The organism is Paenibacillus sp. PCH8 (genome assembly GCF_002968835.1).
Lineage (GTDB): Bacteria > Bacillota > Bacilli > Paenibacillales > Paenibacillaceae > Paenibacillus.
This window is the reverse complement of record NZ_PKQK01000003.1, coordinates 865,074-922,744: the sequence shown is the minus strand read 5'-3', so window position 1 is coordinate 922,744 and position 57,671 is coordinate 865,074. Positions and strand designations below refer to the sequence as shown.

The window sequence follows — 57,671 nt, the reverse complement described above, 5'->3', positions numbered from 1 at the left end:
TGAATGATATGGGTTCACGTATGGTTATCGAGGGCATCACGGACACTACCTTTGAACCGAACCGTGGAGTTACACGCGCAGAGTTCGCTGCCATACTGGTACGTGGATTAGGATTAAAACTTGGAGAACAGGTTAACTCCTTCAATGACGTGAGCGGAAGCGAGTGGTACGCGAGTGCTGTGAACACAGCGTCCAGCTATGGTCTAATCGATGGATATGAAGATGGAACATTCCGTCCACAGACACAGATTACTCGTCAGGAAGCGATGGCGCTCATTGCACGAGCTATGGCAGTGACTGGAATGGAAGCAGCTGTATCTGCCGGGAACGTTCAGCAATGGTCTGATTACGCAGACGCTGAGCAGGTAGCGAGTTGGGCGAAAGAAGCAGTAGCATCCAGCATCTCCACCGGACTGGTGTCCGGACGTGGTAAAGATACCATTGCTCCGAATCAATCGATTACTCGAGCAGAAACAGCTGTGATTATACGCAGATTGCTTCAACAGTCCGGTCTGATCTAGACGGGCGACAGTTCATACGCACGAATGATTTGGATATTACTGATGAGACAGGCAGCGCGAGGTATGCGTTGCCTGTTTTATTTTGTAGAAAAAAATTCAACTCTATCGAACTTCTTATAGGTCATAAATATAGTTTCCTAAAAATAATTTTGAAAAAAACTATGTTCTACTATTTACAGAACACATGTTCTTATTGTATGCTTGGAATAGCAGTAGTGAAGAAAAAGTGAGCCATTACGATCATTCTTCGTCTTCTTTAATTTACTGAAAGCAACAATCAGGACAAGCCCACTCCAAAATTAGGTATAATTTATGGGTTTTGCAGGAAACCTAAGGCCATAAACCAAATGAGCCTTATTCAATGCAGTTTTATTTTGACGAAAATGAGCAACAAAAAAGCCCCTGCCTTGGGCGGCGGGGCCTATGCAATACTGCCGATTCAGCGGCAGGTTTGATGATAGGTGCAGAAATTAAGCGAGATATTGAGGCTTTTCGTAGAACGCCTCTTTTTCAAGGATGACCTTATAAGGTCTTTCTTTGCCCTTTAGGGAGGGCCCAATGGTCGTTAGCGGTACGGCCGGCTTGTGGAAACGATCTTCTTCCTTGGGTTCCGGAACCGGTCGTGATGATTCGGGCGAAGAACTGAGGCGTACCTTTTTTTCGCTGCCCCAGCGCTTGCTTATTTTTTTAGTTTCCGGTTTCATTCCGGTTCGCCTCCTAACAAATCGTTGATGGCGTTGAACAGTTGACGATTCTGTAAGTCAATCTGCTGAAATACCGCCTCATCCGCTTCAATATGTCCAATAATGTGAACGGTGATTACATACCTCTTGCCTACAGGATAGCATAGCAGATACTCTTTCTCAAGGTAATCATCATACAGGTTGATCTTGATCTTGTTCTCCCGGTAAGAATCGATCACCAGGATGCGCTTGGGATCATCCGGTTGTTTATCGTCGTTAGCGGACAGGTCATATTTTCTCCCTGGTTCTCCAACATTACCACATAATTGCTCAATATAACCACTGTCATCTGTCCGGTATATGGCTGTGCCACGTACAGCGAATGGAGGATGAGAGACAAAGGCGGTACGCAAGGCATCGCTCATTCGATCCAGCATCTTGGCATCTGCTTTGCGGGTACGCAGCAATTCCCTAAAGAACCGTAGCAACTTGAGCAGTTGTAACCTTGCTTCTCCCTCAGTACGTTTGTGCTTCTCAATAATATTCTCCAATTCTGGATCACTCCAGCGTCCTTGTTCCTCAATACTGTCTGCAATTTTGGAACATGCCACCGAGACGGCTGGCGCCCACTTTCCGTCAGAACGAATCTCATACACGAGCGGATTTAGTCCCAGCAGATCGGTGGGCATCCGCAATCCTTCGACTTTGGCAGCATCCTTAATGTCCGTAATATCTTCAGGAAGAATGAAAAAAATACGCTTTCGTCCCAGACGGCCCATAAATAGACCCATTTCCAGCATTGTATTATCACGGACAGAGGCATAGTACTTCCCGCGAATTTTGGATATATCATCCGGATGAAAAATAAAAATGGCAAAGTCTGTTGTACGGACTTCTACTTCCAGGTCGTCCATCGTATAGCTGCTTGGATTAAAAACTCCGGAGTACCAAGGGGTAACTTCGGCTGAAAAACGTAAGTTTTCGTGTACTGCGGCTGCAATCGGCTTCGCTTCCAGCGAGCAGCCAATAAAGACTCTTGGCTTTAACGTTTTCATCAATCCGCCTCGCTTAAACGGTAGTGGGATTCAATTGTTATATTATACCATAAACAGCAGAGTAAGTCTGGAAACGTCTGAACTGGACAAAAATGAAGCCAATTATGTTTGCTATAGTGTATGTGCGAAAGGAAAATGATTCCTTTAAAAAGCGCAGGAAAATAAAAAAAGGCCCCGATTTGTCACAGTTGGGTGACTGACAGTTATTTTTGGAAGCTTTAGTCATAGAATAAAGGAGCAGGTTGCACCATTAGCAAGCATTGCTTATCCTGGTGTGCCAGCACGACTGCTGGAGCAGTCCAGAGGCTGCTTTATGCCTGTTTTTGAGGGGTCTGCTGTTTAGACCCAGTTACGTTGGTGTTATATAATAGAAGAACAAGCAAGTTAGCTATGGTGTTTAAATTGAATGAATGTGCAACTGCTATATGAGGACTTACAATGTACACAGCGATTGAAAGAGGGTACAGCAATCGAAGTGGTGAGTGTACAGGGTAAATGCTCAAGCGTCTGTCTGCATTATTGTTAATTTTCAGTTTAACTAAGCACAGCTAACTAAAACACACAGAAAGGATCAGGATACCATGAGTTCCCGAAGGACAATCTCCCCAAGGACAATCTGGAAACGTTACGATCTCTCATACACATAGCGCCCCTTGTAGAGTACACCAACCGGTTCAAAAAAACGGCTGACTCTGCGAAAGAGGGGATTGGAATGAATATTCGAAGGACGTACACGATGATTTCTTCCAGGCTTACCTTTTGCAGGGTATGGTCGGTCTAAAAAACCAACCTACAAATTGCGAGGGAACCTGAATGAAGAGAACATCGTTAACCTTACAACACGTTAAAACAGAGGCGATCAAGTTCGCCATTATGCTACTCGGTACATTTATTTTAGCTTTTGCTTATTATCACATTAACTTTCAGAATCATTTATCGGAGGGCGGATTTGTCGGTTTGGCCCTGCTCGGAAAATACGCAACAGGCTTATCACCTGCCATCGGTATGTTGCTACTCGACATTCCGGTCATGATCCTGGCCTGGTTCCTCAAAGGCTGGAAATTCATGATTCAGGCATTGCTTGGCGTCGGTGCATTTTCCCTATTCTATGACGGTTTTGAACGATACTCCACACTGGTACTGTCGTTCAACGGAAATCTGTGGATTCCGGCAATTCTATCCGGTGTATTGACAGGGGTAGGCGCTGGGATCGTGCTTCGATTCGGCGGAGCGACAGGCGGAGACGATATTCTCGCCGTGCTGGTTAGCCGCTGGAAGGGATGGAAGCTGGGAACGGTTTTCTTTGTCAGCGATGCTTTTGTATTGGGATTGTCGCTTTTCTTTCTTCCGGTAAAAGAAACTTTATATACGATTCTGGCCGTATGGATCGCCAGCAAAGTCATTACGTACGTCGTTAGTGTTCCTGCTCGCGGAACCGTGGTTACGACTTCAGCTGTGAAATTGCCGATGCCATCGGTTGCAGCCAAGGCAGTTAACGCTGCTGCTGTTTCACAACGGACTACGGTGGCTAGAGGGGTAACCCATTGACCATACGTTTCAGAACAACCATAACCTGTATGAATCATATTCAAGGTCTTGATCGTTAAAGTTCAAATAAAATCCCCTTTGTCTGCTCTTCAGCAGCAAAAGGGATTTTATTGTTTTTACTCATGGAATGATTTTATATTCGCTGAACTGTGGAATGACAGCGAACTGTGAATACAGCCGTTTTCCGATGTCATCCGATTCATTCAGGGCTTGATTGAAGAGGCAATCTGACCATCCTGATTATGAATAATGGCTCGAATTCGCTGTTTGCTGCTGAGTTCTTTGGCTGCACCCACAGCTTCTGCTTTGGTATCAAATGTAGACAGGTAGGTGGACTCACCCTCTTCCTTAATGCCCCAACCGGAGTCCGTAGGTACCACATGGATGTTATCGTGACTTTTGGATGATGACACTGGCTCGGAATGACGACGCTCCGTAGAAGATGACTGTTTACGGTTGGAATTTTTGGAAGAAGATTCGGATTCTTGTTTTGAACCTTCCGGCGAAGGATGATTCTCATCCCACTCTTCGGCTTTAGCCGTCGCAATGGCGATTGCACGTCCCTCCTCGTACCCGTCGTTGAGCAGAGCATTCGCGATTTCAATCGCTTTATGTCGGACACGCGGCTCCAGGTTTTTCATGGATACGGGATAATCCTGTTTGTTCCAAGGCATATGAATTCCTCCTGTACAATAATGGATTAGTTGTATATTACCCTGTGAGGAGAGGGATAAACGACAAAGTGGCGTATAGGTTCATCCCATTTAAAGTGGACTCAACAAGGACATGCTCGGATTAGTAGTGATTATGGAGTGAACGCTTCTTCTCATACCATCCTTTTTCTATACTTTACCGAACATAAGGCGTATAATCCGATGACATACATAAATAGTTCAATAACAGGAAGATAAAGGAGAACATACATAATGTTTAGTCTAAGCCTTGCTATTCCAATGTTGTTTACCATGCTGATTCATGCGGCAGACAGCCTATCGTATGCGCTCCGCCTTGGTGGATTACGCACCCGCAGAATCGCGCTGGCGATTTCACTGGCAGGTATCTTGCTCTTGGTTTCTCGAACCTCTAATATGGCTCAGGGGCCGATGGTAGGTAATCTGGTGGATACCGCAACGCGCGGAAGCAATCCACACTTTGCAGCGCAGCTACATTGGTTAATGGGTGCGGCAACGATAGGAACGGCGCTAGCCATATTGTGTTTCCCAACCATGGTTAAGCTCTCATCGAGAATGGTCGTGCATTTTGAAGCCGCCGGTTCCATTCCTGCGATGGTTCGCGGTATGCTGAAGCGGAGCAAGATTAGAAATGCAGCCTATTACATCACTCCGCCATCTTGGAAGATGGCGAAACGTTTAGTACAACATGGGATGCCCAGACGGTTAATGTTGCTGAATGTAGCGGTGACCGCAATATACACTACGGGCGTTTTATCCAGTTTGTACGCAGCGTACCTTTATCCGGGGCAGGCTGTTGCTGCATCTCAATCGACTGGGCTAATTAACGGGATCGCCACCATATTGCTGACCATCCTGATCGATCCAAGGATTTCCCTGCTCAGTGACAAATCATTACGTGGCGAGATCCGTTTGGATCGCATGAATCAGATTTATGGCTGTATGCTCGTATCCCGTTTATTCGGTACACTGTTGGCACAGTTGTTATTAATTCCATTTGCGTATTGGATCGGTTGGATTGTAAGTATGATGTGACGACTTTTTTCCTGATTTGTAGTAAGGTACTCTCTTGTACATCTTCTAATTGAAGTAAAAAAGAGGGTGCCTATGCCCTGTTGAATTGACGGGGAATTTTAGCTGTGATACTATTAGACCGAATAGTCGGTTTAGTTCATGGAGGTTTTTCCAATCGAAGTCAAACGAAGAAAAGATGTTACTCAGATTAAGAAAGACATTGCACGTAATACCAAGGAACTGTTTGCCCAAAAGGGATATAGTGCAACTTCCATGGAAGATATATGTACGATTAACAATCGGAGTAAAGGCAGTATCTATTATCATTTCAAAAGTAAAGAAGAGCTATTTATGTATCTAATCAAGCTGAATAATGAAGACTGGATGGATGCTTGGCTGGAGAAAGAATCCGGGTATGAGACGGCTGTAGATAAACTGTACGGACTTGCTGATCATTACGTGGATGATTTGGCGAATCCGCTGAATCATGCCATTAACGAGTTTGTTTCAGGTCAGGTCGTCAGCCAGGAGATGCTCGATGAGATGCTTTCCCTGATCCGAATTCCGTATGCGACATATGAGTCCATCATTACGAAAGGGATGAAGAACGGGGAGTTAAAACCGGATGACCCACAGGATGTAATGCACATTATCTATGGTCTGTTTAGCGGATTGACTACACTCTATTACGAGAAAGACCTGACGGATATTCGCCGTATTTACCACAAAGGTATGGCCAGTCTGCTGGCAGGCATTCAACAACGTTAACTATGAAAAGCTGATGTAACGTCAGTTTTTCTTTTAAATAATAATAAACCGAACAGTCGGTTTAAAAGAGGAGATGGAAAATGAACACATTGTTCAGGAATAAAGCTTTTTTAATCGTGACAGGGTCTGATCTGCTGCAAAATCTGGCGATATGGATCCGGAATATGGCGATCCTCTATTATGTGATGGATCGAACCCAGGGAAGTCCAATAGCCGTCTCGCTGATTACCGTAATGGAATATGCCCCGATTTTCGTTTTCTCCATCATTGGTGGTGCGCTTGCTGATCGTTGGAATCCCAAACGTACGATGATCCTGGGGGATATCCTGAGTGCGTTGTCCATTGTCATGATTATTGGCGTTTTATCTTCCGGTTATTGGCAGATTCTATATGTTGCCACGTTTGTATCCTCCATCGTTAGCCAGTTTTCTCAGCCATCCTCTCTAAAGATTGTGAAGCGAAATGTAAAGGGAGAACATTTGCAATCTGCAATTGCTATCACCCAGAGTGGTCAATCGTTGTTTTTAATTCTCGGACCTATCGTCGGAACGTTTATATACACTGCAATGGGGATTCAGGCATCCATGTACGCATTACTCATTTTGTTCCTCATCTCTGCGGTTCTACTCACATTTCTTCCTAAAGACGCCACGCAGCGGGAAATAAATACCTCATTGTTTGCGGATATCAAAGAGGGTTGGCAATATGTTGGTCAATCTCACTCATTAAGAATGCTTAGTTTGGTATTCATCTGTATAGGCCTTTCTGCTGGTCTCATCAGCCCACTTGGAATATTTCTGATCACCGAACGTCTGGGGCTTGAAGTAACGTCTTTACAGTTCCTGTCTGGCGCATCCGGATTAGGTTTATTGATTGGAGGAGGTATTGCGGCTGCTGTAAGCGGCAAGTTGAATCAGACTTTAACTCTGATCGTAGGTGTGCTGTGTCTGGCTGTAACTACGATGGGTGAAGTCTTATCCAGTTGGTTCTGGCTGACCCTTATAATCAGCTTCTTGAGTTCCATTAGTTTGGCATTTATCAACGTCATCATCTCTACGTACTTGGTCACACGGATAGATGAGCACTTGATCGGGAGAGTTAATGGTACCATCACACCCTTATTCATAGGAACGATGCTTCTCGGATCTTCCATGGCAGGTGTACTGATGAACAGCACATCCATTTTTATCGTCTACGCCATTTCCGTTACCGTGATGATCCTGGGTATTGTTCCAGGGCTGAAAATTCAATTTCGTAATGATCAGACGGCTCCTGCCAGCACATTGAATTCGGAAATCGCTTCTAGCCAAACTTAATCAATGCATTCTCGTACAACAATAGTTCACCTATTAAAAACAAGGAACTACAAAATAAAGAGCAGCGGGATCATCCCACTGCTCTTTTTGTAATTTACTAAAACTTATTGGAAAAGGACCGTGTACTCACCGTATCCTTCTTTTGGCATGTCTTCTTTGGGCACAAAACGAAGTGCCGCAGAGTTAATGCAATAACGCATTCCGCCTGCTTCGGCAGGGCCATCATTGAACAGGTGACCCAGATGGGAATCACCTTCCCGACTTCTCACTTCGGTACGAATCATGAAGTGGGTGAGGTCGGTTTTCTCCTTCACGTTGTAGTCGCGCAATGGACGTGTGAAGCTAGGCCAGCCGCAACCGGAATCATATTTGTCGGTAGAACTGAATAATGGCTCACCGGATACGATGTCCACATAGATGCCGTCACCGTGGTGATCCCAGAATTCATTATGGAACGCGGGCTCTGTTGCGCTGTTCTGGGTAACTTCATATTGCAGCGGCGTCAGACGCTCTTTCAGCTCGTTTTTATCCACTTTGCCGGACCAGTTACGCTCAATAAAGTCCAGACGACCAGAGCCTTTACTATAGCGTTTATAGTGGGCAGGGTTCTTACGGTGATAACCTTGGTGATGTTCTTCCGCTTCATAGAACGGTTTGGCTGGCAAAATCGGTGTGAAGATCGGTTTGTCAAAACGTCCGCTTTGTCCCAGCGCGGCTTTGGAAGCTTCCGCAATCTGACGCTGTTCTTCGCTGTGATAGAAGATGGCCGTCTGATAGGATGACCCGCGGTCATGGAATTGCCCACCTGTATCCGTAGGATCTACTTGCTGCCAGAACAGTTCAACCAATTTCTCATAAGGGAAGATGGCAGGGTCGAACGTAATTTGCACAGCTTCTACATGTCCTGTTGTCTCCGAGCAGACTTCTTCATACGTTGGGTTCTCGGTATGTCCTCCTGTATAACCCGATACAATCTTATGGATACCGGGCAGTTCCTCAAAGGGGGATACCATACACCAGAAGCATCCGCCTGCAAAAGTTGCTAACTCACTTGAATGTTGTTCCATGCTATAGTCACTCCATTTCTGATGAAGATTTAGCGCTCGTATTCGAGCTGTCGCTCCAGCAATCTACCGTTGTATTGAAACTTGTTAGCACAAGAGCTGGGCTTACACTTCTATTATAGCCTGATTTGGCAAGCCAACCAAACCGGACCCAAAACAAGCTGGATTTGAACTGCTGTTGTGTCCGCTGTTATATCCCTTAGTCAGGCTTTGTTGCGCGATCGTAAGCGGAATAAAAGTAATACAATAGCCATGAGCACCAGATATCCGGCAAGGATCGTTAAACTCAGCCAAATCGAGTTCTCCGCCTGTGCGCCCGCGTAGGCGAAGATGAAGATCGCTGGCATTTTGCCAATAGTTGTAGCGACCATGAAGACCCAGAATGGTGTGTAGGTTATACCCGCATAGATATTAACAGCCATCTGAGGTACGACGGGGAGTAAACGCATCGACATGACACCCATGAAAGGATGGGCTTCCATCCATGTCGTAAAACGATTCAAACCACGAATGCGTTCGAGGTACGTTCTCGCCTGATGCCTGAAGATCGTTCGTGCGCCGCCATAGACCAATATTGCTGCGAGTGTTGTACCAAGCCAGCATACCCAGGCAGCCGTAGTGGTGCCATAACTGTACCCAAAGGCGATAATAACCACCTTATAAGGAATAACAGGTACGAGGGCAAACAGCATCGCCATAACAATTAAAAGCGGGATGGACTGATTTTCGGTCCAGGCCAGCAGTTCATATCTGTAAATAAACGTGGCTCCGGCAAGTAAAACATAGACGAGGAGCCATAACCATTTTCGCAAAATGCCAAACGCTCCTTTCAGATCAGACCCGCGAACGCTGCTCGATCCGGTCTGCTATACTTTATAAGTTTACCACGGTGGGCCGCCATATGAACAATTCGTACGGTAGTCTGCGCAATCACTGGCATGTTGGTAGCTGAAGGGGTACACTATAGGACGTGGAAAGATAGAATCAATCTGAAGGTGGAATGAACATAATGGAAACAACCAAACGTACCCGAATTGCAATCATCGGACTCGGGGGTATTGCTCGAAAAGTATATTTACCGCTGCTGACCGCTCATCCAAACGTGGAGATTGTCGGGATTATGAACCGATCTCCGGAACCGGTGAAGGCCATTCAGCATGCCTATAGAATTAATCGGGGAACGACGGATCTGAAAGAACTGTTGTCCTGGGAATTGGATGCAGTGTTTGTACATACAGCGACAGAAGCACACTTTGACATTGTCATGCAGTGTTTGGAACGGGGATTGGCTGTCTATGTAGACAAGCCGTTATCCTACACGCTCCGTGAGTCAGAGGAGATGACTGCATTTGCAGAGGCGCAAGGTCTGCTGCTCGCTGTGGGCTTCAACCGCAGGTTCGCACCGATGTATCAAAAAGCGAAAGAGTGGATGCAAGGTGGAAAAGGCTATGAATCCATGACTCTGACGAAACACCGCACCGGAATTCAGGATCGTTCTGCTGCAGAAACCATCTACGATGACCTCATTCATATGCTGGACCTGATGCTGTGGTACTCGGACAATAATGTGGAGTTGGTCCATCAATGGGTAGGAAAAGATAATGTGGACCGATTGTTGCATGCAACCGGAACAGTCAAGCTGGGCAGAACAGCCTACGGTCGATTCGATATGGTGCGTGAAGCCGGGGCAGATCTGGAGAAGGTCGAATTGCATGGTGGTGGACGGTCTGTTGAAGTCGTGAACATGGATACGGTGAGCTACGCGGAACGAGGAAGTCTTGAAACCAAGGAAACTTTCGGGAGCTGGGATACCGTGTGGGCACGCAGAGGATTTGGCGGGGCTGTGGATGATTTCCTGGCTTGTCTGGACTCGCCTGATGATTGTCTGATTAGTGCTAGTCAAGTCATGGATAGCCATGAACTGGCAGAGCAATTAATCCGCAAATAATCCCACAATACACATATGGAGGAATACATGTCATGGATGAATATGAATATGAAAAGGAACGCAGCAAAAAGTTAGAAGAAGCAGTGATTGAAACCTATAAACAGGAAGAAGAGATGATGATCCTGGTATTTGCCCAGTGGTGTGTCAATCATGGATTAGATCCGGAAGAAATGTACCGGCAAGCCTACCCGAATCAGCAGAGCAACGAGCGCTTGCAGCAAGTGCAAAAGCTGATTGTATCCAAGGAGGAAGCCGGTGAGATTCCAGATGATACCGTGCTTGGTGTACTCTCCATGTTTGGTAATGAGGATCTTGCCATGGTGGTGTCCGAGGCCATCGCCGCGCGCAAATAAGTTCAACGTACGTATACTGGTATGATTACATCTGTTCCCGGTGAATGACCCGGAATTCCTTCGGGGACATGCCGAACCGGGAACGGAATACCCTGTGGAAATAGGTATAGTTATTGAAACCGGAAGACTCAGAGACCTGTTCCAGGGTCATTGGACTGAAAATAATCCGTTCCCTGGCCATGTTCAACCGCACATCAAGCGTATATTGCATGATGCTTTTGCCAAACGCTTCTTTGAAGAGATGAACACCGCGAGACACACTGATGCCAATATGTGTTGCCACATCATTCAGTTTGAATAGAGAGGAAGCATTTTCTTCAATGTAGTTCTTGATCTCATAGGCCACATAATTGGTATTAGTAATGGTAGGATGCTCCGAGAGCAGACGATCCACTTCAAGACATAAGATACGCATATAATAACTTGAAATTTCCGGATATGGATTGGAGATGCGGCGTTGCTCCAGCACGAGCTGTCTGAATAAGACCAGGAGACTTTCCGTCAACTCAACCTTGATTCGAGTTGGACGCTTATGACGCTTCCACCACTCATCCACCCAGGAGCCATTGAAGAAGATATGGTAGTCACCACTCTCTACCAGTCGTTCTCCCATCGGATTGGTTTCATTATCTATTCTCAGTTCATAGGGCTCGTCAGGATTAAAAAGAAGCAGATCGCCCGCGTCTACTAAGGACATGGACCCGTCAATACGTGAGCGGCAACGTCCGTCTGTTTGCAGTCTTAACAGGTAGTTCTTCACCCTTCAGGCTGCACCATAGCATAGGGTTTACGATGAAATGAGAAGCCTGCTGTAAGAACTTGGCAGGAATGATCTGTCGGCATGGGCATACTCCTTGCAATTCGAAAATTATGACCAGATAGTTCATGTTTCAATCATATTATTCATTTTAATTGAAGGGTAAACGGAATACCATAGTATTAGATTCAAGCAACAGGAAACATCCCATGACAGATATGCAATCTAAACATTCAAACACGGATTCTCACCATGCGTAAGGAGATGAACGTCACAGTGGAGAAAATGAAAGCAGGCATTATCGGGTGTGGTAACATCAGCGCCATCTATCTGGAGAATCTCAAAAATAACCCGGTCATTGAAGTCGTAGCTGTTGCGGATTTGATTCTTGAACGCGCTCAGGAACGGGCAGATGAATTTAATATCGCAAACGTTTACAATGTAGATGAGTTGCTGCAAGATAACGACATTCAACTGGTGTTGAACCTGACGGTTCCTGGCAGTCATGCCATAACCGATCTGGCTGCACTTGAAGCAGGCAAACATGTGTATGCCGAGAAACCGCTGGCGATCTCTCTTGAGGATGGTCGCAAGGTTGTTGAGCTGGCTGAGGAAAAGGGATTGTATGTAGGTTCTGCACCGGATACTTTCCTGGGTTCAGGCATTCAGACCGCTCGCAAAGCCATTGAAGATGGCCTGATCGGCAAACCGATTGCGGCGACTTCGTTCTTCATGGGTGGAGGGCCCGAAGCATGGCACCCCAACCCGGAGTTCTTCTATGTTGCGGGTGGTGGACCGATGTTCGATATGGGACCTTACTACCTGACTGCTCTGATTACGTTGCTTGGACCGATACGCAGAATCAGTGCTTCTGCAGGCATTCAGATTGCGGACCGCAAGATTGGCTCCGGACCAAAGGAGGGTACTGCACTGCAAGTTCAGACACCTACTCACTTGGCTGGAACCATTGACTTCACGGCAGGTGCCATTGCGACCATGATTACCAGTTTCGATATTCGCGGAGCTTCTGATCTGCCACGGATCGAAATTTATGGTACAGAAGGTACGCTAAGTGTACCTGATCCCAATTATTTCAATGGGGAAGTGAAGGTTCGCAGATATGGTCAAGACACGTGGGAGACGATCAAACCAGTCTTCGAAAGTGGATCAAACGAGCGAGGTATCGGGGTAACGGAAATGGTCGAATCCATTCGTGCCGGACGCGAACACAAAGCCAGTGGCAAGCTTGCATATCATGTATTGGAAGCCATGCATTCGTTTCAGCGGTCTTCACTTGAAGGCAAGCATATCCAGCTTGAGAGCAGCTACGATGCCTTTGCAGTCAACCGTACAGATCAAACGGAGACAGAAACCGTGGAATCGCATTAATACGGATTAATCATGACATGAATCTTTAAAGTCTTCCCAGTGGAATAACCAGTATTCTTACGTTCAATTTCAGGATAGAAACACTCTTGATTTTCCACAATAACTAAACAAGCATGTGATCTGAACGGTTCAAGGCACACAGTTCAATATTCACGAATTCAGCACTTATACGATATTTAATCCAGGGAGGAATCGCACTTGAAACTCGGCGTATTTTTGGTATTATTCGGAGGACGTAAATTGGAGGATGCACTTGATTATGTAGCATCCAAAGGATTGAGAGCAGTAGAGATCGGAACAGGTGGACACCCAGGCAATGCACATTGTAAACCGGATGAATTGTTAAGCAATCCTACAGCACTGAAAAATTTCAAAAATGCGGTGGAATCACGTGGATTGACAATCAGCGCATTGAGCTGTCACGGTAACCCGCTTCATCCGCAAAAGGATATTGCCAAAGGATTCCACGATGATTTCGTTAAATCGGTAGAGCTGGCTGAGAAGCTGGAAGTACCTGTAGTTAATACATTCTCCGGCTGTCCGGGAGACCATGAGGATGCTAAATATCCGAACTGGCCTGTTGCACCTTGGCCGAATGACTTCCAGGAGATCCTGAAATGGCAGTGGGAAAACAAAGTCATTCCTTACTGGACGGAGTGGGGCAAGTTTGCAGCAGATCGTAATGTAAAAGTTGGCCTGGAGCTGCACGGTGGCTTCTCGGTTCATACACCGGCAACGTTGCTGAGATTGCGTGAAGCAGCAGGTGAAGTGATCGGAGCCAATCTGGATCCAAGTCACATGTGGTGGCAAGGTATTGATCCGGTACAGGCGATTCACATTCTGGGACGTGAGAATGCAATCCATCACTTCCATGCCAAAGATACAACAATTGATCCGGTGAACGTGAACAAACACGGTGTAACGGATATGCAAGATTATAGCAATATGCTGGATCGTGCATGGCAGTTCCGCTCGGTCGGTTATGGACATGATAACAAGACTTGGGCAGATATCATGAGTGCCTTGCGTCTGGTCGGATATGATTATGTAGTAAGTATTGAACACGAGGACGGACTGATGTCGGTTGAAGAAGGATTCTCTAAAGCGGTACAGAATCTCCAGCAAGTATTGATTGAAGAACCGCTGGGCGATATGTGGTGGGTTTAGAGCTATACTAGGGGGAAATTGCATATGATCAACGTCACCATTTGGAATGAATTTGTCCATGAGAAAATTCACGATGAAGTAAGGGAAGTCTACCCGGATGGTCTGCATCGAGCGCTGGCGGACGGACTGGGCGGCGAAGGTTTCGCGATACGTACGGCTACACTGGATCAGCCTGAACACGGATTAAGTGATGAAGTGCTGAATTCCACGGATGTGCTGATATGGTGGGGACATATGGCACATGATCGCGTAAGCGATGAGATCTCACAGAAGGTTGTACAACGAGTTTTGAATGGTATGGGTATGATCGTGCTTCATTCAGGTCATTTCTCGAAACCATTCAAAGCACTGATGGGAACAAGCTGTGATCTGAAGTGGCGTGTAGCGGACGAGCAGGAGATTGTATGGTGTGTTAATCCATCCCATCCGATTGCGGATGGCATTGAAGGCAAGATTGTATTGGAAAAAGAAGAGATGTATGGCGAATTCTTCGATATTCCCGTACCGGATGAGCTGGTATTTGTAAGCAATTTCCAAGGTGGAGAAGTATTCCGGAGCGGATGCACGTTCCGGCGCGGTGAAGGCAAGATCTTTTATTTCCGACCAGGTCACGAGACGTATCCGACCTATTACAAGCCGGAAATACTAAGAGTGATCAGCAATGCAGTGAAATGGGCATATCCTGCTCGCAGCTTTAAGCCTCAATACGGCAAGAGCGAACCTGTAAGACCATTTGGTGGCGTGCTGGTCTAAGCCGCAAAAGCGTATACTCAAAGAACCCTTCTCCAAGTCGATGATGACTGTGGCAGTGGGGTTCTTTTTGGGTAAGATAGTATTATGGGAAGTTATAAGATATTTTCCATGGTTACAGGAGCAGGGTGTCATGTATACTGGGATATATAATCCATTGGGTTTTGTGCTTCTAAAATTTGAACTTTTTAGCGGCAGACGTTTTCTTTGAAGCTTAAATGTGTTAATATGAAATATACTAACAAAACGTAAGTTGAGTGATCTCTAAAGAGGTGATTAATGTGGAAGGCCAAGACTTGCGGATGTGTCCGCGTTTTGAGACGGCGTTTTCTTTTTTGGGCAAGCGCTGGAATGGTTTGATTATTCAAACATTGATGAGTGGTGCGAAGCGATTCAAGGACATCTCCAATCTGATTCCGTCTATGAGTGACAAGATGTTATCGGAACGGATGAAGGATCTGGAGAGTGAAGGTATTCTGGTTCGTCACGTCTACCCCGAGACGCCGGTTCGTATTGAATACGAGCTGACAGAGAAGGGCAAGGCACTACAGCCGGTCATGAACCAAATTCAAGACTGGGCTGAGCACTGGGTTGACTAACGTATAGTATTCTCACGTGTCCCTTGAAATAATGAACAAAAACTCCTGGTTTCCGTAGAAATCAGGAGTTTTTTGTCTTAGGTGTAGCGTTATACAATATAACGGAGCTGGGCGTTTTTCTCCTGGGCGTGCACATGTTGTCATGAGTTGTAGTATAATCTAAGAAAATGGCCACAGACGGCCGGAGCGAAGGAGGCCACTTGTCATGAGAGAAGAAAGCTTATCCCGTGAAGTACGCTACGGCAAGCAAGATATTGCGGAACTTGAGAGCGCATCCATTCAGATTCATCTGATATACAAAAAAGCTGCAGAGTTATTCAAGCGCACCGCATATTCCCGTTCAGTTAAGGATGATCCTGCTGACGTTAATATGTATTCTGTGAACAGTGATGGTCAGGGATTAGCTCCGGTGGTGCTGCAAAAATGGATTCAAACATCAAGAGGCTGGAAATGTATCGGATGTGAGCTGAGAAAACCGAAGGGTGAAATCTCTTCCACAGAAGAAAGCATTCCAGAAAAGAAATTGTATCTTGATGTGGGAGAAGGCCGAATGGTGCAGGCAGAGATGTTGATCCAGGCGGTTGTCTGGTCTCAATATGAGAAGATTCGAATGTTCGCACCCTGGCTTGGTGATGACACGTTCTATACCATGCAGGAACTGGATGTCATTGCCCGTTATATTGTTCCTACGTATTTCTCGGAACGCCCTTTGCATGAACAAGGCAAGGTATCCAAGGTACACCAACAATATGGTCAGATTCCATTATATCAGGAGTACGTGGACGCCCCTTCTTGCTGTGTGCAGGTGGATGGCGGATTGCTAGAAGGCCGATTGTTAACGGGAGTATATGTGTCTGAGGAACAGTTCTTCGGACTCAATCCATATCTGAAAGATGGAGATGGAGGCCGGACTTACATGCAGGTTTTTGTCCAGTAACAACGTATTCAACGAGAATGGAATAATCATTCAGTTTAGAGAGCCTGCGCGCAGGCTCTCTTTGTTGTACAAGCCCTGAATGCATGTTACAGTCCGTAAAAGTAACGGCTTTGACACTTTTTTTTGTTGAACATTGTGCCATAATAGAGGTTATGGACAACAGGGTGAATGATTTTACGCAGGGTGGTGTTACCTACATGAAGAAGAAAATCCCCGGTTACATAGGTGTTTGTTTGCTTATTCTGGCGATTTTGGCTGGTTGTAGCGAGACACAGCCTTCCGAGCAGCCGATTGTGAAAGAGACGGAAACAGCCAATACAATTACAGTAGCTGTAGATGGTAGCACGTTTTTGCCTGATGCAACGAAGTCGATTAAGCGAGATTTCAGTGAAGGTTTGACACTCAAAAAGGCACTGTTGAATAGTGGACTTGTTGATTTTACAGCGGATGGCAAACGGATTCAATCCGTTGGTGAAGTCTCATTGGATTCATCGCTTAGCTGGGCTGTCAAACTAAATGGCAAGGATATTGAACAGGATTATTGGGATATGGAGCTTCATGCCAAAGATGAAGTGATCATTTACGTGAAAGCCGCTGACAGTGGGGGAGACGGCGTTGCCTATCAGACAACGTTACTCAAGGTGAGCGGTGGAAATATTATGCCAAATCTCAATCGTCAATATGCCGGAGTCTATGTTCAGGAATGTACGGTTCGCGATGTATTGAAATCCAGTGGAATTGTGAGAATGTCGGAGAACAACAAATTTGTGGTTTCGGTTGAAAATGTCACCCCTCGCATGAATCAACGTTGGGTGATCATGGTGAATGAGAAGGAATTGATGGAAAACGGTTTGGATATGAAATTAAATCCACGTGATGCGGTGAAGCTTGAACTGACCAATGCATCCTAAGCATACAAGGAAGGGGCTGTCTCAAAAGCCCTTAAAAAGCGTAATGTCAAAAAGAAATAACACTCATACGTTCAAAAAAGGACAAAGCAGAGGTTTATCCTGCTTTGTCCTTTTTGCGTTTTTCCGTCATTGCGGCTTTTTTAAGCAGATTGTGGGCAAGGCAAAGCCACCCGACCTCCAGGCTTACTTTTTGCAAGCCGCGAAGCAGGAATCTTCGGAATCCCCGGTTGTTTTTGATTTGTCCAAACACACTCTCCGGCTCCGTCATGCGCCGAACGGAAAGGGTGTATCCTTCCTCACTGCGCAGTCGTTCCCGCATCTCGTTTTTTTGCCGCATATAGGTCAGACTGATCGCGATCTCCCGATTTCCTTTGGCTTTGGTGCATGTTGCTTTCAGAGGACATGCACTACAATCTTCACTTCGATAATGGCGGGTACGAATCGTGTAACCACTTTCCGTGACCGTCTCGCTTTCGTACCGAAAACGTAACGTCTTCCCGGCCGCACAGCTCCATGAATCTTCCGTTTCGTTGTAGCTCCAGTGATCCACTTTGCCAATCGCTTGCTGAAAGGCCCTCGTTTTCTCCTTATGGTACGTCCCGTATTTGACGATCGCTTGGATGTTGTTCTCTTCGAAATAGCTGTAATTTTCTTCGCTTCCATATCCTGCATCGGCAATGACAGTCTTCGGTTTTTTGCCGAGCGTTTCTTCTAAATGATCGAGATGGGGCTTCAGACATTTCGTGTCTGTCGGTCGCTGGTGCACCGTGTAACCCAAAATAAATTGGTTTTCCGTTCCAATCTGCACATTGTACCCTGGCTTCAATTGACCATTTCGCATATGATCTTCTTTCATTCGCATGAACGTTGCGTCCGGATCGGTTTTGCTATAGCTATTCCGCTCCCCTGCGGTTTGGATCTGGTGCTCATACTTTTGCAGCCGCGGTAGCAAGTCTTTGCGTAACTGGCGCACGGCTTTCTTTACGATTTTGTTTTTCGGTTTTTCTTGTAAAGATTCCTCCAGTTGCTGAACCGCTTTTTCCACCTTTTCTGCCGTGAGTGCGGAAGCTTCCCCGAGCTCAGGGAGGTCTGTACCCGCGTGGAGCGCATCTTCTTCACTTTCGGCCGCTTCGATGGCTTGGAACAGGGTATGTACTTTTTCTTGCAGCTTGGCCTGGTACTTGACGACAGCCTTTTTCCAGACGAAGGTGTACCGATTCGCATTCGCTTCAAGCTTGGTTCCGTCCAGAAAGTAGTGTTCCAAGGATACGTATTGCTCCTGAACAAGCAACTCCAGTATATGGGTAAACACGGTTTCCAGCACTTCTTTCATCCGCTCGGAACGGAAGCGATTAATGGTCCGAAAATCCGGCTGTTGTCGCCCGGCGAGCCACATAAACATGATGTTTTCCCGAACCGCCTTGGCGATTTGTCGGGAAGAATAGATTCGCTGGGTGTAGGCGTAGATGATGATTTTAGTGAGCATTTTGGGGTGGTAACTATGGCGGCCCCCGCCAGGATACGCCGCATTAAAAATGGAATCGCTCAGGCGGTTGACTGCGTCATTCACGACACGAACGATGTGATTTTCGGGGATATCTGTCTCCAAATCCATTGGCAAGAAAAGTTGATCCATGGTATATTGAATGTACAAAGAAACCGTCTCCTTTCAAATGGTGGGTCGTACTTCCATTTTACCAAGGAGCGGTTTCTTTTTGTTTTACAATTTAGAAAACAGGGCTGTCCCTAGCCATTTTTATGACTTATGGGACAGCCCCTTATTTTCATTTGAAATTATGGAAAACACGATATTGGATGAGGATGAATTAAATACGACAGATCTCGTTTGGACACAGTTCACAGTGGCAGATCCCTTGCAGTGTCTTCAGATCTTTGATGACAATCATGCCGTTGTCATATTCAATCGCATCTTTTTTGCGAAGATCACTGAGCATACGGTTCACACTTTCTCGGGTTGCTCCAATCATATTGGAGAGGTCCGTGTGGGTGATTTTTTTGTGAATAATGACATGCTCCCCATGAGGCTCGCCATAAGAATTCGAAAGCCGAATAAGGGTGGAGCACAATGCACCCGGTTTGCCGTACAACATGAGATCCCGGAACTTGGTCTGGGTTAGTCGGTGGTGGATGCCCATCCATTTCATAAAGTCAATCGCAAAATCACAATGCTGGCAAATCAGCATCTCCAGGTCTTTGTGTTCCAATACACCAATCTCACTATCTTCCAGCACTTCCGCTGAAAAGCTGTGTTTGGAGCCAAAGAAGGGGTCAGCCTGACCGATCATATCACCGGACTGATACATGTACATGATTAGTTCCTTGCCCTCATCGGTAGATTTGGTAATCTGGGCTCGACCCCGCTTCATATAATAAAGTTTGTCGGAGACGTCGCCTTCCCAGTACAGGTGGGTGCCTTCGGGATAGGTTCTATCTTTCATCGTCACCAGCAGATGGTTGAAATTTGTTTCCGAGAAACAGTTGGTATTTCCGCGTTTTTCCAGTACACTCGTTAGTTCTCTCATAAGTCTATCTCCCCTTTGTCTCCATCGGACGACCTTCTGTAGCTTGCATGTGTCTCCGAGGTTCGCCGCAAACGGTTGCCGTCCTGGATCAGGGTCATCTCGGCCGGGAGGAAGGACGGTACAAATTGCGGTGGTTCAATTTTTAAGTTCAGTATATACCTAATCTTACCGTTTGGGGGGCATGGAAAGGGGGCAAAGATGGCGAAATTTCAAACATTGTGATTAAATTCACTTTTTAGGGGGAATGATGTGTTCAATATACCTGCATTTCAAATAGGAAGTGGAATCAACTTGTTATCAGACATTACGAAACTAAATTTAAATTCGTTATACTTTGTGAAAAAAATCACATTGTGATTCTTTTCACTATGGTACGATGTGAATGTAAAGAAGAGAGACAAACTAATACGAACCTTTAGGAGGATGAGGGAGATGGCTGTAAAGAATGAAGTCGCCCCAGCAAAAGAACCGACAGCAGGTCAGTATATTCAAACGTTAATTGACAAAGCAAACAAAGCACACGCAGCATTCATGTCCATGGATCAGCAGCAGATTGACCGGATTGTGCAAGCAATGGCGCTTGCAGGACTGGATAAACATATGATGCTCGCGAAGATGGCGGTAGAAGAAACGGGCCGCGGTGTGTATGAGGATAAAATCACCAAAAATATATTTGCTACAGAATATGTGTACCACAGCATCAAATATGACAAAACCGTAGGTGTAATTGAAGATAATGAATATGAAAGCTTCCAGAAAATTGCGGAGCCGGTTGGTATCATCATGGGGATCACCCCGGTAACGAATCCAACATCAACGACGATGTTTAAAGCATTGATCTCCATCAAAACACGTAATCCGATCATCTTCGGTTTCCATCCATCTGCACAGAACTGTAGCCGGGAAGCCGCTAGAATTCTGATGGAAGCGGCCGTGAAGCACGGTGCTCCAGAGGGTTGTATCCAGTGGATTGATGATCCTTCCATGGATCGTACAAACGCCTTGATGAATCATAACGATGTAGCTCTCATTCTGGCAACAGGGGGATCAGGCATGGTACGTGCAGCGTATAGCTGTGGTAAACCTGCACTGGGCGTAGGGCCAGGTAACGTACCTTGCTTCATCGAGAAAAGCGCAGATATCAATCAGGCGGTTACGGATCTGATTCTGTCGAAGTCCTTCGATAACGGCATGATCTGTGCTTCCGAGCAAGCCGTAATTATTGAAGAACCTATCTTCGATCAGGTGAAGAAGAAAATGATCGCGAACGGCTGTTACTTTGTTAACAAAGATGAAGCAGCGAAATTGACAGCAGGTGCCATTAACGTTGAGAAGTGTGCAGTGAATCCAGCAATTGTTGGTCAATCTGCCGTCAGCATTGCGAAATTGTGTGGCATTGAAGTGCCAGCAGGAACTAAAATTCTGGTGGCCGAGATTGAAGGGGTAGGTACGAAATTCCCATTGTCTGCTGAGAAATTAAGTCCGGTACTGGCTTGTTACAAAGTTAAAACGGCAGCAGAAGGCATTGAGCGCGCAGCAGAAGTCGTTGCTTTTGGCGGCATGGGTCACTCTTCGGTCATTCACTCGAACAACGAAGAAGTGATTGGCAAATTCGCAGATCGTTTGCAAACTGGACGTATTATCGTGAACTCACCTTCGACACATGGCGCGATCGGAGACATCTACAACACGAATATGCCATCATTGACGCTGGGATGCGGATCATACGGACGTAACTCGACTTCTTCCAACGTAACCGCTGTGAACTTAATCAATGTGAAAAGGGTGGCTCGCCGTACCGTGAATATGCAATGGTTCAAAGTGCCGAACAAAATCTACTTCGAAAAAGGGGCAACGCAGTATCTTGCCAAAATGCCTGACATCACACGTGTTGCGATTGTTACGGATGCCATGATGGTCAAACTCGGCTATGTGGAAAAGGTTGAACATTATCTGCGCCAACGGCAAATGCCGGTAGCCATTGAAGTATTCTCAGATGTAGAGCCAGATCCATCCACTACAACGGTAGATCGCGGAACTGAAATGATGCAACGTTTCCAACCGGACTGCATTATCGCACTCGGCGGTGGTTCGCCAATGGATGCTGCCAAAGCCATGTGGTTGTTCTATGAATATCCGGACACAGACTTCAATGATCTGAAACAAAAATTCATGGATATTCGCAAACGTATCTACAAATACCCGCGTCTCGGCATGAAAGCGAAATTCGTAGCCATACCAACTACATCCGGTACAGGTTCTGAGGTTACATCGTTCGCGGTTATCACAGATAAAACACAAGGCAATACGAAATATCCACTGGCTGACTACGAGCTGACGCCAGATGTAGCGATTGTTGATCCTGAGTTCGTATATACATTGCCAAGAGTAGCAGTTGCCGATACAGGTATGGATGTATTGACTCACGCAATTGAAGCTTATGTGTCTGTCATGGCAAGTGATTATACCGATGGGCTTGCGATCAAAGCCATTCAACTGGTGTTCCAGTATCTGGAGCAATCGGCACTGCAAGGTGACAAACTGGCACGCGAGAAAATGCATAATGCTTCGACGCTTGCTGGTATGGCGTTTGCCAACGCATTCCTGGGCATTAACCATAGTTTGGCGCACAAATGGGGCGGACAATATCACACTGCACACGGACGTACTAATGCCATATTGTTGCCACACGTCATTCGCTATAATGCGAAAAAACCGACCAAATTTGCATCGTTCCCGAAATATTCGCACTTTGTAGCGGATGAGCGTTATGCCGAAATTTCTCGGATTCTCGGATTGCCTGCTCGTACGACAGAAGAAGGGGTAACTAGTCTGATCAATGCCGTTCGCAAAATGAACAAAACACTGGGTATTGAGGAATCGTTCCAGGAGATCGGATTTGATGCAAAAGACTTTGAAGCACATGTGGATTATCTGGCTGATCGTGCCTTCGAAGACCAATGTACAACCGCCAATCCGAAGTTGCCGCTGGTGACTGAACTGGCTGATGTATACCGCAACGCTTTCTACGGAAAGTTTGAATAACAAATAGTACAGCATAACAAACCATTGGTTAAAGGTTGAGGCAATGTGTTCAGGGTTCCCCGAGAGGGGAGCCCCGATTGCCGTATTTTCACACGATGACGAAGAGGGCAGAAAAACGGAGAAGCGAAGCAACCGCTTTTTCAGGAAACAGTTTTAAGACCTTGTTTGCTCCGGGCATGAGGAGCAATGGGTTCTATAGGGGCTACACGGAATCCGTGATGTGGCGGTTTGAACGAACCCTTTACACGACAACGGAGGGGCAGAAATAACCTGAAAAAGCGAAGCTTGCGTCTTTGAAATAGATTTTGAACTTTATTGTTTTATCAGTTGAACTACACATGTAGACGATAACGGAGAGGAGAGAAAAAACCTAAAGAAGCGGAGCGTTCGCCTTTATCACTGGATTTTCACCTTTGAAAAAGTGAATCAAAAAATCCGGGGATAACAGTGATCGGAAGGTTATTCTCTCCTTGCAGTGGTCAGAATACACCACCTATGGGTTTATTCGCTTTTCAGTAAATTTAAATAATGAACAGCGATTGGAAGGTTGTTCTGCCACGCAGTGATCCTGTGTAAAGCTCCGGTTCAATGGGACACAGCGCAGGTGGAGTGAGTTAGTTCACTGACTTTGTGACAAAAATCACAGATGATGAAAGCACCAAGTCGTATACTGAAAATGTAAGAAAAACATTCATACCGCGGTTCCGGTTCCCAAGTAGAGAGAACATGTTCCGGTTCATGTGAAACAATTCACATTAATCGCGGCTCTGGGCACACAACGATACGATGAAGCAATATGTTATGGGTCCAGAAAATCCAAATTAGTGGAGGGATTACGATGTCGGTGATTGAAAAAGATGTCAAACAACAAACAGGCTGGAGAAACTTTACCAAAGGAACATGGACGAAATCCGTAAATGTGAATGATTTTCTGGCACACAACTTGTCTCCGTATTACGGCGACGAAGCCTTTCTTGCAGGTGCTACCCAGAATACCAAAGAATTGTGGGATATCGTATCTGATCTAACCAAAAAAGAACGTGATAACGGCGGTGTCCTTGACGTTGACGTGAACACACCAGCTACGATTGTATCTCACCAACCAGGTTATCTGGATCAAGCCAAAGAGCAGATTGTCGGTGTTCAGACCGATGCTCCATTCAAACGTTCCATTCAGCCATACGGCGGAATTCGCATGATGATTGATGCATGTGAAGCATACGGTTTCGAAATGCCTCAAGGCGTCATTGATATATTCACAAACATTCGCAAAACACATAATCAGGGTGTATTCGATGCTTATACTTCCGACATGCGTGCAGCGCGTAAAGCAGGGATTATTACAGGTCTGCCAGATGCTTATGGCCGTGGCCGGATCATTGGTGACTATCGCCGGGTCGCTTTGTACGGGGTAGACTTCCTGATTCGTAACAAAAAAGGCGAATTGAATGCCCTTGAAGTCGATGTCATTGATGAAGATGTGATTCGTCTGCGCGAAGAGTTGTCCGAGCAGATTCGTGCCTTGCAAGAACTGAAACAATTGGGTGAAATGCATGGTTTTGATATTTCCCTGCCAGCGGCAACAGCGAAAGAAGCGTTCCAATGGTTGTACTTCGGTTATCTCGCTGCGATCAAAGAACAAAACGGAGCTGCAATGTCACTGGGACGTGTATCCTCTTTCCTGGATATCTACATTGACCGTGATTTGAAGGAAGGTAATCTGACAGAAGAGCAGGCTCAGGAATTGGTTGATCATTTCGTGATGAAACTGCGGATTGTCAAATTCCTGCGTACACCAGACTACAACGAACTGTTCAGTGGAGATCCAACGTGGGTGACCGAGTCCATCGGCGGTATGTCGGTTAACGGTGAGACACGCGTAACCAAGAGCAGCTTCCGTTTCTTGCATACCCTCCACAACCTGGGTCCTGCACCAGAGCCGAATCTGACTGTACTGTGGTCCACTAAACTTCCGGAAGCTTTCAAAGATTATTGCAGTAAAGTATCCATTGAAACCAGCTCCATCCAGTATGAGAATGATGATCTGATGCGTCCAATCTACGGTGACGATTACGGTATTGCCTGCTGTGTATCTGCCATGAAGATCGGGAAACAAATGCAGTTCTTCGGCGCTCGTGCCAACTTGGCGAAAGCCCTGCTGTATGCGATCAACGGTGGACGTGATGAGAAGTCTGGAGCGCAAGTAGGACCTGAATATCCTGCCATCACAAGTGAAGTGCTGGACTACAACGAAGTTATGAAACGCTTCAAACCGATGATGGGTTGGTTGGCGAAACTGTACATGAACACCCTTAACGTCATTCATTATATGCACGATAAATATAGCTACGAACGGATCGAAATGGCATTGCATGACCGCGACATCGTACGTACGATGGCTTGCGGGATTGCGGGTCTATCGGTTGCAGCGGATTCACTGAGTGCGATTAAATATGCCAAAGTAAAACCGATTCGCAACGAACAAGGCATCGCAGTTGATTTCGAAATCGAAGGCGACTTCCCTTGTTATGGTAACAACGAAGACAGTGTAGACAGCATTGCTGTTGAACTGGTTGAAAGCTTCATGGGCATGATCCGCAAGCACAAAGCATATCGTAATGCGGTACCAACGCAATCTGTTCTGACGATCACTTCCAACGTCGTATATGGTAAGAAAACAGGTACGACACCGGATGGTCGTAAAGCAGGTGAGCCATTTGCACCAGGTGCGAACCCAATGCATGGTCGTGACAAAAAAGGTGCACTGGCATCCCTCGGCTCCGTAGCCAAATTGCCTTATGAAGACAGTCTTGATGGTATCTCCAATACCTTCTCCATCGTGCCAAAAGCATTGGGTAAAGAGGAGAATACACGCAAATCGAATCTGACTGCGATGCTGGATGGTTACTTCGGTCAAAATGCACATCATCTAAACGTAAACGTATTTGATCGTCAGCAATTGATTGATGCGATGGATCACCCGGAAAACTATCCGCAACTGACTATACGGGTATCCGGTTACGCGGTTAACTTTATCAAACTGACACGTGAGCAACAACTGGATGTAATTAACCGTACGTTCCATGGTTCGATGTAACGAAGCAACAAGCAGAAGGCCGCTAGGAAAGACATTCTAAGTCATATTAAACGCACAGCGGATGCGGACACAGAAAGGAAGAGGCAACATGGTTAACGGACATATTCATTCACTCGAAACTTTCGGGACGGTTGACGGACCAGGCATCCGCTTCGTGCTCTTTATGCAAGGATGTCTACTCAAATGCCAGTATTGTCATAACCCGGATACCTGGGCACTGGATGGTGGCAGAGAAATGAGTCTGGAGAAGGTACTGGAGGAAATTGAGCCGTACCTCTCCTACTACCGCAGCTCTGGCGGAGGACTTACGGTATCAGGTGGAGAGCCCACGTTACAGTCTCACTTTGTAGCTGAGTTGTTCAAGGAAGTTAAGCGCCGCTGGGGGCTTCATACCACACTGGACAGCAATGGTTTCAATGAACCGGATCGGATTCATGATCTGTTGGATCACACGGACCTCGTTTTACTTGATCTCAAGCATATTGATGATGAGAAACATATCGAGCTGACAGGTAAATCTAATGAGAGAACATTGAATACTGCAAAGTGGCTCTCTGATAATGGGCGGAAAATGTGGATTCGTCACGTATACGTGCCTGGCATTCATAATGAGGAAGAGGATTTGCTTAACCTCGGACGATTTATTGGAACGTTAAATGGGGTCGAGAAGTTCGAAATTCTTCCTTATCATCAGATGGGTGTTTATAAGTGGGAAGCCATGGGTAAAATATATCCGCTGGACGGCGTTCCTTCTCCAAGCGAAGAAGAAGTGGAGCGGGCGTATCGCCTGATCGATCAAGGTCGCCAGGAAACAGCGGGTATGGCTTGTTCCGGTAAGTAATCCAACCTTCATATATAACGTACAAACCAAGAGCCAAGCAGTCCTTGCGAACATACTTCGCAGGGGCTGTTTTTTTGTTTCTCAACATATGGCAACGGTGATTATGGGTCCAGTGAAGGATTTTATCCCTCCATTGATGAATTGTCATCCTTACGATGTAAGCTCCGGCTTTTTATAATCAGAGTGTAAAGCCAAATGCTCAATATCTTGAGGAGGGTCAACCAGATGAAAAAAGGAATGACATTACTGCTTTCATTATTGCTTATCACTTCATGGACTTTGGCAGGATGTGCAAGCTCAAGTAACGAGCCACAGCAGGGCGCGGGTAATACACCTGCGGGAGAGACAAGTAAGGAACCGATTGAGATGCTTCTCCGCCACACGCAGGTGGGGGCCGACAAACAGAAAAGACTGGCCATCCTGCAGGCCTAGAATCCGATGTGAATCGCAAAGAGAAGCTACGGGGAGAGATGGCAGCAGTGGCGGATGATCCGCAGAAGCTGGAAGCCGTGAAAGCTGTCCATTTACAGTAGACTTATTGAATCAATTTATCTCTCTGCGGTATGGTGCTATTGGCCATCTCTTGGAGAGATTTTTTTAGGAACTTCTATTGGGTTTAATTGGAATCTAATACTATTAAAGATTATTGATAGATAACTATTTTCATAGTATTTTCCTTCTATTCAAAGTTTACAATTCTCATTACATTTTTTTAGCAACTTTTCCCGGTTGCAAGCGTCTAATCATATGACTTTTTGAGGGGGATCTTTATAAAATGGAAGCAGAAGGAGCCAAAGACACAGAATGAATTTGAAGAAGAAATTATCCATACTTACCGCTTTTGCTGTTTTTCAAGCGTTTGCAGTGATTCCTGCGAATGCACAATCAGCCGTTCAAAGCGATACTACACCAGTGAACACAGCCAAAGTGAAATCCGTTGAGGTAGTGAAGAAGGAACAAACTATCGCGGAATCCGAAGTGAAATCCGGATCAGACACTGGGCCAACCAATAATGAAACGACCGTAGAAACTAATCCTGAAACGAACGTTCCTACAGGAACAGACGTCACTCCGGTTCAGCCTGTTATTGAAACGCCTGCAGAAACGGATGAAGAAGAAGCACCAGCACCAGCACCAGTCGAAGTGGAGCAACCGTCTGCAGGAGGTTCATCTGTAGCTGGACGCGCGGGTGGAGATCTGACGCTGTATATGAACAGCAACAAAATGATGCAGGATGGCAAAACATATTTGGCCGGACAGCCAATGGCTGTAAAAAACGGTGTATCCTATGTAGCGATTCGCGCTCTGGTTGATCGAGTTGGTTATGATGTGAAATACGACAACACCACCAAAGAAACGATCATTATTAGTGGGGAAGATGAGCTGCGTTTCAAAACGAACAGCACAATCTATACCGTTAATGGTGTGTCTAAATCGATGAAGGGCCCTGCGTATCAACAAAAGAATACGTTCATGGTGCCGCTGACATCTATTACGCAGGCTCTGAACATTACGTATAAAGTAAATCAGTCTGCCAAAACCGTTGTACTGAATCTGAATACCAAACCGGTAGCCAGCTTTACGGTACAAAAAGAGGTTTTTGCCGGGGACCAAGTAACATATACAACCAGATCCAGTTCTCCCAAAGGTCTCAGCATTGTAGATGAACGTTGGACAGGCCGTCAGGATTCATTCGACCAGCCAGGTACATATACGGTAACCTATGCGGTCCAGGATTCAAGCGGACAATGGAGTGATCCGTACGCGGTTACCATCAAGGTTGAAAGACCAAACTTGCCACCTGTGGGGATGTTTACAACGGACAAAGAAGAGTACAAGATGGGTGAGAAAATCACCTATATTAACCAAAGTACTGATGATGAGAATGCAATCGTAAATACAGAATGGGACAACAATGCACTCGCATTTTTCGTTCCAGGACCTAAGACCGTAACGATTAAAGTTACTGACAAACACGGTGCGAGCAATAGCTACACCAAGACCATTAATATTACGGGCGAAACGCTGTACAGTTTGTCTGACTTCAATCAGCTGTTCACACCCGTTGGTGAGAAATTCACCTTCGACGGTGGAGGAGTTCCGGCATTGGAGAAAGTACCTTTCACCTACTATGACGAGCCGAGTCTGCTGATTCGCAGTAACAGCCCGGAAACCGTTAACAGGGAAGGGATTGTGTACAAGGAATCTTCCTTTGGACAGACTCGTTTCATGATTCACCATGTAAACAATACGGGCAAAAGCGTGAAAATGTATGTTGTGGCTACAAACAACAACGCATACACGGCGTCCATTGATCAGCAAAATATGGGCTTTGCAGGGCCGTCACCATTCGCAACGGTAGCTGGTAAGTTATCGATTGACCGTTGGTTCCAGTCCATGCAGAATGGTACCGGACAAAAGAAAGTATATATCCAGCCTGGAGAGAGCAAGCTAATTCTCAATGACCTGAGTGTTCTTCCAATGAAACAGGGACAAGTCATCTCCTTGTATTCGGATGTATTCAGTGACTATGAACTGGATTACAACATTATCATGATTGAAGAGAACAAAGATCCGATGGTCGTGTGGTCGAGTCTGCCGGTTCTGGATCGTGATGGCGTTCATAACCGCGGAACGTATCCGAATGCAACACGGATTATTACGTATGATCAGGAAGTAGGATCGAAGCCGGTACGTCTTCCGCTCGGAGACAATGCCAGTGATCCGAACTTGGTGGGTACGGACCCTATGGCCTTTACAGAAGCGTCCAACGCAGGTAACTTCGGTGTGTTGTACAAAATCACACTGAACAATGTCGCTCCGCGTACACTGATCTCATTCAACCCTCGTGGTGGAAGATATTCAGGAGTTGCACTTGTGAATGGACAGGTCGTTCAGATTTCGACTGGGAAATCAGTCACGGCACCTAATGAGCAAAGCGTTATGTATCGTACAGGCTCATACGGCGAGAGTGTAACGATTCTCTTCTCGGCAGCACCAGGCAGCAACTTGCCTGTTAACCTGCTGTTCACGCCGCTTCCGACTGAAAAGTAATATCTTATCACTGCACGGACGGTTTGGAGTGAAAGCTTATATCATATACCCGTTCACCCCAAAAGTCGCCCGAACGATTGACCATCTAAACCGTCAGGAAGGGGCTATCCCATAAGTCATGAACATGGCTAGGGGATAGTCCCTTCTTCATGTGATTTTTTCATGTAATCGTCAACTTCTATTATTATTTTCTGCGAAATAATACCGTACAAAGTATACGGATGACAAATGAAATGTATATATACAAGATATTACTAATTATTTAGAAACTTTTTCCTGAACCAAGCGTCTAATCATATGAGTTTTGAGGGGATAACACTACGTGGGAGCAGAAGGAGCCAAAGATAAAGAATGAATCTGAAGAAGAAATTATCCATTTATACCGCTATAGCCGTTTTTCAAGCATTTGCAATCGGTTCGGTGAATGCACAATCCGTATCTCAAAGTAACACGGCGTCAGTAAACACGGCCAAAGTAGAAACGGTTGAGGTGCTAAAGGAAGAGCAACCGCTTGCAGAGCGTGAAGTGAAGACTGGGAACGCATCCATCAACGCTCCGTCCGCTGAAGCAAAGAAAACCGAGAATTCGACAGGCACTGAGGCAACGCCGACAGCAGATGTGAAAAAACCCGCCATCGATGGGGGAGAGACGACTACAGATGAGGCGAGTACGAAACCGGCGATTCAGGCGGGAACTACGGAGGATGTTGAAACGCAAGTTACACCTGCTCAAGTAGAGCAACCATCTATTGGAGGGGATTCTACCGCAGGATCAGGCGGAAATCTGACGTTGTTCATGAATAGCAACAAAATGGAGCAGGACGGGAAAACGTATCTTGCCGGCCAGCCCATGACTGTCAAAAACGGTGTATCGTATGTTGCGATTCGTGCTCTGGTGGACCGTGTGGGATACGGGGTCAAATACGATAACCAAACCAAGGAAACCGTCATCATCAGTGGTGACCATGAGCTCCGATTCAAAACCAACAGTAAGGTCTATACCGTAAATGGAGAGTCGAGAACGATGAAAGGCCCTGCTTATCAACAAAAAAGTACGTTTATGGTACCTTTAACTTCCATTACTCAAGCGCTGAACATCACCTATAAAGTGAATCAGTCAGCTAAAACGGTTGTACTGAATCTAAATACGAAACCGGTCGCAAGCTTTACCATTTCCCAAAAAGAAATTTTTGCGGGCGATCTGGTGGACTATATGACTTCTTACAGTTCTCCAAATGGACTGAAGATCGTTGATGAACGTTGGACAGGCCGTCAGGAATCGTTTGATCAAGCGGGTACATATACGATTTCATATCAAGTTCAGGATTCAAACGGCCAATGGAGTGATCCCTATTCGATTACGCTTGAAGTTCTGGAGCCTAATCTTCCTCCTGTAGCCATGTTTACGACGGACAAGGAACAATACAAAATGGGCGAAAAGATAACGTATATCGACAAAAGTACAGATGATGAAAATAATATTGTTAAAGTGGTGTGGGAGAACGATTCGCTTGCATTCTTTGAACCGGGTCCCAAAACAGTGACGCTTACGGTTACAGACAACCACGGTGCTGCGAATACGTACTCCAAAGTCATCACGATAACGAATGAGACGTTATATGCTTTTTCTGATTTTAATGTACTCTTCACCCCGGTTGGACAGAAATTTGTCTTTAACGGTGGTGAAGTGACTTCTATGGAAAAAGTACCTTATACGTATACGGATGAGCCAAGTCTGTTGATCCGCAGCAACAGTCCGGAAACGGTTAATACGGAAGGTATTGTATATAAAGAATCATCACTGGGTCAGACCCGTTTCATGATTCACCATGTGAACAATACAGGCAAAAGAGTGAAAATGTATGTTATTGCAACAAACAACAACCCATATGCGGCAGTATTTGAACAACAAAATATGGGCTTCGCGGGACCGACTCCGTTTGCTACCGTAGCCGGGAAATTGTCTATTGATAAATGGTTCAAGTCGATTCAGACTGGAGCGGACATAAAGAAAGAGTATTTCCAGCCGGGAGAAAGCAAACTGATTTTGACCGAACTAAGTGCACTTCCGATGAAAGAAGGGCAAGTTATCTCTCTCTATTCCGATGCTTTTACCGATTATAGACTTGACTATAACGTGATCTTGGTCGAAGAAAATAAAGATCCGATGGCTGTATGGTCCACATTGCCGGTTCTGGATCGTGATGGTGTGCACAACCGTGGAACATATCCAAATGCAACACGGATTATTACGTATGACCAAGAAATCGGTTCGAAACCCGCACGTCTTCCGCTCGGAGATAATACCAGTGATCCAAACTTGGTGGGTACGGACCCTATGGCCTTTACAGAAGCTTCCAACGCAGGCAACTTCGGTGTATTATACAAAATCACATTGAAAAATGTCGCTCCGCGTACGCTGATTTCATTCAACCCTCGTGGAGGCAAATACTCAGGTGTAGCACTCGTGAATGGACAGGTCGTTCAGATCTCCACTGGAAAATCAGTCACGGCACCGAATGAGCAAAGTGTGATGTACCGCACAGGTTCGACTGGCGAAAGTGTTACGATTCTCTTCTCGGCAGCACCAGGCAGCAACTTGCCTGTTAACCTGCTATTCACGCCGCTTCCGGCTGAAAAGTAATTTCACATGAACATGCACGGACGGTTCGGAAAAGTCGCCCGAACGATTGATCATCTGAACCGTCCAGAAAGGACTCCGTGAAAATGCAATGTCATTAGCTCAAGGCTAAACGTAATGACAATGCATGTGAATGGAGTCCTTTTTCAATAGGTCACAGAAATCGGGGGAACCCGGTGCCTTCGTTGACTCCAAGCCTAAATTAATGCATTATTAGAGGATACAAGAAAGCAAAAGTTTCCGCTTTTTGCAGAAACAACTGTCGCTCTATGAATGATGCAAAATGCTCGTATGACAGGAGGTGCTTAGATCATGCTGTCGACAGAACAGATTATTACAACCATGTCCTCACAGGGGCTCCGCATAACCGATCAGCGGAAGACACTGGCCCGGTTATTTGCCGAGTCTCCCGGGTATCTTACACCCAAGGACGTCTATGAATATATGGGTAAGACATACAGTGGACTAAGTTTTGACACGGTATATCGTAATCTGCGTGTGATGCAGGAATTGGGTGTATTGGAACAGGTCATCTTTGAAGATGGCGTCAAATTCAAAGCACATTGTAGTGAAGACCATCATCATCATCATATGATCTGTCTGAAATGTCAGAAGACATATCCAATTATTTTTTGTCCGATGCAGCTTGCGGATGCGCCTGAGCAATTTCAGGTCGTGGATCACAAGTTCGAAGTGTTCGGATATTGCAAGGACTGCGTGGAGCATGCTCCGGCCAAAACGACGTCCGGACATCAACACGCTCACGGGAAGCGCTGACGATGAAGTTATCACGCAAAATAGCTCAGGCACCCATTCGAGTGTACCGCAACTATATTTCTCCATTGAAGCCGCCCACATGTCGATTCTATCCAACTTGTTCGGCCTACGCTATGGAGGCGATTGAAGTGCATGGTGCGCTCAAAGGCTCATTGTTAACAGCGAAACGTATAGCCAAGTGTCATCCGTTTCATCCAGGTGGTGTAGATCTGGTGCCGCCGAAGGCAGAGAAGTCTATGATGGTGTCGGAGTAACGATATAATCAGAAGGCATTCGGGTGGTCTGGAAGTAGCCTAGGATTGAACTTGAGTATGCTGTCCACTTGACAAAGGGGCCCGCATTTCAGTATATTTTTCCTATATATCCTGTTAAAAAAGTTTGGTTATATGATTTCCAGTGAAGGGATAAGTACAGACACACCCCCAGTGCAGAGAGCCGGATGAGCTGAGAACCGGTCTGGGAGGAGGATGGAAATGGTCCCGGAGGAACCTCTTCCGAGCGTGCAGATAGTGATTTTATTGCTGCTGTCGTAAGGCTGAGGCGTGATCCAGCGTTAATGGGCGGTCGAAGGACCGACAGAGCCTGTGTTTTGTGAAAGATACAGGGAATTTGGGTGGTAACACGTGAGAGCAACTCTCGTCCCATAGGGGCGGGAGTTTTTTGTGTTCTTTTTTAGATAAAAGTGCACAAAAAGCAGGAACATTTGAAGGAGGAGAAGTCATTCATGGCTGACCAAAAGACATTTTATCTAACAACACCGATTTATTATCCGAGTGACAAATTGCATATTGGGCATGCGTATACAACGGTGGCAGGAGATGCGATGGTTCGTTACAAGCGTCTGCGCGGGTATGCCGTGCGTTATCTGACTGGAACGGATGAGCATGGCCAGAAGATTGAACGCAAGGCTCAGGAGAAAGGACAGTCTCCGCAGGCATTTGTAGATGATATCGTTGTGGGCATCAAGGAATTGTGGAACAAGCTGGACATCTCCAATGACGACTTCATCCGTACAACAGAAGAACGCCACAAAACGGTAGTTCAGGATATCTTTGACCGTCTGTTGAAACAGGGAGATATCTATAAAGGCGAGTATGAAGGCTGGTACAGTATCCCGGATGAGACATATTACACAGAGACCCAATTGGTTGATGTGGAGAAAAATGAGAAGGGCGAGATTATTTCGGCCAAAAGCCCGGACAGCGGTCACCCTGTTGAACTGGTCAAAGAAGAATCCTATTTCTTCCGCATGAGCAAATATGCAGATCGTCTGTTGAAATATTATGAAGAGAACCCTGGCTTTATTCAGCCGGAGTCCCGCAAGAACGAGATGATCAATAACTTCATTAAGCCAGGTCTGGAAGACTTGGCCGTATCGCGGACCACATTTGAATGGGGCGTCAAAGTCAAAGGCGATCCAAAACACGTGGTATATGTGTGGATTGATGCGTTGTCCAACTATATTACAGCTCTGGGTTATGGTTCTTCCGATGCATCCCTGTATGACAAGTTCTGGCCTGCGGACGTGCATCTGGTGGGTAAAGAAATCGTGCGTTTCCATACGATTTATTGGCCAATCATGTTGATGGCGCTGGACCTGCCTTTGCCGAAGAAAGTCTTCGCACATGGCTGGTTGTTGATGAAGGATGGCAAGATGTCCAAATCAAAAGGTAATGTCGTTGACCCAGTTACTCTGATTGACCGCTACGGTCTGGATGCACTGCGTTATTACCTGCTGCGTGAAGTCCCATTTGGTTCCGATGGTACATTTACACCGGAGAGCTTCGTAGAACGTGTGAACTCCGATCTCGCGAATGACCTCGGTAACCTGTTGAACCGCACGGTTGCCATGGTAGAGAAATATTTCGAAGGTAAAGCTCCTGCATTTGCAACGAATGTGACTGAATTTGATGTTTCGCTGGAAGAAGCGGGTCATGCAACGGTGGAAAAAGTGGAACAAGCGATGGAAAACCTGCAATTTTCCGTGGCACTCACGGCGATCAGCCAGTTTGTCAGCCGCACCAACAAATACATTGATGAGACGCAGCCGTGGGCGCTGGCTCGTGATGAAGCGAAACGCGATGAATTGGCGTCCGTGATGTCTCATCTGATCGAGAGCTTGCGAATTTCTTCCATTCTGTTGCAACCGTTCCTCACGCGTGCTCCACGTAAAATCTGGGCACAGCTCGGCATTCAGGAAGGTGAACTCACGGCTTGGGATTCAGCCAAGCAATGGGGCCTGATTCCAACTGGAAACGCCTTACAAAAAGGTGATCCAATCTTCCCGCGTTTGGATTCCGAGCAGGAGATTGCTTATATCTCTGAAGCAATGACTGGCGGACAAAAAGCGGCACAGCCTGAAGCAAGTCAAACAGATGCTGGAGCTTCGGCTGCTGTTGAGCCAGTGACTGCACCTGAAGGCACGGAAGAAATCGGCATTGACGATTTTGCCAAAGTCGAACTGCGTGTCGCTCAAGTCATTGCCTGTGAACCTGTCAAAAAAGCTGATAAATTGTTGAAATTGCAGCTGGATCTGGGTTACGAGCAGCGTCAGGTTGTATCGGGTATTGCGAAATTCTATTCGCCTGAAGAGATGGTGGGACGCAAAGTCATCTGTGTGACCAATCTCAAACCGGTGAAACTCCGTGGTGAATTGTCTCAAGGTATGATTCTGGCGGCATCTCATGGCGACCAGCTCACCCTGGCTACCGTGCCGGACAATATGCCTAATGGTGCACAAGTAAAATAAGACAATTTTGAATATGTCGAAATTTTGACACGAGGTGGCCCGAATTAAATTCGGGTCCTTTTTTGTTGGGAGAATTCACAACTGACGGGAAGCGAACAAGCATATACTGTTATGAACTCCGTACTTCGGGAGAGAATGAATAGGACGGGATAGCTTGACAAGTACGAGCAGGTTACCTATAATTCTTTTAGTAATATTTACGATTAAGAGATGCGGAGTGAATCATAATGATCATTAATAAAAGTAGTCATTTATCAGAGGTTAGCGGCCCTGTGAAGACCAGCAAAAGAAGCAAAATGAAGTTGCTATGGAGCGGTCTGCTTATACTCAGTTTACTGGTGTTGTCCGCATGTGGGCAGAATAGTTCCAATACTGCGAAGATAGTGGAAGGCAAAGTGAATGTCGTGACGACATTTTATCCGGTATATGCGTTTACAGCTGCAATTGGTGGGGAAGATGCCAACGTCATTAACCTGCTACCGACGGGTGTGGAACCCCATGACTGGACTCCTAAGAGTCAGGATATTGTCAATACATCCAAGGCACAGCTGTTCTTCTATAATGGAGCTGGACTGGAAGGATGGGTGCCGAACTTCCTGAAATCGCTGAACAGCGATACGAAGGTGAAGTCTGTTGCAGTCAGTGAAGGGGTTAAGCTGTTAACGGCTGAGGGCGATGATGGACATGGTCATGGCGAGGAACATGAAGACGAGCATACAGATGATCACGCAGACGAGGGCACGAGTGAAGAAGTTGCCGATCACCATATTGATCCACATACATGGGTTAGCCCGAAATCGGCCATGATTATGGCTGAGAACATTAAAAATAGTCTGGTCGAGGCAGATCCTGACCACAAGACAGGTTACGAACAACGATATCAAGAGCTTCGTACGAAGCTTGAGACGCTGGATCAGCGCTTTGTAGACGAATTGGCTACAGTACCAAACAAAGAAATTGTCGTGTCACACCAAGCCTTCGGTTACCTTGCACGTGATTATGGACTAACCCAGCATGCCATAATGGGACTATCCCCAGATGCAGAACCGACAGGACAGGATATTGTGAAGCTTGCGAAGCTCGTTAAAGATGAAGGGATCAAATACATTTTCTTCGAAGAGCTGGTATCTGACAAATTGGCGAAAACATTGGCAAGTGAAGCAGGTGTCGAGACGATGGTACTTAATCCGGTTGAAGGATTGACCCAGGAACAGGCCACCAACGGGGATGATTATTTCACTCTGATGGAGAAAAATTTGCAAAATCTGCTGATCGCATTAAAATAAGATAGAATGAAGGATTCGCCATATAATCCTTATATAGAATGAAGGGCGGCTTTGCCATGCAGCAAATCATGCCACTATGTCATGATCCAATTATAGAGATTGAGAAACTATCATTTTCCTATGGGGACCAGCGAGTGATTGAGAATCTCGATTTTATGGCCCAGGAACGGGACTTTGTCGGGATTATCGGTTCGAACGGGGCGGGTAAAACGACATTGCTGCGCATGCTTGTCGGACTATTGCCTCCTGCGCAGGGAGATATCAAGCTGTTCGGACAGTCGATCCGCAAGTTCAAGGACTGGGACCGAATTGGGTATGTACCGCAAAAAAATGCGTTTAACCCCTTATTCCCCGCAACGGTTCGTGAAGTGGTCATGTCCGGATTGTATAATAACAAAAACATGTTTCGGCGTATGTCTCGCAAATGTCAGCAGCAGTGCACGGATGCCATGCAGGTGATGCGCATTGAGGATCTTGCGAACAAACGTATTGGACAGCTGTCTGGTGGGCAGCAGCAGCGCGTATTTTTGGCACGAGCGCTTATCAATCACCCGGATCTGTTGATTCTGGATGAACCCACAGTCGGTATTGATGCTGAATCCCAGGCCAGTTTCTTTGAACTGATTACGCATATGCATGAACATCACCGCATGACTTTTCTGATGGTGTCTCATGATATGGATCGGATGGAGAGTTATCTGGGTTCTGAAGCAGCGGTAACGAATGGCAAAATTAATTTCCATGTACGTCACTCGCATGAGGTCGAGGATTGTGCCGAGACCAACCTGCAACATACCACTGCACAGGTGCGCTAGCCGTGTTCATGGCCAACTAGATTAGAGCAAGGCCGAAGGAGTCGTGTTTGTTTTGGAAATATTAATGAGTGATTTTTTTCAGCGTGCGCTGGCAGGTGGATTGTTAATTGGCATTACTGCTCCGCTGATCGGATTATTTCTGGTGTTACGGCGATTATCCATGATCGGAGACACCTTGTCTCATGTCACCATCGCCGGCGTTGCACTCGGATTTTTGATTGAAGTGTATCCGATTGCGGTGGGCTTGATATTTGCCGTGCTTGCTTCCTTTGCAATAGAGAAGCTTCGTAAAGCCTATAAAAGTTACGCCGAATTATCGATAGCCATTATTATGTCCGGTGGAGTAGCGCTGGCTTCATTGTTCTTTACGCTGGGCAAAGGTTATAATGCAGATGTCATGAGTTACTTGTTCGGTAGTATATATACTTTGGATGCTACGGATCTCAAGCTGGTAGGTGTGGTTACGCTGATCGTTGTGATCGTTGTAGCGTTGTTACATAAGGAATTTTTCCTGTTGAGCTTTGAGGAAGATGCTGCAGCGGTTACTGGGTTACCTGTTCGAATACTCAACATGTTGATCACGGTGATGACTGCACTCGTCATTAGTACCGCGATCAAGATTGTCGGTGCACTTCTGGTGTCGGCGCTGTTGACCATTCCGGTAGCTGTCAGTCTGCTGATGGCCCGAAGTTTCAAATCCGCCATTATTCTGTCCGTAGTCATCGGTGAAATTGCGGTGGTGATTGGACTGGTAGTCGCAGGCATCTGGAACCTCGCACCTGGAGCAACGATTGTATTGTTGCTGATCATGATGCTTATTCTGACGATGATTGGAAAAAAAGGGTTCCGGGCCTGACGACTGAACGAGCAAGCACGAGAGTCCGGGGAAGGGAGACATCCGCTTCATGCCTGATGTTAATGTATGGATGGCTTTTGTAGCAGGTTTGGTCTCATTTATATCACCATGTTGTCTTCCGCTGTATCCGTCGTACCTTTCTTACATCACAGGTATGACGGTGCAACAATTGAAGGATGACCGCAATCAACGAGAAGTCCGTTTTAAGACGATGACGCATACGCTGGCGTTTATTTTAGGCTTCTCGGCTGTATTTTATTCTCTTGGCCTTGGTGCCGGACTGTTTGGCCAATTTTTCAATGATAACCGAGAACTGATTCGGCAATTGTCTGCTATTTTGATTATGCTTATGGGGTTATTTTTGCTTGGTGTGTTCAAGCCGCAGTTTCTGATGAAGGAACGCAAGCTGGATATGAAATGGAAACCAGCAGGCTATCTGGGCTCTTTTATATTTGGCATCGGTTTCTCAGCAGGCTGGTCGCCGTGTATTGGCCCTATTCTGGCAACAATCATTGCTATGGCTGCAAGTGAGCCCACAACCTGGCTGGCGTTGATTACAGGTTATACTGCAGGATTTGCGATACCGTTTTTCATTTTGGCGTTCTTCATCGGTTCGACACGCTGGATTCTTAAATACTCCAATGTCATGATGAAAGTCGGGGGAGCATTAATGTTGTTACTTGGCATTTTACTTTTTACGGATCAGATGACCCAAATAACGATCTGGTTGCAACAGATTACCCCGGACTGGATGATTATTTAAAGGCAATGAACTGAAATAAGAATTGGAACTTAAAGAGCGAAGCAGAACAGGTTACATGATACCAGAGCGAGTCTGGATCATGTAACCTGTTTTTAGTCTTTTTATCCGGTACAACGCATGAGTTAGACCAGACGCTGATCTCTCTTAGGTGAAGTAATCAATTTTGGCTAGTGGAAAATGTTCAAAGATCCGTTCCGTAATAAACTCACGCAGCGCATCTTGCTGGTCATCCTTATACACGTACTTATACTGTCCCCAGCGGCCCCATTTCATCTTGCGTTTCTCGATATCCATCTCCAACTTGGTTTTGGGATACCGCTTCTCAATGGTCGCTTTGGCCGTTTTGGTAAAACGGTGTTGAATCATCTCAAAGGTGAGATCCTTGGTTGCCTCTTCAGGAAGTGTATCTGCGAGCTTCTGCAAAAGCTCTGAATAGCCTTCTTCCCAGCCTTCATACCACATAATAGGAGCGATAATGAAACCCAAAGGATAACCGGCATGTGCAATTTTCCCAGCAGCTTCAATCCGTTCCTCAAACCTGGAGGTAGCCGGTTCAAAATTTTTGATCACATAATCCGAATTGACGCTAAACCGGATACGAGTGTGGCCATTATGCTTAATATTTAATAACGGATCTACATGATGAAATTTGGTCACGAAACGCAAGCGTCCATACTCTTCTTCCGCCATAAAGCGGATCAGATCACTTAAATTTTCTGTAATATGCTCAATTCCTACGGGATCAGAAGTACAGGCTGCTTCAAATCGTGTGATCTCAGGCGCGCGTTCTTCGATGTATCCCTTGGCAGCCTGAATAATCTCCTCCGTATTGACATACACACGGACATAGGGTTTGGCGCCAAGCGTCGTTTGAAGATAACAATAATGACAATGGCCCATGCAGCCAGTAGAGATCGGAATGGCATATTCCGCTGAAGGTTTGGATTGGTCAAACTTGAGTGTTTTGCGCACGCCGACGACCAGAGTACGCTTCGCCATCCGATACTTCTCCTGCTCGGTCTCACCGGGCAGGTTCGTAATCCGATTATGGGATGTGGTCATCTGATATGGAATGTCATTGGATGTGACCCATTCCATAATTCGTTTGCCTTTGTCATAATCCAGCGCACCAGGTTCAAAATACACTAAATCGGGAATAAAGGGTTTAGTACCTTTTGCTTTGCGAACCGGGGGTGTGGCTACACTTGTGCTCACGGAATCACTCCTTTCAATGCGGAACATAGCTTAGTTTGCCTCATTCCGGGTGAAGTCACGCCTGCCAATTACTTGAGGAACAGAGGATGCGTGGTTTGTGAAGGACTTGCCAATGCGTGTTGATAACATGTATCATTATAAGATAGGGACCAGGCACGAATAGGGGCCGGTCTGAGAGAAGAGAGGGAAGCAGATGCCAACGCCCAGTATGGAAGACTATTTGGAGCGTATATACAAATTAATTGATGAAAAGGGCTATGCTCGTGTGTCTGATATAGCTGAAGGACTGGAAGTACATCCTTCATCGGTGACGAAGATGATCCAAAAGCTGGACAAAGACGAGTATCTGATCTATGAGAAGTACCGCGGGCTGGTACTTACGCCAAAAGGCAAAAAAATGGGCAAACGTTTGATGGAGCGCCATCATCTGCTTGAACAATTTTTGTCGACGATTGGTGTTCAGGAAGAAAACATCTACAATGATGTCGAAGGTATTGAACATCACCTGAGCTGGGACTCCATTACCTGCATTGAGTCTTTGGTTGAATACTTCCGTCAGGATGAGAGTCGGTTACGTGACCTTAAAAATCTTCAACATGTAATGAGTAATACGGAGTCTTGAGTTTAGCGGATGATGTGGTTGATTGAATATGGTGATATACAATGAATTGTATCGTATAACCAAAGGATGCTTCTTGCCGTTTCTAGGGCGAGAAGCATTTTTTGGTTTGGGTTCACACCATAATTTGGTCATTTTCGCAACTAAACCAACATTAGAAGCGTCTATTAAACTAGTAGAATTTACCGCAAATTTATATGATTTTGGAGGACTGCACTGATGAATTTTCGTAAAGGATTGACCCTGCTGCTTATTATTGTTCTAGGTTTGCAGACAGCAGGCATGACAGCACAGGCAGCCGGGCAGAAGGAAATTTCTATTTTTCTGGACGGCACTCGCCTGGAATCGGATGTATCGCCTTACATCCTGCCCAAAGTAAATGTAACCATGGTTCCTTTGCGTGTAATTAGCGAGGGACTGGGTGCATCTGTCCTATGGTCTCAGGCTACACGTACCGTGACCATTCAGAAATCTGGTTCGGTCATCACCATGACGAGCGGACAGCAGCAGGCTACAGTGGATAACTCGATCGTTGGACTGGATGCATCTGTAGAATTGAAGCAAGGACGAGTGATGGTACCCATTCGATTCGTCAGTGAAAATCTGGGCATTCGGGTGAACTGGAACCAATCAGCCCAGACCATTGATCTGTACACAGGAGACGGATCAACAACGACACCTGAACCAACACCGGCTATACCAGCACAGCCTGGAGGTACGGGGACGGTACCAACTACAGATGAGATGCGGGGCGCATGGATCTCAACGGTAAATGGAGACTGGCCTTCATCGGGTGCCAAGGGAAATGCCGAGAAGCAAAAACAGGAGTACACGAAACAGCTGGATAGCTTGCAAGAAATGGGAATTAACGCTGTATTTGTTCAAGTAAGAGCAAATGGGGATGCGATCTATCCTTCGGGTCTCGTACCTTGGAACAGTGTTCTGACAGGGACACAAGGTAAAGATCCCGGTTATGATCCTCTCGAATTCATGATTGAGGAAGCACACAAACGGGGTCTGGAATTTCATGCCTGGTTCAATCCGTTCAGAGCTACCAATTCAGCCAATACAACGAGTCTGGCTGCAAACCACATTTTCAAACTTCATCCCGAATGGATTGTGAATGCATCAGGCAAAATGTACATTAACCCGGGTATCCCGGAAGCCCGACAGCATATTATCGATACGATCATGGAAGTGGTCAATCAATATAATATTGATGGCGTACATTTGGACGATTATTTCTATCCATCCAATGTGACCTTCAATGATGATGCAGCTTTCCAAACGTATAACACACTCAACACCAAAGACCGTGCTGAATGGCGTCGGGACAATATTAATCAATTCGTCAAGCAACTGGGACAGAGTATTCACAGGGTTAAGGCTGATGTTGAATATGGAATTAGTCCATTTGGCGTATGGCGGAACAAATCCGCAGATCTGACGGGCTCCGATACCAAAGCAGGTGTCACTGCGTATGATAGCATGAATGCGGATGTGCGGACATGGATCAACCAAGAGTGGATTGACTATGTTGCACCTCAGGTATATTGGAGCATGACACTCAGTGTTGCCCGATATGACAAAGTCGTTGACTGGTGGGCGAATGAAGTGGCTAACACGAATGTAAAATTGTATATCGGCCACTCCCCTTATAAGCTAGGAACTCCGGAGATTGGTTGGCAGACATCTCAAGAGATTATTGATCAGTTAAACTACAATAAGAAATATTCTTCGGTTAAAGGGGATATTTTCTTCAGTTCGCAGTATCTGACGAAGAACCCTTTAGGTTTGGTTGCCAAATTGAAATCTTATTATGGTCTCTAGAACATTTTATTTATTGTAGTTATAAGACTAACCCTCGTTCTCATACAGTGGCAGTAGAAACATGGCTGCCTGGAGAACGGGGGTTTTTGTGTGTTAATTAACGCGGTGTTTGAAGGTGGAGGCGTAAAGGGAATTTCCCTCGCAGGTGCTGTGCAGGGTGCTCAGGATTGTGGCGTGCAGTTCAATCGGGTGGCGGGGACATCATCCGGTTCCATTGTAGCTGCACTGCTCGCGGCGGGTTATCGGGCCGAAGAGATGAAAGTCATTATTGAGAATACGCCGTTTGCTTCATTGCTGCGTCGTTCTCCCATATTTAATACCCGATGGATTGGACCCGCCGCGAGGCTGTTCTTGAAGAAGGGACTGTATTCGGGGGAAGCGCTGGAATCATGGATTCGCAAGATGCTGGATCAGAAAGGGATTCGCACGTTTGCTGACTTGCCTCAAGGTAAGCTGCTCATTACGGCCTCAGACATATCCAATGGGACCATTCTGGTGCTTCCAGATGATATTCGGCGCTTCGGAATTGATCCGGCCAAGTTGGATGTTGCGAAAGCGGTACGTATGAGTTGCAGTATTCCCTATTTTTTTGATCCGGTCGTGATACGCAAATCGCCGGTATTCTCCAAGGGGTTGCCTTTTCAAGATCAGTTCGTATACGTGGTAGATGGTGGATTGCTTAGCAATTTTCCGCTGTGGCTCTTTGATGGTGATCGTTCGGAACGTGGGGGAGATATTATTCCTGTTGTTGGATTCAAAATGGTAGGTAAGACGGAAGTGGAGCCTGCGAGGATTAAAGGACCGCTAAGCATGCTTCAGGCACTTGTGGAGACGATGCTCACAGCACATGATGAACGCTATATCGAACAGATTAACCGGTTTCGTACCGTGAAAATACCAACGCTTGGAATTAAACCGACGCAGTTTCATTTATCGGTACAGGATAGTACAGCTTTATATCGATCTGGAGCAACTGCTGGAACCGAATTTTTTGATGGATGGAATATGAAGATATATGATGATCAGTTAGACAAACAAAGAAAAGAACTGCGCAAGAAACAGGCGGAAGCTCCACCTAAGATTCCTGTATAGACGAAAAAAAAGCAATTCTCCGCATGGTGGGAGAATTGCTTTTCTGCATGTTCACTGATTTTAGTGGAATTTCGGTATATCTTCATCGTTGCTTTTTCCCTTTTGTCCCTGTATAACCTGGAAAGGGTAATCCTTACGTTTCTTCGAAGAGCCACTGCTCTTTCTGGTGCTAGACTGTGCGTTTACTTTCGCCATGGTTCGGGCCGATGGCTTGATTTTCGGTGACTTTGCTTTTTGTGCCCAACGGCGCGGCGGATACTTATACAGCAGGAACACAACTCCGAACACGACCAGGGGGATAATAATTCTGGAAAGACTAGCGTTCCCCAGCCAAGTCAAGACTCCAACAGCAGCGAGTGCGATGAAGGTCCAAAATACGATTGCCTGCTTATTCATATCATTCACCCTTTCACAGGATCAAGTGTTGCAACAGGTACTTCTGATGTGGCCGAGACATTAGCGAGCTTGGCATCCAACTCGCGCATACGGTTAAACGAAGCAATGGATACTTCTACCTGTTCGTTGGTTGGTTCTTTTGTTGTAAGCAATTGCAGCCACAATCCCGGGTATCCGAGATAACGCAATACTGGAATGTCACGTACCGAGTTCGTGAGCTTTAACAGTTCAAAAGAAATGCCTAGCACAACAGGTAGCAGCAGTAGACGCTGGCCCATCCGTTCCCAGAGGTTATCGTAGGTGAAGAGGGAATACAGAAACACGCCGATAATGACAGTCAACATAATAAAACTGCTTCCGCAACGATAATGCAGCCTGCTGTACTTCTGCACATTCTCTGGCGTCAATTCTTCCCCGGCTTCATGTGCGCTGATGACTTTGTGCTCCGCTCCATGATACTGAAAGAGACGCTTGATCATCGGCGTCTGAGAGATGAGCCACAGATAGGCAAGCAACAGGATCAGCTTGATGCCGCCCTCCAGTAAATTATGCAAAAACTGATTGTCGAATGCATTTTTGAATAGAAAATTCTCAATGACAACAGGAAGCAATGTCAGCACAACTTTACCAAAAAGGAATGAGAGAATGGCTACTGCGGTAACACCAATGATCATGCTAAGGCTCCAGCCCGAACCTTCTTTCTCTTTTTGCTTGGCTTTTTCTTCCGGTTCCAGTTCATCATCAGCATAAGCGTCAGCAGAGTAGTTGAGATGTTTGCTGCCCTTGACACTTGAATCTATGATGCTGACAATTCCGCGTAATAAAGGAATCCGCCGCAATTTCGTGACCCAGGACTTGTCTTGCTTGGGAACTTCCAGATACGTAATTTCGCCGTCTTTTCTACGAACAGCTGTAACGTTGACATGTTTCCCACCAAACATTACGCCTTCAATGACAGCTTGCCCCCCATAGCTGACAGGCTTGGATTGTTGAGGCAAATTATTCACCTTCCTATTCTGTTCTAAGCCTTCGCAATCAAAGGCAGTTTAATAACCCTATTGTATCGAATTTTGAGAGCAATTTCTAGTTTGTACATCAATCCCCGAAGGATGTTGTTAAGATTGCCCTGATTTGACCATACTACCCCGTAGAACTAGGTGGAAAATTCGAGTGAAATTGCGGGGTTATCCTACTTACACGAAGGAGAATATCGATGACAGAACGTAAGCATGAAGATACAGCACCTCATGAAGATCAACGTTCACATGAACTGAAGCAAAAAGACAGAGATAGAGGCCCAGCCCATCGGCAAGGTCAGACGCATTACTACACGAATCCATTTTCGTTTGCTTTGGAGCTTGGCTTCTTTGCCGGTTTTATCTGGGGTGGGCTACACTGGCTATTCTATCTGCTGCATTTTACGATTGTGCCTGTGGGATTTCTGGCTGAGCCTTTTTTCAAACATCAATATATCTACACCGCAGCAGGACATTTGACAGGCTGGCTGTTTTTTATCGTCTTTTCCGTATTGGCCTCCTTGCTCTACACGTTCACGATCCGTAAACTGAAAGGTCCATTACCCGGCATGGTGTATGGCGTTGTTTGGTGGGTAATTCTCTTTATTCTGGTAGGGCCGAAAATGGGCATGATGAAGCCTCTGAATGGTTTAACGTGGGATTCGATCATCACGGAACTCTGTTTCTTTTTGCTCTGGGGACTGTTCATTGGTTATACAGTTGCTATGGAGTTCACGGATGAACGTAAACGTGAGCCGGAGCAAGCGGGGCTTAGCCGCAAAAAAGCTTCTCAATCCGGCAATGCCTGTGTTAAAATAGCAGATGGTTATTTGCAGAGAGGGTGGAGCAGCGGTGAAACGAATTATTGTGATCAATGGCCCGAACCTGAACATGCTGGGTGTACGTGAACCGGGCATCTATGGAACACTTAGTCTGAAGGATATTGAGGACAAAATTCGCAGACAGGCTGAAGAACTTAGTGTCTCCATCGCTTTTTATCAATCGAACCATGAAGGGGATATCATTGACCGCATTCATGCAGCCATGGGCAAGGACGACGGAATTATGCTGAATGCCGGAGCATTTACCCATTATAGCTATGCTATACGTGATGCAATCAATGCTGTTAAAGTTCCTACCGTGGAAGTTCATCTATCCAACATTCATGCACGCGAAGCGTTCAGACATCATTCAGTAATTGCAGCGGAAACAATCGGGCAGATTGCCGGATTTGGCGAAGTAAGCTATGAACTGGGATTGCTGGCTCTTGTGCGTCATCTGGACAAACAAACCTGAGCCGGGAACCCGGGAATGTGAGAGAAAGAAGGGTTACCGATGGAAAACAAAAGAGTAAATAAGTTGCGTGAAGCCATGCGTGGGCATGAACTCACAGCAATGCTGATTACGAATCCGATTAACCGTCGTTATATGACGGGCTTTACAGGTTCAGCGGGATATGTGCTGATTACGGAACAGGAAGCATACTTGCTGACTGATTTCCGTTACATGACACAGGCACCCCAGCAAGCCAAAGGTTTTACGGTGGTGGAGCACGGAGCCAAGCCAATGGATACGGTGCGCGAACTGTTATCATCCGCTAATATCAAAGAAGTTGGCTTCGAACAGGATACGGTTACATTTGGCACACATTCCGCTTATGCTGAGGCACTTCAACCCATTGAATTGAAAGCTGTATCTGGAACCGTGGAACAACTTCGCATGTTCAAGGATGAAGATGAGATCGCGGTTATGCAACGAGCTGCAGATCTGGCAGATGCTACATTCAGTCACGTACTGCAGTTTGCCAAACCAGGCATGACGGAGCGTGAAGTGGATCTGGAGATGGAATTCTTCATGCGTAAACATGGAGCGACTTCCTCTTCATTTGACACCATCGTAGCATCGGGTGAACGTTCTGCCATGCCTCACGGCGTAGCGAGCAGCAAGGTCATCGGACAAAATGAGTTGATTACATTTGACTTCGGTGCACTTTTGGACGGATACTGTTCAGATCTGACACGTACCATTGGAACAGGCACACCTGTACCTGAACTGCGCAAAATTTATGACATTGTACTGGAAGCTCAGTTACATACGCTGGAGAACCTGAAACCGGGTATGACCGGACGGGAAGCAGATGCACTGGCTCGTGATATCATTGCAGGTCACGGATATGGAGATCAGTTTGGACATAGCACAGGTCACGGTCTGGGCATGGAAGTTCACGAAGCTCCACGGTTGTCCAAACTTAGCGACGATATACTGAAACCGGGTATGGTGGTTACCGTTGAACCGGGTATTTATATTGACGGACTTGGCGGCGTGCGTATCGAGGATGACGTAGTGATTACCGAGACGGGTATTCATATTCTCACGAAGTCGGACAAGAAATTCACTGTAATTGGCTAGTATTTACTAGCCACTCGTGATATAAGACGATTTTTATTTTATAGATGGGTTATGTCCTGAGTTGTATGCGCAATAAGCGAAGTAGTGAAGGAGACGGAATCGATTCTGTAGAAGCGTTAGCGTTCGCCTTTGTCTCCCTATTTTAACCTTATACAAGTGCAATCAAAAAAATGGGAGACAACAGCGATCTGAAGAACGATCCGTAACCGGAACGGCCACGCCGCACATACTTATGAATTCAGGTTATCATCTCTAAATTAACCCATCGTCTCATATCACCACTTTTTAACCATATCAGGAGGGATTTTTTGTGATTTCAGTTAATGATTTTAAAACCGGCTTGACCATTCAAGTGGATAACGACATCTATACCGTACTTGATTTTCAACATGTTAAACCAGGTAAAGGCGCAGCCTTCGTACGTACCAAATTAAAAAACCTGCGTAACGGCAACACCGTTGAAAAAACATTCCGTGCAGGCGAAACACTTGGCCGTGCTATTATCGAAAACCGTGGTGTATCGTATCTGTACGCAAGTGGTACGGAGCACACGTTCATGGATAACGAAACGTATGATCAGTTCACATTGACTAGTGATCAACTGGAATGGGAATTGAACTTCATGAAAGAAAACATGAACGTAAAGATCATTAGCTACCAAGGTGAAATCCTCGGAATCGACTTGCCTACAAGCGTAGAGTTGAAAGTTATTGAAACGGAGCCAAGCGTAAAAGGTAATACTGCACAAGGTGCTACCAAAAACGCAAAAGTGGAAACAGGCTTGAATGTACAAGTTCCTTTGTTCATTAATGAGGGTGACGTTCTCCTGATCGATACACGTGAAGGTAAATACTCATCCCGTGCGTAATTTTCACATGCTGTAAGCTAAATAAACGCTGATAACAACCCTTTGCCATTCTATTGGCAGAGGGTTTTTTCGAAAAAAGATTAGCCTATCAGACGCTTTCGTAATATACTGGGTTAAAGTCATTTCTCGGTGAGAATAATGACGATGGACATCAATTATGCATACTGCACAAGGTAGGGAGTGGATTTGCGTTGTCATTGTACGTGATGAAATTTGGGGGCAGCTCGGTCGGAGATACGGAACGCATGAAACGTGTAGCCGGACGTGTTGTAGAAAAAGCTGATGCAGGACATCAGTGTGTAGTCGTGGTTTCGGCCATGGGGGATACAACGGATGATTTGATTGATCAGGCAAAACAACTGAACAGTGAACTGCCTGCTCGTGAGATGGATATGTTATTGACAACAGGAGAACAGATTTCGATCTCTTTATTATCCATGGCTATTCAAGCGCTTGGACGCAAGGCAGTATCATTTACGGGCTGGCAAGCGGGATTCCGCACAGAGCCGGTTCACGGGAAAGCACGTATTCATGATATTCACCCTGACCGTGTGAATGCAGCACTGGCCGAAGGTAATATTGTTATCGTTGCTGGCTTCCAAGGCATGACGGAAGACGGTGAGATTACCACGCTGGGACGTGGTGGTTCGGATACAACAGCTGTAGCTATGGCCGCAGCCATTAAGGCTGATGCCTGCGAGATCTATACGGATGTAGATGGAATCTATTCTACGGACCCACGGATCGTTAAGGTTGCGCGCAAGTTGAAGGAAATATCGTATGATGAAATGCTGGAACTGGCTAATCTGGGAGCAGCGGTGCTGCATCCGCGAGCAGTGGAGTACGCGAAGCATTCCGGTGTACCTCTAATTGTTAGATCCAGCTTTAACCATAATGAAGGAACGGTTGTGAAGGAGGAAGCAGCAATGGAACAAGGCGTAGTGGTGAGTGGTATTGCCTATGACAAAAACGTGGCTCGCATCAGTATTCTGGGTGTGCCGGATGTACCAGGCGTTCTGGCTGAAGTATTCGGTGCTCTTGCATTCGAACAGCTGGATGTGGACATTATCGTTCAGAGCGGAGTGATGGATGGCAAAGCGGACTTCTCGTTCTCTGTTGCATTGTCTGATCGAGAGAACGCATTGCGTGTCATTGAAAGCCTTCACAGCCGGTTGCCTTACCGTGAAGTCACATCCGAAGACAACCTCGTTAAAGTCTCTATTGTTGGCGCAGGTATGGTAAGTCACCCGGGTGTAGCTGCCAAGATGTTCAAAGTCATTTCCGCAGAAGGCGTGAGCATCAAGATGGTGAGTACTTCCGAGATCAAAGTTTCTTGTGTCATTGACGGCGATAAATTGCATGACGTAATTAAGGCATTGCATACAGCATATGATCTGGATACCGCTGAACAAGCCGTTATTGGCGGACCGCAAAATCGCAGATAAACGACTTCTGCACATGTAAATATAGCAAAGGTGTACAGTTGCCATCTGGCAACCGTACACCTTTTTGTTGTTCTCATAGCGAATTAAACAGCTTTCCTCCACGTATTCCGCGATAAGGGTGAATACGGTTCCCTTCCCCCATTTCGGGAACACAATCCAGCAAGTTAAGTTGAGAACAGTATGCAATATCATGAGCTTTTCCTAACTTTTCCAGCCTTCGTCCACCAGAAGATATCCTCACCAGATCAGGGATGCTTTCCCGACATTGGGAAACCGCCTGATGAAGCACCATGCCGAGATCGTTCAGCTGGATGGCAGAATGGGATTGACGGTGCAGTTCATCGATAATACAGCCAGCACACAACCCATCTTCCAATGCAAATTCATCCTGATCTCCCGCACATAACAGTAATACATCTCTTTGGAGTTCGCATAGAACAGCTGCGACAGCCTGCACATTCAGAAACGATCCAGCGAGTACATGTTTCGCTCGGGAAGCCTTGATCAATGCCCGGGTTCCATCGGTTGTGGTCAGTATGATCGTTTTGTCCGCAATGCCTTCTGTCATATATTCATAGGGGGAATTTCCCGCCTCGAATCCGGTGATTTTTTTGTCAAAACGTTCTCCACCCCGAATATAATCTTTCCCTGTCAATTGTTTGGCTTGTGGTACCGTCTCTACAGCAATTACAGCCGCAGCATCATACGCCAGAGCTGTAACGATCGTACTGGTCGTCCGCAGTACATCAATCACAACCGCACTACGTCCAGCGATATCAATGGTGCGTACTTCATTCACATTGCCTACGACATCGACTCGCACTCCCCACAACTCCTTTCTGTATCCGGGGGATCGGTATATCTTTTTCAGCCGGAATAGATCTTACCCGTATGCGAGCACTATATGCGAGCACATCTAGACGGGTGCCTAGAACAGAAGAGGGTCTATGGTTTCAACTCTCATCCGTATTCTGAAGAAATGATAGATTTCAGCGTCATAAATTGAATGTACAGGCATAAACTTGAGATATGAACAAGCGCCAGAAGCGTGAACAAAATGATTTTAAGCTTGGAGGAGCCTACCCATGAAGGTGAACTGGAAGGATCTTTTCCCGGAACCGATCCGAACTATTCTCGGAAGAATGCCGCCCGCTCTATTGGAACAAGTCGAGGAAGTACGTATTCGTGAAGGCAGACCCCTGGAGATTAATGCAAGCAACACGTACCACTTCCTGACATCTCAAGGTTGTCCGACCGGGAACCCTGATGAAGCATACGTTCCTCAGAAAGAGGTGACGCACAGACTGCTGGATCTGATCAGTAACCATTCACTCTATACATTGGAAGAGGAATTACGCAAAGGATTCATCACCATCCCGGGAGGGCATCGAATCGGACTTGCTGGCCGAACGGTCCTAAGTGGTGGACGTGTCGAATATCTGCGCGATATCAATGGGTTCAACGTCCGGGTAGCCCGTGAGGTACATGGAGTGGCTGACCGAATCCTTCCCTATCTTCTCGATATGAAGAGCGGACAGGTCCTGCATACGTTGATCCTTTCACCGCCTCAACAAGGAAAAACAACTTTACTGCGAGATCTGGCGAGACAAATCAGCAGTGGAACCAAACTCACTGGGGGCAGCGAACTGGTTCAGGGATTACGTCCGCGCCTGAAAGTGGGGATCGTGGATGAAAGGTCTGAAATCGCTGGTAGCTACAAAGGAGTACCTGGATTCGACGTGGGGCCAAGAACAGATGTGATGGACGGTTGTCCGAAGGCTGAGGGCATGATGATGATGCTCCGCTCCATGTCGCCGGATGTCCTGATTGTGGACGAGATCGGTCGTCCGGAGGATGCTGAGGCGGTGATGGAAGCTCTGCATGCAGGTGTCTCTGTGATCGCGACTGCCCATGGACGGGATCTATCGGAGCTATCTGCCAGACCCGCGCTGAGAACTTTAATCGCCGAGCAGATGTTTCAACGTTATGTGCAGCTGCAACGGACGAGCCGGGGGGCATGACCTTTCGGTTGGCCGATGGCAAAATGCGTGTTTTGCAGCAGACGGAGGCAGGAGGTGAAGCCTTTGGTTAACATGCTTGGTGCAGTGATCATTCTGTTCGCCAGCACCCTCGCCGGATTTTACAAGGCCAGACAGTATGCATTAAGACCGAGGCAGTTGCGGGAACTGATTGCGGCTCTCCAGCGACTGATGACGGAGATTAACTATGGCCTCACTCCTCTTCCCGACGCGATGGTTAAGATGGGAGCCCAGACCAAAGAACCGGTAAAGACACTGTTCCTTCATGCAGCTGCGCAGATGGAACCTCCTCATGGCCTCACTGCCCGAGAAAGTCTACAGTCGGGTGTGGAGCAAGCGTGGGGAAGATCAGCCATGAAGGCTGACGAGCGGGAAGTCATGCTGCAATTAAGCTTCAGCCTTGGCACAAGTGACCGTCAAGATCAGACTAAACATATATCGTTAGCCATTCAACAACTAATGCATGAAGAATCCCGTGCCCAGGCCGATCAAATGAAATATGAACGAATGAGCCGAAGTCTCGGGATGCTTGTCGGAGCGTTAATCGTCATTCTGATCTTCTGAAATAGCCGGGATAGTGAGGTGCCAAGGTCATGAATCTAGAAGTGAACGCAATCTTTCAAATTGCGGGTATCGGAATCATTATTGCCATGATTCACACGGTACTGAAACAAATGGGAAAGGAAGATATGGCTCACTGGGTGACCGTAATTGGATTTGTCGTTGTATTGTTCATGGTGGTCCGTATGTTGGACAGCCTGCTGCAAGAGATCAAATCGATATTTCTTTTTCAATAAAACGGTCATGAAGCCGGGTGGTGGTGACCTGTGGAAATTATCCAAGTTGTAGGTTTGGCGCTTATTGCAACCGTTCTGATTCTGGTCATTAAGGAACAGAAGCCGATGTTTGCCTTTCTGATTGCTGCTGCGACCGGTATTGTGATCTTCATGTTATTGATTGGCAAGATCGGAGCAGTAATCGAAGTGTTAAAGCGGCTAGCCGAGAATTCAGGTATGGAGAGTATCTATCTGAAAACGGTGCTGAAGATTATTGGCATAGCGTACATTGCTGAATTTGGTGCACAGATTGTCAGAGATGCAGGCCAGGAGAGCATTGCTTCCAAGATTGAACTGGCTGGCAAAGTGTTAATCCTTGTACTCGCTATACCGATCATCAGCATTATTATCGAAACCGTCATGAAGCTGATGCCGGTGTAGAAGGGGCGTGCGGACTTCATATGAAATGGATGCATCCCAAACCGCAGTGGCGTCTTACGGTTGTGCTGTTGCTCTGTTTTATGTTCGGTGTTATCGGACAGGTTACTGCAAGCTCGCCTTCCGGTGAATGGATGGAACAGCAGGCAGACCAGCTTCCCAAGGATCAGGTGGAGAAATACTGGGATCAACTGATGCAACAATACGGTGGTTTCTTCCCGGAAGGGAAAACCCCTTCCTTTATGGATATGTTAATACCCGGCAAAGAAGGCTTCAGCCTAAAATCGGTGTTTGTAGCCATAGGAACCTTCATGCTGCATGAAATTTTATATAATGGCAAGCTTCTGGTCACGATTGTGATGTTAAGTGTACTGAGCATGATTCTGGAGACCCTTCAGACCGCTTTTGAGAAAAATAATATTAGTAAAATTGCCTATTCAATCTGTTATATGGTCATCATCATCCTTGCGATTAACAGCTTCAGTGTGGCGATTGGTTACGCCAAGGATGCCATATCCGGCATGATCAACTTCATGATGGCGATGGTTCCCTTGTTATTCACGCTACTCGCGTCCATGGGGAATGTCATTACGGTCTCCGTGACCCATCCGCTCATCATTTTCATGATCCATCTGGTGAGTACATTGATTCACCTGCTGGTTTTCCCGCTACTCTTCTTCTCGGCTGTCCTGCATCTCGTGAGTTCATTGTCTGACAAGTACAAGCTGACGCAGCTGGCAGACCTCTTGCGTAACATTAGCGTGGCGCTACTGGGTATCCTGCTTACGATGTTTCTGGGCGTAATCTCGGTTCAGGGAGCTTCGGGCTCTGTAGCGGATGGAGTCAGCCTGAAGGCCGCCAAATATATCGCAGGCAATTTTGTCCCCGTCGTGGGCAGAACGTTTGCTGATGCAACAGACACGGTCATCACAGCTTCTTTACTTGTCAAAAATGCAATTGGACTCACAGGTGTCATTATCATTCTGTTTCTCTGTGCCTTCCCGGCGCTGAAAATTCTGGCACTGGCCTTGATATACAACGTTACCGGGGCCATCATGCAACCTCTGGGAGATACTCCGATCGTTGGATGCCTGCAAGCCATCGGCAAGAGCATGATATACGTATTTGCGGCGCTCGCAGCCGTCGGGCTGATGTTTTTCCTGGCAATCACGATCTTGTTGACTGCAGGTAATCTGACTGTGATGATGCGCTGAATGTATGTTCGCAAGAAAGGGGCTGAAAAGGATGGGTTGGCTGAGCAGTTGGCTCAAGGAATTGATCATGATCGTTCTGCTGGCGACTTTCGTGGATATGTTGTTGCCCAATCGATCCATGGAACGCTACGTCAAGCTTGTGCTGAGCCTTCTTATCCTGCTGACCCTTTTATCACCGATAACGAAGCTCCTGAGAAGTGATCCGGTTGGAGAGCTGAAACGGGCAATGACCGCAATGGATACTCCATCGGCTGGAAATGCAACACTTGAACAGATTCTGGCACAGGGCAAGCGGCTACAATCGAACGAGCAGGAACAATCCCTGCAATGGACAGCGAAAGAACTGGCTAACGTCATGAAAGGACAGATTGAAGATACCACAGGGGCGAAGGTTCAGTCCGTAGAGGTGCAACTCGTGATGAATAAATACGAAACGGAAATGGAAGCCGCCTCTTCGGTTGAACTGCCTGTAATCCGGAATGTAATCGTCGAAATGGCTGGTGAAGATGCGGGAGGGGACGTGGATTCAGGACAGCAAGAAGCCGCTGTCAATACTCAACCCATTTTAGGGACAGACACGGAATCAGGCAAGGATGAATCACCGCAAATACGGCAGCCCATCCAGATTGGTCAGATTGAAGTACCTGATGTACAGATTGATGTGAGTAAAGGTCAGCGTAAGGGAGATGAAGGACCTTCCGAACCTGTTACAAGCGATCAGGCAGACAAGACTAAGCGGCCAGGTGAGACATCCACACGGTCCGAACATGCGGTGCAGATTATTACATTGCTGACTGAAAAGTGGGATATCGATGCGGACAAAGTTCAAGTGAAAGAACCGAAAAGTGCCCAAGTGCTCTGAGAAGGAGGGTGTCCGATGAAACAATGGTTCAAAAAGATGGAAACCTGGATGGGTGGCGGAAATGGGGGGGCAAGACGGAGCCAAACCTTCCGCTGGCTAATTATTCTGGGTCTGATTGGGGTGGGAATCATGCTCTTCAATTCCTTCGTCAATGTCAAAAAAATTGATTCCGAAAATATCGGACGGGAACCACCGGACCCAGCAACATCCATGGCATCTATACAGAGTGATCCGACAGATCAGAACCCTTTTCAGGCGATTGAAATTGCATTTGAAGACAAAATTAAGAGTGTGCTGGAGAATATCGTTGGGGTGGGAACGGTTGATGTGATGGTTACCGTGGATTCCACAGAAGAGCTGGTCGTTCAGCGGAACGTGAAAGATTCTCAGCAACTTACCGAAGAAACGGATGCGAGCGGTGGCAAGCGACATATGACGCAATATACCCGCGATGGCGAGATTATTACGTATGAAATATCAGGGGATCAGACACCTATAGTGACCAAAAAGCTCAAACCGCAAATCCGTGGTGTGCTTGTGGTTGCGAGAGGTGCAGAGAACAAGGTTGTGAAGGACCTGATAACCGATGCTGTGGAAAAAGGACTGAATGTGGCAGCCTACCGAATCTCGGTTGTACCGCGCAAACAGGACTAATCTGGTTCAATGAATCGCAAGATTCGATTCTCATATAAGAATGAAGCCAATTCGAGGAGGAAGTTCTAATGAATAACAAACGTCAAACAGTATGGCTCGTTTCCATGCTGAGTCTGATGGTCATTTTGTCCGCGTATTATCTGTTCACTGAGGATTCAGCTCCGATTAATGCACCAGTAGCTGACAGTCAGCAAGTGGATGCAATCAAGCAAGGAGAAGCGCAGGAGACCGCTGGCATTCTTGATCCTACAGAAGGTCTGGTTGTTAATGAAGTGGTGAATGGCGGCGAAGTTGAAAGTGATCCAGGTACAGCAGGCACGACTGGCATGACAGGCACGACAGAAGATCCGGCTGCTACAGAAGGTGAAGGAACGGGGAATACAGAGAAATCACCTGCTGTCGAATCAGGTGAAAGTAAGGGCGAAGCAGGAAAACAGACCGACAAAGGGGCTGCAACTACACCAGAGGCGGACAGTCAGGCAGGAGCTAATCCAGTCAAGACAGATGAGGAAGTACTCAAGGAAATGGAAGAACAAAATACGACAGCATCTGCGAGCAGCCAGTTCCAGAACTACCAGTGGCAGCGTGAGGAAAGCAACAATCGAAAGTATGAGGAGCTGATGACCGTTGCAGGGGATCTGAGCAAAACGCCAGAAGAGAATGCCAAAGCAACGGAGCAACTGCGTACACTGGAAGAAAAAGAAGCCAAAATCACTGGCATTGAGGAGACACTCTCCCAACAGTTCGCCAATGCGATCGTTCAAGAAGATGCCGACAAGTATAAAATCGTGGTTCTTAGTGAGAAACTGGATGTCAAACAGGCGGTTTCCATCGTCGATCTGGTCATGAAAGAACTGGCG

Annotated in this window: 52 protein-coding genes and 2 pseudogenes (2 of these 54 cut by a window edge); 42 read left to right on the top strand and 12 right to left on the bottom strand. The window is 46.4% G+C overall.

Going from position 1 to position 57,671, the window contains the following annotated elements:
• A protein-coding gene (locus C0Q44_RS21525) for an S-layer homology domain-containing protein (RefSeq protein WP_181151108.1) crosses the window boundary here: on the top strand, window positions 1–521 show its 3' end. The gene continues 3,064 nt to the left of window position 1, outside the view; the window shows 521 of its 3,585 coding nt (coding positions 3,065–3,585); its start codon lies off the left edge, out of view; its stop codon occupies window positions 519–521.
• Window positions 522–991: 470 nt separating this feature from the next.
• Here C0Q44_RS21525 and C0Q44_RS21520 read toward each other — a convergent pair whose 3' ends face one another.
• Both C0Q44_RS21520 and C0Q44_RS21515 read right to left on the bottom strand, forming a co-directional pair.
• Entirely contained in the window at window positions 992–1,225 is a 234-nt protein-coding gene (locus tag C0Q44_RS21520) for a hypothetical protein (RefSeq protein WP_105409258.1), read from the bottom strand.
• On the bottom strand, window positions 1,222–2,259 hold the full coding sequence (locus tag C0Q44_RS21515; protein WP_105409257.1) for a nucleotide-binding protein: 1,038 nt from the start codon (window positions 2,257–2,259) through the stop codon (window positions 1,222–1,224). The genes C0Q44_RS21520 and C0Q44_RS21515 overlap by 4 nt, the downstream gene beginning before the upstream one ends.
• An 813-nt stretch (window positions 2,260–3,072) precedes the next feature.
• Between C0Q44_RS21515 and C0Q44_RS21510 the strand changes: the two genes are divergently transcribed.
• Complete coding sequence (locus C0Q44_RS21510) at window positions 3,073–3,807, top strand: YitT family protein (RefSeq protein ID WP_105409256.1); 735 nt, start codon at window positions 3,073–3,075, stop codon at window positions 3,805–3,807.
• Between the two features lie 203 nt (window positions 3,808–4,010).
• On the opposite strand, the gene C0Q44_RS21505 is transcribed toward C0Q44_RS21510, so the two are convergent.
• Window positions 4,011–4,481: a DUF2188 domain-containing protein gene (locus C0Q44_RS21505; RefSeq protein WP_105409255.1), complete on the bottom strand. Its 471-nt coding sequence runs from the start codon at window positions 4,479–4,481 to the stop codon at window positions 4,011–4,013.
• Between the two features lie 252 nt (window positions 4,482–4,733).
• Here C0Q44_RS21505 and C0Q44_RS21500 point away from each other — a divergent pair, with 252 nt between their 5' ends.
• The 3 genes from C0Q44_RS21500 to C0Q44_RS21490 all read left to right on the top strand — a co-directional run bounded on the left by C0Q44_RS21500 (window position 4,734) and on the right by C0Q44_RS21490 (window position 7,597).
• Window positions 4,734–5,534 carry a lipid II flippase Amj family protein gene (locus tag C0Q44_RS21500; RefSeq protein ID WP_105409254.1) on the top strand — a complete coding sequence of 267 codons (801 nt, stop codon included), beginning with the start codon at window positions 4,734–4,736 and terminating at the stop codon, window positions 5,532–5,534.
• Window positions 5,535–5,672: 138 nt separating this feature from the next.
• On the top strand, window positions 5,673–6,281 hold the full coding sequence (locus C0Q44_RS21495) for a TetR/AcrR family transcriptional regulator (protein WP_105409253.1): 609 nt from the start codon (window positions 5,673–5,675) through the stop codon (window positions 6,279–6,281).
• Window positions 6,282–6,361: 80 nt separating this feature from the next.
• Window positions 6,362–7,597, top strand: a complete 1,236-nt coding sequence (locus tag C0Q44_RS21490; RefSeq protein WP_105409252.1) for an MFS transporter — start codon at window positions 6,362–6,364, stop codon at window positions 7,595–7,597.
• A gap of 104 nt (window positions 7,598–7,701) precedes the next feature.
• Here the strand turns inward: C0Q44_RS21490 and msrA are convergent, their stop codons facing one another.
• Both msrA and C0Q44_RS21480 read right to left on the bottom strand, forming a co-directional pair.
• Entirely contained in the window at window positions 7,702–8,664 is a 963-nt protein-coding gene (gene msrA, locus C0Q44_RS21485) for a peptide-methionine (S)-S-oxide reductase MsrA (protein WP_105409251.1), read from the bottom strand.
• A 200-nt stretch (window positions 8,665–8,864) separates the two neighbouring features.
• A complete protein-coding gene (locus C0Q44_RS21480; protein ID WP_105409250.1) occupies window positions 8,865–9,473 on the bottom strand; it encodes a TVP38/TMEM64 family protein in 609 nt (202 codons plus the stop codon).
• Window positions 9,474–9,670: 197 nt separating this feature from the next.
• On the opposite strand from C0Q44_RS21480, the gene C0Q44_RS21475 reads away from it, so the two are divergent.
• Complete coding sequence (locus tag C0Q44_RS21475; protein WP_105409249.1) at window positions 9,671–10,609, top strand: Gfo/Idh/MocA family protein; 939 nt, start codon at window positions 9,671–9,673, stop codon at window positions 10,607–10,609.
• Between the two features lie 32 nt (window positions 10,610–10,641).
• Entirely contained in the window at window positions 10,642–10,962 is a 321-nt protein-coding gene (locus C0Q44_RS21470) for a hypothetical protein (protein ID WP_105409248.1), read from the top strand.
• 25 nt (window positions 10,963–10,987) lie between these two features.
• On the opposite strand, the pseudogene C0Q44_RS21465 reads toward C0Q44_RS21470, so the two are convergent.
• Window positions 10,988–11,805: pseudogene (locus C0Q44_RS21465) on the bottom strand (AraC family transcriptional regulator).
• Between the two features lie 190 nt (window positions 11,806–11,995).
• Between C0Q44_RS21465 and C0Q44_RS21460 the strand changes: the two are divergent.
• From C0Q44_RS21460 to C0Q44_RS21435, 6 genes are all read left to right on the top strand, one after another.
• The gene (locus C0Q44_RS21460; protein WP_105409247.1) at window positions 11,996–13,108 is read left to right on the top strand and encodes a Gfo/Idh/MocA family protein; all 1,113 of its coding nucleotides are present in this window, start codon (window positions 11,996–11,998) and stop codon (window positions 13,106–13,108) included.
• A 198-nt stretch (window positions 13,109–13,306) separates the two neighbouring features.
• Entirely contained in the window at window positions 13,307–14,275 is a 969-nt protein-coding gene (locus C0Q44_RS21455; protein ID WP_105409246.1) for a sugar phosphate isomerase/epimerase family protein, read from the top strand.
• A 24-nt stretch (window positions 14,276–14,299) separates the two neighbouring features.
• Window positions 14,300–15,028: a ThuA domain-containing protein gene (locus C0Q44_RS21450; RefSeq protein WP_105409245.1), complete on the top strand. Its 729-nt coding sequence runs from the start codon at window positions 14,300–14,302 to the stop codon at window positions 15,026–15,028.
• Between the two features lie 299 nt (window positions 15,029–15,327).
• Entirely contained in the window at window positions 15,328–15,624 is a 297-nt protein-coding gene (locus tag C0Q44_RS21445) for a winged helix-turn-helix transcriptional regulator (RefSeq protein ID WP_181151119.1), read from the top strand.
• A gap of 205 nt (window positions 15,625–15,829) precedes the next feature.
• Window positions 15,830–16,561, top strand: a complete 732-nt coding sequence (locus tag C0Q44_RS21440) for a hypothetical protein (protein ID WP_105409244.1) — start codon at window positions 15,830–15,832, stop codon at window positions 16,559–16,561.
• Window positions 16,562–16,758: 197 nt separating this feature from the next.
• On the top strand, window positions 16,759–17,472 hold the full coding sequence (locus C0Q44_RS21435) for a hypothetical protein (RefSeq protein WP_146113490.1): 714 nt from the start codon (window positions 16,759–16,761) through the stop codon (window positions 17,470–17,472).
• Between the two features lie 94 nt (window positions 17,473–17,566).
• Here the strand turns inward: C0Q44_RS21435 and C0Q44_RS21430 are convergent, their stop codons facing one another.
• Window positions 17,567–19,126, bottom strand: a complete 1,560-nt coding sequence (locus tag C0Q44_RS21430) for an IS1182 family transposase (protein ID WP_105406768.1) — start codon at window positions 19,124–19,126, stop codon at window positions 17,567–17,569.
• 172 nt (window positions 19,127–19,298) lie between these two features.
• Window positions 19,299–20,015 (bottom strand): Crp/Fnr family transcriptional regulator, encoded by a 717-nt coding sequence (locus tag C0Q44_RS21425; RefSeq protein WP_105409242.1) that lies wholly within the window; start codon window positions 20,013–20,015, stop codon window positions 19,299–19,301.
• A 432-nt stretch (window positions 20,016–20,447) separates the two neighbouring features.
• On the opposite strand from C0Q44_RS21425, the gene adhE reads away from it, so the two are divergent.
• The 13 genes from adhE (at window position 20,448) to C0Q44_RS21355 (ending at window position 39,938) form a co-directional block, all read left to right on the top strand.
• Window positions 20,448–23,060, top strand: coding sequence for a bifunctional acetaldehyde-CoA/alcohol dehydrogenase (gene adhE, locus C0Q44_RS21420; protein WP_105409241.1), 2,613 nt, complete (start codon window positions 20,448–20,450; stop codon window positions 23,058–23,060).
• An 838-nt stretch (window positions 23,061–23,898) separates the two neighbouring features.
• Window positions 23,899–26,157, top strand: a complete 2,259-nt coding sequence (pflB, locus tag C0Q44_RS21410; protein ID WP_105409239.1) for a formate C-acetyltransferase — start codon at window positions 23,899–23,901, stop codon at window positions 26,155–26,157.
• An 88-nt stretch (window positions 26,158–26,245) separates the two neighbouring features.
• Entirely contained in the window at window positions 26,246–26,998 is a 753-nt protein-coding gene (pflA, locus tag C0Q44_RS21405; RefSeq protein WP_105409238.1) for a pyruvate formate-lyase-activating protein, read from the top strand.
• 225 nt (window positions 26,999–27,223) lie between these two features.
• On the top strand, window positions 27,224–27,430 hold the full coding sequence (locus C0Q44_RS21400) for a hypothetical protein (RefSeq protein WP_181151107.1): 207 nt from the start codon (window positions 27,224–27,226) through the stop codon (window positions 27,428–27,430).
• A gap of 372 nt (window positions 27,431–27,802) precedes the next feature.
• Entirely contained in the window at window positions 27,803–30,052 is a 2,250-nt protein-coding gene (locus C0Q44_RS21395; RefSeq protein WP_105409237.1) for a stalk domain-containing protein, read from the top strand.
• Window positions 30,053–30,403: 351 nt separating this feature from the next.
• On the top strand, window positions 30,404–32,695 hold the full coding sequence (locus C0Q44_RS21390; protein ID WP_105409236.1) for a stalk domain-containing protein: 2,292 nt from the start codon (window positions 30,404–30,406) through the stop codon (window positions 32,693–32,695).
• A gap of 309 nt (window positions 32,696–33,004) precedes the next feature.
• On the top strand, window positions 33,005–33,469 hold the full coding sequence (locus C0Q44_RS21385) for a Fur family transcriptional regulator (protein WP_105409235.1): 465 nt from the start codon (window positions 33,005–33,007) through the stop codon (window positions 33,467–33,469).
• A gap of 2 nt (window positions 33,470–33,471) precedes the next feature.
• Window positions 33,472–33,723 carry a membrane protein insertion efficiency factor YidD gene (yidD, locus tag C0Q44_RS21380; protein ID WP_105409234.1) on the top strand — a complete coding sequence of 84 codons (252 nt, stop codon included), beginning with the start codon at window positions 33,472–33,474 and terminating at the stop codon, window positions 33,721–33,723.
• 428 nt (window positions 33,724–34,151) lie between these two features.
• Complete coding sequence (gene metG, locus C0Q44_RS21375) at window positions 34,152–36,218, top strand: methionine--tRNA ligase (RefSeq protein ID WP_258166465.1); 2,067 nt, start codon at window positions 34,152–34,154, stop codon at window positions 36,216–36,218.
• 227 nt (window positions 36,219–36,445) lie between these two features.
• The gene (locus C0Q44_RS21370) at window positions 36,446–37,504 is read left to right on the top strand and encodes a metal ABC transporter substrate-binding protein (protein WP_105409232.1); all 1,059 of its coding nucleotides are present in this window, start codon (window positions 36,446–36,448) and stop codon (window positions 37,502–37,504) included.
• Window positions 37,505–37,542: 38 nt separating this feature from the next.
• On the top strand, window positions 37,543–38,319 hold the full coding sequence (locus C0Q44_RS21365; protein ID WP_258166464.1) for a metal ABC transporter ATP-binding protein: 777 nt from the start codon (window positions 37,543–37,545) through the stop codon (window positions 38,317–38,319).
• 52 nt (window positions 38,320–38,371) lie between these two features.
• The gene (locus C0Q44_RS21360) at window positions 38,372–39,175 is read left to right on the top strand and encodes a metal ABC transporter permease (protein WP_105409230.1); all 804 of its coding nucleotides are present in this window, start codon (window positions 38,372–38,374) and stop codon (window positions 39,173–39,175) included.
• A 49-nt stretch (window positions 39,176–39,224) separates the two neighbouring features.
• Window positions 39,225–39,938, top strand: a complete 714-nt coding sequence (locus C0Q44_RS21355; RefSeq protein WP_105409229.1) for a cytochrome c biogenesis CcdA family protein — start codon at window positions 39,225–39,227, stop codon at window positions 39,936–39,938.
• Between the two features lie 144 nt (window positions 39,939–40,082).
• Here C0Q44_RS21355 and splB read toward each other — a convergent pair whose 3' ends face one another.
• Window positions 40,083–41,153: a spore photoproduct lyase gene (gene splB, locus C0Q44_RS21350; protein ID WP_105409330.1), complete on the bottom strand. Its 1,071-nt coding sequence runs from the start codon at window positions 41,151–41,153 to the stop codon at window positions 40,083–40,085.
• A gap of 193 nt (window positions 41,154–41,346) precedes the next feature.
• Between splB and mntR the strand changes: the two genes are divergently transcribed.
• The 3 genes from mntR to C0Q44_RS21335 all read left to right on the top strand — a co-directional run bounded on the left by mntR (window position 41,347) and on the right by C0Q44_RS21335 (window position 44,694).
• On the top strand, window positions 41,347–41,775 hold the full coding sequence (mntR, locus tag C0Q44_RS21345) for a transcriptional regulator MntR (RefSeq protein WP_105409228.1): 429 nt from the start codon (window positions 41,347–41,349) through the stop codon (window positions 41,773–41,775).
• Window positions 41,776–41,991: 216 nt separating this feature from the next.
• Complete coding sequence (locus tag C0Q44_RS21340; RefSeq protein ID WP_105409227.1) at window positions 41,992–43,602, top strand: family 10 glycosylhydrolase; 1,611 nt, start codon at window positions 41,992–41,994, stop codon at window positions 43,600–43,602.
• Between the two features lie 90 nt (window positions 43,603–43,692).
• A complete protein-coding gene (locus C0Q44_RS21335; RefSeq protein WP_105409226.1) occupies window positions 43,693–44,694 on the top strand; it encodes a patatin-like phospholipase family protein in 1,002 nt (333 codons plus the stop codon).
• A 60-nt stretch (window positions 44,695–44,754) separates the two neighbouring features.
• Here C0Q44_RS21335 and C0Q44_RS21330 read toward each other — a convergent pair whose 3' ends face one another.
• Together C0Q44_RS21330 and C0Q44_RS21325 are read right to left on the bottom strand one after the other, a co-directional pair.
• Entirely contained in the window at window positions 44,755–45,090 is a 336-nt protein-coding gene (locus tag C0Q44_RS21330) for a hypothetical protein (protein ID WP_105409225.1), read from the bottom strand.
• 5 nt (window positions 45,091–45,095) lie between these two features.
• The gene (locus C0Q44_RS21325; protein WP_105409224.1) at window positions 45,096–46,088 is read right to left on the bottom strand and encodes a DUF1385 domain-containing protein; all 993 of its coding nucleotides are present in this window, start codon (window positions 46,086–46,088) and stop codon (window positions 45,096–45,098) included.
• Window positions 46,089–46,303: 215 nt separating this feature from the next.
• Here C0Q44_RS21325 and C0Q44_RS21320 point away from each other — a divergent pair, with 215 nt between their 5' ends.
• From C0Q44_RS21320 to C0Q44_RS21300, 5 genes are all read left to right on the top strand, one after another.
• On the top strand, window positions 46,304–47,014 hold the full coding sequence (locus C0Q44_RS21320; RefSeq protein WP_105409223.1) for a YqhR family membrane protein: 711 nt from the start codon (window positions 46,304–46,306) through the stop codon (window positions 47,012–47,014).
• The gene (gene aroQ, locus C0Q44_RS21315) at window positions 46,959–47,402 is read left to right on the top strand and encodes a type II 3-dehydroquinate dehydratase (protein WP_105409222.1); all 444 of its coding nucleotides are present in this window, start codon (window positions 46,959–46,961) and stop codon (window positions 47,400–47,402) included. Before C0Q44_RS21320 ends, aroQ begins: the two co-directional genes overlap by 56 nt.
• Window positions 47,403–47,441: 39 nt before the next feature.
• Window positions 47,442–48,515: a M24 family metallopeptidase gene (locus C0Q44_RS21310; protein WP_105409221.1), complete on the top strand. Its 1,074-nt coding sequence runs from the start codon at window positions 47,442–47,444 to the stop codon at window positions 48,513–48,515.
• A gap of 310 nt (window positions 48,516–48,825) precedes the next feature.
• Window positions 48,826–49,383 carry an elongation factor P gene (efp, locus tag C0Q44_RS21305; RefSeq protein ID WP_105409220.1) on the top strand — a complete coding sequence of 186 codons (558 nt, stop codon included), beginning with the start codon at window positions 48,826–48,828 and terminating at the stop codon, window positions 49,381–49,383.
• Window positions 49,384–49,574: 191 nt separating this feature from the next.
• Entirely contained in the window at window positions 49,575–50,828 is a 1,254-nt protein-coding gene (locus C0Q44_RS21300) for an aspartate kinase (RefSeq protein ID WP_105409219.1), read from the top strand.
• 73 nt (window positions 50,829–50,901) lie between these two features.
• Here C0Q44_RS21300 and C0Q44_RS21295 read toward each other — a convergent pair whose 3' ends face one another.
• Window positions 50,902–51,651 carry a 2-phosphosulfolactate phosphatase gene (locus C0Q44_RS21295; RefSeq protein WP_105409218.1) on the bottom strand — a complete coding sequence of 250 codons (750 nt, stop codon included), beginning with the start codon at window positions 51,649–51,651 and terminating at the stop codon, window positions 50,902–50,904.
• 262 nt (window positions 51,652–51,913) lie between these two features.
• Here C0Q44_RS21295 and spoIIIAA point away from each other — a divergent pair.
• The 8 genes and pseudogenes from spoIIIAA to C0Q44_RS21255 all read left to right on the top strand — a co-directional run.
• Window positions 51,914–52,920, top strand: a pseudogene (gene spoIIIAA, locus C0Q44_RS21290) (stage III sporulation protein AA).
• A complete protein-coding gene (gene spoIIIAB / locus C0Q44_RS21285; RefSeq protein ID WP_105409216.1) occupies window positions 52,913–53,431 on the top strand; it encodes a stage III sporulation protein SpoIIIAB in 519 nt (172 codons plus the stop codon). The pseudogene spoIIIAA and the gene spoIIIAB overlap by 8 nt, the downstream one beginning before the upstream one ends.
• 29 nt (window positions 53,432–53,460) lie before the next feature.
• Window positions 53,461–53,664, top strand: coding sequence for a stage III sporulation protein AC (spoIIIAC, locus tag C0Q44_RS21280; RefSeq protein ID WP_017687585.1), 204 nt, complete (start codon window positions 53,461–53,463; stop codon window positions 53,662–53,664).
• Between the two features lie 30 nt (window positions 53,665–53,694).
• Window positions 53,695–54,084 (top strand): stage III sporulation protein AD, encoded by a 390-nt coding sequence (spoIIIAD, locus tag C0Q44_RS21275; RefSeq protein WP_017687586.1) that lies wholly within the window; start codon window positions 53,695–53,697, stop codon window positions 54,082–54,084.
• A gap of 20 nt (window positions 54,085–54,104) precedes the next feature.
• Window positions 54,105–55,295 (top strand): stage III sporulation protein AE, encoded by a 1,191-nt coding sequence (spoIIIAE, locus tag C0Q44_RS21270; RefSeq protein WP_105409215.1) that lies wholly within the window; start codon window positions 54,105–54,107, stop codon window positions 55,293–55,295.
• 31 nt (window positions 55,296–55,326) lie between these two features.
• Complete coding sequence (gene spoIIIAF / locus C0Q44_RS21265; RefSeq protein ID WP_181151106.1) at window positions 55,327–56,157, top strand: stage III sporulation protein AF; 831 nt, start codon at window positions 55,327–55,329, stop codon at window positions 56,155–56,157.
• Window positions 56,158–56,172: 15 nt separating this feature from the next.
• Complete coding sequence (gene spoIIIAG, locus C0Q44_RS21260) at window positions 56,173–56,811, top strand: stage III sporulation protein AG (protein WP_105409213.1); 639 nt, start codon at window positions 56,173–56,175, stop codon at window positions 56,809–56,811.
• A gap of 68 nt (window positions 56,812–56,879) precedes the next feature.
• Window positions 56,880–57,671, top strand: partial view of a SpoIIIAH-like family protein gene (locus C0Q44_RS21255; RefSeq protein ID WP_105409212.1) — the 5' portion only. 45 nt of this gene lie beyond the right edge of the window; the window shows 792 of its 837 coding nt (coding positions 1–792); its start codon is at window positions 56,880–56,882; its stop codon lies off the right edge, out of view.

Excerpts from the sequence above, each read along its gene's own strand:
- pflB (WP_105409239.1), top strand. The coding sequence starts at position 23,899 with ATGTCGGTGATTGAAAAAGATGTCAAACAACAAACAGGCTGGAGAAAC.
- C0Q44_RS21435 (WP_146113490.1), top strand. The coding sequence starts at position 16,759 with ATGAAGAAGAAAATCCCCGGTTACATAGGTGTTTGTTTGCTTATTCTG.
- C0Q44_RS21395 (WP_105409237.1), top strand. The coding sequence starts at position 27,803 with ATGAATTTGAAGAAGAAATTATCCATACTTACCGCTTTTGCTGTTTTT.
- msrA (WP_105409251.1), bottom strand. The coding sequence starts at position 8,664 with ATGGAACAACATTCAAGTGAGTTAGCAACTTTTGCAGGCGGATGCTTC.
- spoIIIAG (WP_105409213.1), top strand. The coding sequence starts at position 56,173 with ATGAAACAATGGTTCAAAAAGATGGAAACCTGGATGGGTGGCGGAAAT.
- C0Q44_RS21370 (WP_105409232.1), top strand. The coding sequence starts at position 36,446 with ATGATCATTAATAAAAGTAGTCATTTATCAGAGGTTAGCGGCCCTGTG.
- C0Q44_RS21355 (WP_105409229.1), top strand. The coding sequence starts at position 39,225 with ATGCCTGATGTTAATGTATGGATGGCTTTTGTAGCAGGTTTGGTCTCA.
- adhE (WP_105409241.1), top strand. The coding sequence starts at position 20,448 with ATGGCTGTAAAGAATGAAGTCGCCCCAGCAAAAGAACCGACAGCAGGT.
- spoIIIAE (WP_105409215.1), top strand. The coding sequence starts at position 54,105 with ATGAAATGGATGCATCCCAAACCGCAGTGGCGTCTTACGGTTGTGCTG.
- C0Q44_RS21400 (WP_181151107.1), top strand. The coding sequence starts at position 27,224 with ATGAAAAAAGGAATGACATTACTGCTTTCATTATTGCTTATCACTTCA.
- C0Q44_RS21445 (WP_181151119.1), top strand. The coding sequence starts at position 15,328 with ATGTGTCCGCGTTTTGAGACGGCGTTTTCTTTTTTGGGCAAGCGCTGG.
- C0Q44_RS21440 (WP_105409244.1), top strand. The coding sequence starts at position 15,830 with ATGAGAGAAGAAAGCTTATCCCGTGAAGTACGCTACGGCAAGCAAGAT.
- C0Q44_RS21390 (WP_105409236.1), top strand. The coding sequence starts at position 30,404 with ATGAATCTGAAGAAGAAATTATCCATTTATACCGCTATAGCCGTTTTT.
- C0Q44_RS21365 (WP_258166464.1), top strand. The coding sequence starts at position 37,543 with ATGAAGGGCGGCTTTGCCATGCAGCAAATCATGCCACTATGTCATGAT.
- C0Q44_RS21425 (WP_105409242.1), bottom strand. The coding sequence starts at position 20,015 with ATGAGAGAACTAACGAGTGTACTGGAAAAACGCGGAAATACCAACTGT.
- C0Q44_RS21470 (WP_105409248.1), top strand. The coding sequence starts at position 10,642 with ATGGATGAATATGAATATGAAAAGGAACGCAGCAAAAAGTTAGAAGAA.
- pflA (WP_105409238.1), top strand. The coding sequence starts at position 26,246 with ATGGTTAACGGACATATTCATTCACTCGAAACTTTCGGGACGGTTGAC.
- C0Q44_RS21515 (WP_105409257.1), bottom strand. The coding sequence starts at position 2,259 with ATGAAAACGTTAAAGCCAAGAGTCTTTATTGGCTGCTCGCTGGAAGCG.
- spoIIIAF (WP_181151106.1), top strand. The coding sequence starts at position 55,327 with ATGGGTTGGCTGAGCAGTTGGCTCAAGGAATTGATCATGATCGTTCTG.
- yidD (WP_105409234.1), top strand. The coding sequence starts at position 33,472 with ATGAAGTTATCACGCAAAATAGCTCAGGCACCCATTCGAGTGTACCGC.
- C0Q44_RS21490 (WP_105409252.1), top strand. The coding sequence starts at position 6,362 with ATGAACACATTGTTCAGGAATAAAGCTTTTTTAATCGTGACAGGGTCT.
- C0Q44_RS21500 (WP_105409254.1), top strand. The coding sequence starts at position 4,734 with ATGTTTAGTCTAAGCCTTGCTATTCCAATGTTGTTTACCATGCTGATT.
- C0Q44_RS21320 (WP_105409223.1), top strand. The coding sequence starts at position 46,304 with ATGACAGAACGTAAGCATGAAGATACAGCACCTCATGAAGATCAACGT.
- C0Q44_RS21510 (WP_105409256.1), top strand. The coding sequence starts at position 3,073 with ATGAAGAGAACATCGTTAACCTTACAACACGTTAAAACAGAGGCGATC.
- C0Q44_RS21495 (WP_105409253.1), top strand. The coding sequence starts at position 5,673 with ATGGAGGTTTTTCCAATCGAAGTCAAACGAAGAAAAGATGTTACTCAG.
- C0Q44_RS21310 (WP_105409221.1), top strand. The coding sequence starts at position 47,442 with ATGGAAAACAAAAGAGTAAATAAGTTGCGTGAAGCCATGCGTGGGCAT.
- C0Q44_RS21520 (WP_105409258.1), bottom strand. The coding sequence starts at position 1,225 with ATGAAACCGGAAACTAAAAAAATAAGCAAGCGCTGGGGCAGCGAAAAA.
- C0Q44_RS21475 (WP_105409249.1), top strand. The coding sequence starts at position 9,671 with ATGGAAACAACCAAACGTACCCGAATTGCAATCATCGGACTCGGGGGT.
- C0Q44_RS21340 (WP_105409227.1), top strand. The coding sequence starts at position 41,992 with ATGAATTTTCGTAAAGGATTGACCCTGCTGCTTATTATTGTTCTAGGT.
- C0Q44_RS21450 (WP_105409245.1), top strand. The coding sequence starts at position 14,300 with ATGATCAACGTCACCATTTGGAATGAATTTGTCCATGAGAAAATTCAC.
- C0Q44_RS21505 (WP_105409255.1), bottom strand. The coding sequence starts at position 4,481 with ATGCCTTGGAACAAACAGGATTATCCCGTATCCATGAAAAACCTGGAG.
- C0Q44_RS21385 (WP_105409235.1), top strand. The coding sequence starts at position 33,005 with ATGCTGTCGACAGAACAGATTATTACAACCATGTCCTCACAGGGGCTC.
- mntR (WP_105409228.1), top strand. The coding sequence starts at position 41,347 with ATGCCAACGCCCAGTATGGAAGACTATTTGGAGCGTATATACAAATTA.
- spoIIIAC (WP_017687585.1), top strand. The coding sequence starts at position 53,461 with ATGAATCTAGAAGTGAACGCAATCTTTCAAATTGCGGGTATCGGAATC.
- C0Q44_RS21330 (WP_105409225.1), bottom strand. The coding sequence starts at position 45,090 with ATGAATAAGCAGGCAATCGTATTTTGGACCTTCATCGCACTCGCTGCT.